The following is a 56,793-nucleotide window of genomic DNA, read 5'->3' as shown; positions in this document are numbered from 1 at the left end:
ACACCTGCGCGCCGAGAGCGGAGAAGCGGCGCGCGCACTCGGCTCCGATGCCGCCGAGCCCGACGACGAGCACGGTCATCTCGTCGAGTTGGCGCATCTCCCAGCGTTCCGGCCAGTGGCGCTCATCCTGGTCGCGCCGCAGGCGCGCCAGGCCCTTGGCCCCCGCCATCACGCCGAAGACGGCGAACTCGGCGAGGGTGCCGCCGTGGACGCCGGCGCTCGTGGTGAAGACGATCCGGTCGAGGTCGGTTCGGTCCAGCCCCGCGGCCTTCACCTGCGCCCCGCCGCCGGCGGCGGTCGTCATGACCCAGCGCAGCGTCGGATTGGCAGCCACTGTGCGGGCGAGCGCCTCAGGGTCGACGTCGGGGATGCCAAAGAGGGCGTCGGCGGAGTCGACCATCGCCTCGAACGCCGCCTGCTTCGCCGGAGTGCGCGTGAACGCGGGGTCGCCCGACCAGTCCGCAGGTCCCCGCATCGGAGCGACCAGGTCGTGGTCGCGGACGACCTCGACGCGCGGCTCGAGCCGCTCGATCAGGGCGCACAGGTCTTCGCGCAGGGGCACGGCTGCGACGACGCGCAGCCGGTCGGAGTTCTCCGTCATCCGCTTCCCTCCATTGGGTTTGGTGGAAGATGAGCAGGACGACTCTATCGCAAGTCCAATCCGTTGAACACTGTTCGTTATTTTGGACCCGCGGTAGAGTGTCAGCCATGAGCACCTCTCTCGATGACGAGACCGCCTCCTTCCGCCTCGGTGTCCTCGGCCTCGGCGCCATGGGCGACCCCATGGCGCAGCGTCTGCTGGCCGCGCGCGGAGCCCTCACCGTCCACGCGCGCTCACCGCGCCCCGACCTCGTCGCCGCGGGCGCGACCTGGGCTGACTCCCCGCGGGAGCTCGCTGCACACAGCGACGCCGTGCTCGTCATGCTCCCCGACCTCCCCCAACTCGAGTCCGCCCTCGCGGGAGGCGACGGCCTCCTCGCAGGCGCCGGCGATCTGCTGCTGCTGATCGGATCGACCTCTTCCCCCACGGGCGTCCGCGCACTCGCCGAGCGACTCGACGCCGAGAGCGGCGGGCGCATCCGCGTGGTCGACTGCCCGGTCTCCGGCGGCGTCGACGGCGCGACCGCCGGCACCCTGTCGATCATGCTGGGCGGAGAGCCGGATGCCGCCGCCCTCGCGGCGAGCCTGCTCTCCCCGTGCGGGACGCCCGTGCACCTCGGACCCCTCGGTGCGGGCGAGGTCGCGAAGGCCTGCAACCAGCTCGTCGTGGCGGCGACGATCACGGCGCTCGGCGAGGCGAGCGAGCTCGCGGCGCGCTCGGGCATCGACCTCGAGACGCTGTGGACGCTCCTGGGCTCCGGCTACGCCGGCTCGAACCTCCTCACGAGCCGTAAAGAGAAGCTCACCACGGGAGACGACTCCCCCTCCGGCATCGCGGAGTACATGGTGAAGGACCTCGGCTTCGCCGCCGACGTCGCCTCGGCCACCGGCATCCGCCCCGCGCTGCTGCCGACCCTCCGCGCCATCTTCGACGAGATCGTCGACGCCGGTCTCGGCGACCGCGACATCGCCGTCACCCGCCGACTGACCGCCGCGCGCCCGCCCGCGAAACCGTCACACGACGGAGCCGGCACCGACAGCGGCACTACTCTGTAAGCACCGAACCGAAACAGGAGCGCGCGTGTCCTCGAACGACCCTCAGGCCCAGACCAACATCTCCACCGATCAGGATCAGGCTCCGCACGAGGCTGCGAGCCGCCACGAGGGCGCCCCGCAGCCCGAAGAGATCGACCGCCCCACGACGCCGGAGGCCGACACCAGCGGCGCCGGCACCGGCAGCGGTCCCGCGAACATCGGTGTCGTGGGTCTCGCGGTGATGGGCTCGAACCTCGCCCGCAACCTCGCGTCGCGCGAGGAGAACACGGTCGCCGTGTTCAACCGGTCGCGCTCGAAGACCGACGAACTGGTCGAGGCGCACCCCGAGGCGGAGTTCGTCCCCGCCTTCACGTACGAGGAGTTCGCGGCGTCGCTGCAGAAGCCGCGCACCGCGATCATCATGGTCAAGGCCGGGCGGCCCACGGATGCCGTCATTGACGAGCTGATGCGCGTGTTCGAGCCCGGCGACATCATCATCGACGGCGGCAACAGCCTGTTCACCGACACCATCCGCCGTGAGAAGGCCGTGTCCGAGGCCGGCTACAACTTCGTCGGCATGGGCGTCTCGGGCGGCGAGGAGGGCGCGCTCAACGGCCCGTCCCTCATGCCCGGCGGTCCCGACGAGGCGTGGGTCACCCTCGGCCCGATCCTGAAGTCCATCGCCGCCGTCGCCGAGGGCGAGCCCTGCGTCACGCACGTCGGCCACGACGGTGCCGGCCACTTCGTGAAGATGGTCCACAACGGCATCGAGTACGCCGACATGCAGCTCATCGCCGAGGCCTACGACCTGATCCGCCGCGGCACGGGGAAGACCCCGGCGGAGATCGCGGAGATCTTCGCGGAATGGAACCGCGGCGAGCTCGAGTCGTACCTGATCGAGATCACTGCCGAGGTGCTCCGCCAGACAGATGCCGCGACCGGGCTGCCGCTCGTCGACGTGATCGTCGACGAGGCAGGCGCGAAGGGCACGGGTGCGTGGACGGTGCAGACCGCCCTCGACCTCGGGGTCCCCGTCTCCGGAATCGCGGAGGCCACCTTCGCCCGCTCGCTGTCGAGCCACCGCGAGCAGCGCGACGTGTCGGGCGCCCTGCCGGGTCCGTCGTCGGAGGACTTCACCGTCGAGGACGCGGACGCGTTCATCGAGCAGGTGCGCCTGGCCCTCTACGCGTCGAAGATCGTCGCCTACAGCCAGGGGTTCGATGAGATCCGTGCCGGCGCCGCCCAGTACGGGTGGAACATCGACCTCGGTGCCGTGTCGAAGATCTGGCGGGGCGGGTGCATCATCCGTGCCCAGTTCCTCAACCGCATCGCCGACGCCTACGACGCCGAAGCCACCCTCCCGGTACTGCTGACCGCGCCGTACTTCGTCGAAGCACTCGGCCGCGCACAGGACGCGTGGCGCGAGATCGTGCAGGTCTCGGCATCCTCGGGCATTCCGGCACCCGCGTTCTCGTCGTCGCTCGCGTACTACGACGGGCTCCGCGCCGACCGGCTCCCCGCCGCCCTCATCCAAGGCCAGCGCGACTTCTTCGGCGCACACACCTACCGCCGCACCGACAAGGAAGGCACCTTCCACACCCTCTGGTCCGCCGACCGGTCGGAGATCGAAGCAGAAGACACCCACTGACCGAGGGGGCCGCATGACCCGCGACGACACGGGCCTGCGCGTCCACCGAGCGGCCGCACGCGTCGTCCTCGCCATCCTGACCGCGCTCTACGCGTGGGCAGTGGCGTGGATGACGTTGCGCGCCGCGCCGTACGGTTCGGACATCCAGTCGGGCCTCAACCGACTGCTCGCCTGGTTCGCCCAGCGCGATGCCACGCGGTGGATCACCTTCGAGCGTGTCGAGTTCGGCGCGAACATCGCGATGTTCGTGCCGCTGGGTGTGATCGCGGTGCTGTGGTTCGGCGTCCGCGGGTGGTGGCTCGCGCCGATCCTCGGAGCTGCCGCGAGCGCGACGATCGAGGCGCTGCAGGCGATGCTCCTCGACACGCGGGTCGCCGATCTGCGGGACATCGTCTCGAACACCATCGGCTCGGTCATCGGCATGTGTCTGATGCTCCTGCTCGCGTTCCTGCTCTCACCGCCGTCACCGAAACGGTGAACGACGACTGCGGCCGCGGCATCCGAAGATGCCGCGGCCGCAGTCGTTCGGGCTGATCAGCGCGACGAGACGGTGACCTGCCCCTTCGCGAGGCGCAGCCGCCGGTTCGCGCGCGCTGCGACCGCCGAGTCGTGCGTCACGACGACGAGCGTGAGCCCATCGGCGTGGAGGCCCTCGAGGACCCGCAGGATCTCGTCGCGCATCGACTCGTCGAGGTTGCCCGTCGGTTCGTCGGCGAGCAGCACCCGCGGCCGTTTCGCGATCGCGCGGGCGATGGCCACGCGCTGCTGCTGCCCGCCCGACAGCTCCCCCGGGCGGTGATCCGCCCGCTCTGCGAGCCCCACGCGGTCGAGCGCATCGGCGACGCGCGACGCCCGCTCGGCCTTGTCGAGGCCGAGCGGCTCGAGCCCCATGTCGACGTTCTCGGCCGCGGTGAGGGTCGGGATGAGGTTGAACCCCTGGAACACGAACCCGATGTCGCGCGCCCGGACATCGCCGAGGGCACGAGCGGATGCCGCAGCCAGGTCGGTCTCGCCCAGCACCACGCTGCCGCTCGTCGGCTGGTCCAGCGCGCCGAGCAGCTGCAGCAGCGTCGACTTTCCGCCGCCGGTCGGGCCCTGGATCGTGACGAACTCCCCCACCGCGATCTCGAGATCGACGCCGGCGAGCGCCCGGACGCGCTTACCGCCACGGCTGTAGTCCTTCGTGACGCCGGTGAGGCGGTAGGCGGCCGCCGTCGTGGTGGCATCCGATTCGATGATCGCGGTGTCGGTCATGGTCTCTGCTTCCTGGGTGATGGTGGATTCTGATGCCGCGCTCATGCGACCGCTCGCAGCGCCTCGGCCGGCCGCAACCGCGATGCCCGCCAGCCGCCGAACACACCGGCGACGAGCCCGCCGGCGAGCGCGAGGGCGAGCGCGATCAGCACGATGTCGATGCTGAGCGGCGCGGTCAGGGTGATGTCGGTCGCCGCCGCGACCTGGGTCGGCCCGCCCATGCCACCGGGACCGCCACCCATGCCACCGGGACCCTGCGTCTGCGACTCCGCCGCCACCGAGACGGTCGGCGCGATCACGGTGATCAGCACGACGCCGATGAGGCCGATGACCACACCGATCACCCCACCGATTGCCGCCTGCACGACCGACTCCCCCGCGACCTGACCGACGACGCGGCGGTCCGACCAGCCGATCGCCTTCAGCGTGCCGATCTCACGGGTGCGACGCGAGACGCCCGAGATCGTGAAGAGGACGGCGAGCGCAACAGCGACCACGAGCAGGATCACCGACAGCCACGTGCCGAGGCCCGAGATGAGCGCGCCGGCGCTGGACAGCGACGACGACACCGACGAAGCCAGGTCGGACTGCGAGCTGACGGTCGCGTCGGGCAGCTCCGTCTCGAGCGAGGACTGCAGCGACGAGATGACGTCGGCCGACGCCGCCTGCACGTACACCGTCGACACGACGTCACCGGCGCCCGACAGCTCCTGCGCGGTCTCGAGCGGGAGGAACACGTTCGCTGCGGCATCCGCATCGGCCGACGTGGATGCCACGATCCCCACGACCTCGATCTCGCTGCCGCCGACATCGATGGTGTCGCCGACCGCGATGCCCTCGGATGCCGCGTACGCGGCATCAACGACCGCGACCGACGCACCGGCGTCCGACGCATCGAGCGCACGCCCGTCGGTGACCTCGACGGCCGACAGCGGGCCGACGCCGGACACGTCGGTGGAGACGCCGAGCACAGTGAAGGAGTTCACGTCGAACGAGCCGCCGCCGAAGCCGCCGCCGCCCTCACCGGGTGCGGGGCGCTCGGTGGTGGCATCCGTCGTGCCGTCGTCGGTCGCGCCCTGGTCGGTCGGCGCCTGCGGCAGCTCACCGTCGAACGTCGTGTTCGTGAGGCTCAGCGCGCCCACTGCGGCCGCGACGTCGTCGGTGCCCGCGATCGCCTGCACGGTCGATGCGTCGAGCGTGCCGCGACGCATGTCGGTCATGAGGCGCGACTGGCTGAGCGTGGTCTCGCCGTCGTCTCCGGTCTCGCCGGCGTTCTCGTCGAACTCGAACTGCCGTCCGCCACCACCCTGGCCGGGCTCCGACTCGGCACCGGTCACAGTGAGATCGGTGCCCACGCCGTAGACCGAGGCGAGCGCCGCGTTCTGCGCGTCGCGGACGCCTCCGGCCAGCGCGTTCACGATGACGACGAGCGCGATCGCGAGGGCGAGTCCCGACGCGACGATGATCGTCTGCTTCTTGCGGCCGGCGAGTTCGCGGCGCAGGTAGGTCAGATACATGGGTCTCCTTCTCGGCGTCCTTGCGCCACGACTCCGAAGCTAGGAACGGCGCCGATGCGCACCCTCTGGCGAAGTGAGGAAATCCCTATGCGGGGAGCTCCATCGCAGGCTCATAGGAAACCCAGAAGATCCGCCATAGGTTTCGCATAGCAAGCGGAGAACAATGGAGGCATGACCACTCCTGCCCCCGCCCTGCAGCGCCCCGACGGCTCCCCCCTGCGCGTCCTCGTCGTCGACGACGAGCAGATGCTCACCGACCTGCTGTCGATGGCGCTGCGCATGGAGGGGTGGGAGGTCCGCACCGCGGCATCCGGATTCGACGCCCTCGCCGCCGCACGCGAGTTCACCCCCGACGCCATGGTGCTCGACATCATGATGCCCGACCTCGACGGCATGGCCGTGCTGCAGCGACTGCGCCAGAGCGGCGACGACGTGCCGGTGCTGTTCCTCACCGCGAAGGACGCCGTCGCCGACCGGGTCGCCGGCCTCACGGCAGGCGGCGACGACTACGTGACGAAGCCGTTCAGCCTCGAGGAGGTGGTGGCACGGCTGCGCGGCCTCATGCGACGGGCCGGTGCGTCGGCGGGCGCAGCAGACCCGATCCTGCGCGTCGGCGACCTCACGCTCAACGAGGACTCGCACGAGGTCATCCGGAACGGTGCCGAGATCGAACTCACCGCCACCGAGTTCGAGCTGCTGCGCTTCCTCATGCGCAACCAGCGCCGCGTGCTCTCGAAGGCGCAGATCCTCGACCGCGTCTGGAACTACGACTTCGGCGGCCGCTCGAGCGTCGTCGAGCTGTACATCTCGTACCTGCGGAAGAAGATCGACGCGGGCAACGAGCCGCTCATCCACACCGTCCGCGGCGTCGGATACATGATCAAAGCGCCGCAGTGATGGCCACTGGCACGCGGCACAAGTGGAGCCTGCAGGCGCGACTCATCACCGCCGTCGTCTCGTTCGTCTCCATCATCCTCATCACCGTCGGCCTCGCGACCGGCGCGATCCTCGGCACGATCGTGAGCGACAACCTCGACTCGCAGGTGACCCGCGCGGCCGAACGGGTGCACTGGTCACCGACTGCCACGGCGGAGCAGATCCTCTCCGACGGACCGGTCGAACCCGGCACACTCCTCATCGTCGGCAACCTCGCCGGAACAACGGGTGCGTACGTCGAGGACGACGGCACCGTCTCGACGTTCACCGTCGATGCGACGCTCCTGCGCAAACTCACCCAGCAGGGATGGGCGACGCTCCCGGTGGCCGATGTCGGCGAGTACCGACTGCGGATCGCGAACGATCCGACCGGCGTGTTCGCGATCGTCGGCATGCCCACCTCGGAAGTCAGCGCCATCACGGCGCGGGTCGTCACCACCGTCGCGCTCCTCACCGCCGGCGGCCTCTTGGTGCTCGCCGCGGTCATCGCGCTCATCATCCGGAGCAGCCTCGCACCGTTGCGCTCCGTCGCCGACACCGCGACCCGCGTCGCCGCGACCCCGATGTCGGAGGGCGCCGTGACCATTTCGGAGCGCGTCCCCGAAGAGGACACCGACGACCACACCGAGATCGGCCGGGTGGGCCTCGCGCTGAACACGCTGCTCGACCACGTCGACTCCTCGCTCGCCGCTCGCCAGCGCAACGAGGAGCGCATGCGCGCGTTCGTGGCCGATGCGAGCCACGAACTGCGCACCCCGCTGGCATCCATTCGCGGATACAGCGAGCTGTCACTGCGTGGCATCCGGCAACAGGATGCCGCGGGCATGCCCTCCCCCGTCATCACCGAGACCACGCGCGAGTCGCTCGAGCGAATCCAGGCGCAGTCGCTGCGGATGTCGGCGCTCGTCGAAGATCTGCTGCTGCTCGCACGACTCGATGAGGGCAAGGAACTCGTCTACGGCGCCGTCGACCTCACGCGGCTCGCCGTCGAGGCGGTCTCGGACGCCCGCGTCGCGGGTGCCGACCACGACTGGATCATCGACGTACCCGACGAGCCTGTGATCGTCGCCGGCGACACGTCGCGCCTCACCCAGGTCGCGGCGAACCTGCTCGCCAACGCGCGCGTGCACACGCCCGCGGGAACCACGGTTTCGGCGAGCGTCGCGGTCGAGGACGGTGACGCGCTGTTGCGCATCCACGACGACGGCCCCGGCATCAGCCCCGACATCGCCGACGAACTGTTCGAACGGTTCTCGCGCGCCGACACCTCACGTGCCCGGCAGACCGGCGGCACCGGGCTCGGCCTGTCGATCGCGAAGGCGATCGTCGACGGTCACGGGGGCGTACTCTCGGTGGCATCCGAGCCCGGCTCGACGACCTTCACGGTGCGACTCCCCGCCCGGCCGGTCGACCCGGCGGCGTGAGCTCCGGCCCGGGTCAGTAGCCGCTGAAGGCGTCGGTCGTGATGCCCTTCGCTTTGTCGAGGGCGGGCGCGAGGCTCGCGATCAGGGCGGGCGGCCCCGACACGTAGACGTGGCGCTGCGCGATGTCGGGCACGAGCGCGAGGAGCGACTCGGCGGTCAGGCGCTCGCCACCCGCCCAGCGCCAGCCCTCCGGCAGTGCCTGCGGGTCATCGCGCGTCACGACGATCACGGGAATGCCGGCCGCTTCGAGGTCGCCGCGGAAGGCGAGCTCCTCGGCGCCCGAGGCGACGTAGACGAACACGACGTCGCGGGGCTCCCCCGCGAGCTTCAAGTGCCGCAGCTGCGACACGAACGGCGTCACACCGATGCCGGCGGCGACCATGAGCACCGGCGTCGATGTCTTGCGCGGCAGCACGAAGTCGCCCCAGATGCCGGTGATCGACAGCTCGTCGCCGGGCACGACCGCCGCGAGCGCCTTCTTGTAGCTCGACTGCGACCCCTCGCGCATTGCGATCCGCACGATCGGCAGCTCGGCCGGCGACGACAGGATGCTGAACTCGCGGCGCGTGCCGCGGGCATCGGGGTGCGGGTGCGGCACCTCGAGCTCGAGATACTGCCCCGGCGCGAACTTCACCGGCCGTTCGGCGCGGAAACTCAGCTCGCGGACGCTCGGGGTGATCGCGGTCCGCTCGACGATCGTCAGCCGCACCGCAGTGCGCATCGCGAACAGGAACGCGACGAGGTTGCCGATCAGCAGCGCACGCTCCTGGCCCAGGGTGATCTCGCCGAGCGAGATGGGCCACCCGGCGAGCACGCCGACGACGACCGCGACAACGGCCTGCTGCCACCGGCGCGGCGGCAGCGTGAGCGGCTCGGACAGCATGAACGCGCCGAGAAACAGGAACGGCGACGACAGGAGCAGCTGCGACAGCGTCATCCCGAGGTCGAAATCGAGCCCTGCCGCCTGCACCTGCGTGAGGGTCCGGACGAGCCCGACGACGACCGCGACGATGAGGAAGAGCCCGACGACCCGCACCTTCTCGGTGCGGAGCAGCACGAGCAGCCCCGCGATCACGACCGGCACGGCCAGCAGCGGCGACCCGACCCACCACCACGACGTGCCGAGGTCGGGCAGCCAGATGCTCAGCACCGTCAGGACGGTCGCGCCGACGGCGGCCGGGTTGAAGATGTGGCGCCCCTGCCACGCGAGGACGTACTTCGACGCGGATGCCACGGCTCCCGCGACCGCGATGCCGACGAGGCCGAGCGGCTCGAGCGTCGGCCGCAGCACGAATAGCAGGATGAACGCCGTGATGAGCGCCGACTCGATGCGCCACTGCCGGTGCAGGATCCGCTGCGCAACGGCATCCACCACGGTGATCGCGATGACGAGCACGACGAGGCTGACGACGAGCTCGACCGGGTCGGGCGAGAGCTGCCCCGTGAACGAGAGCGCGAACGCGATGGCGGTGAGCGCCGCGAGCGCGAAGAGCACGAGGCGGTACATCGACGCGCGCCCGAGAAGTCCGAACACGCGGTTCCAGAGTGAGGTGAGGGTGGCGATCACAGGAAGAGCTCCGCTTCGCATCGGGGGGACCATTCGACGGAGCCGTCGGTGCGCATCCGCACCCAGTCGGCTCCCCACTCGGCGGCGAGCTGCGGCCCGCCGTCGAAGAAGAGTGCAGTGGCGACGGCGTCCGCCGTCATCGCGTCGGGCGCGACCGCCCACGTCGCAGCGTACTGCCGCACAGGTGCACCGGTGCGGGCGTCGAGCACGTGGTGGAGGCCGTCGCCCCAGGCTCGCCGGTTCGTCGCGGACGCGCAGAGCGCGGCATCCGTCACCGTCCACACCCCGATCGCACGGCTCGTGTCGTAGGGGTGCTCGAGCGCGATGCGCTGCGCGCCACCGTGGACAGCCAGGTCGCCGCCGGCGTCGACGACCGCGGTGCCGCCCGCGTACGGGGCGACAACGGCGAGGACGAGATCGACCAGCCGGCCCTTGCCGAGCGCGCCGACATCGATCGTGGCGGGTGCATCGAGGCAGAGCCGGCCGTCGCCCCAGCGCAGGACGCTGCGCCAGCCGGCCGGGGCGGGCATCGCACCGAGATCGGCGAAGGAGTACGCGGCGTCGTAGCCGCGGCGTGCGAGGCTCTCGCCGACGAGCGGGTTCACCGCGCCGCCGGTCGCGGCGTCGAGCGCGACGTAGGCGCCAAGCATCGCGTCGGCGTCTGCGGGCGCCTCGACGTCGCCGCCTTGGGCCAACGCCGCGACCGTCGAATCACCGCGGAACCGCGACCACTCCCGGTCGAAGCGGTCGATGACGGATGCCACGGCACCCCGCACCGCGTCGTCCAGCGGCGCGGCGGTGTCGATGCGCCAGCGGGTGCCGATCGCGTCGAACGCCCACGCGCCGCCTGGCGACGTCACGCCGGTCACGCTGCGGCGTCGGCGCGGATCTCCTCGACGGCCTGGTTGAACCCGCCGCTCGTGAGCGACGACCCGGCGACGCGGTCGACCTCGATCTCGTCGAGACTCTTTCCGACGACGAGGTCGGCGATGCCGCCGATGAACTCGCCCTGATACTGCTCGCTCTCGCGAGCCTGCGGGTCGCCGGTGACCTCGACCGCGGTGACCGTGTCGTCGGCGATCGTCAGCGTCACGCTGATCGTCTCGACCGACTCGGGGGTCTGGTACGAGCCCTCTGCGGTGTAGGTGCCGTCGGTGTAGGCGCCGGTCGAGGTGCCGCCGTCGGTCGTCCCGGTGTCGGTCGACTCGTCGGCCGTGACGTCTTCGGGTGCGATGGTGTCGGTGTCGGTGTCTGCGGCGCATCCGGCGAGCAGGACGAGTCCTGCGACGGATGCCGCGGCGGCGCCCACTCGGAGCGAACGGGGTACGGCGGCGGTGCGGATCATGACGGTCCTCCTTCTGTCGTGCCCTCCCGAACGGGGGCGCGCTTCAACGCTACCCAGGCCAGCCGGGGTGAGGACCAGCGGATTCCTATGCGTTCGCAACGAATGAGGACGCCGCATCGACGGAGACGGGTCAGGCGGCGCCGTCGAACATGCTCGTGACGGAGCCGTCCTCGAAGACCTCGCGGATGGCACGGGCGAGCAGCGGCGCGATCGGGAGGATCGTGAGCCCCGGGAACTGCTTCTCGGGCGGCAGCGGGATCGTGTCGGTGACGACGACCTCGTCGATCGAGGCATCCTGCAGCCGCTCGGAAGCCGGGTCGCTGAAGATCGCGTGGGTCGCCGCGACGATGACGCGCTCGGCGCCGTTCGCCTTCAGCGCCTGCGCCGCCTTCACGATCGTGCCGCCGGTGTCGATCATGTCGTCGACGAGCAGGCACACACGGCCCGCGACGTCACCGACGATCTCGTTGACGGTGACCTGGTTCGCGACGTTCGGGTCGCGGCGCTTGTGGATGATCGCGAGTGGCGCACCGAGGCTGTCCGACCACGTGTCGGCGACGCGCACGCGGCCGGTGTCGGGCGAGACGACCGTGAGCTTCGCACGGTCCTCGGGCGACAGGGTGTTCTCGAAGTGCTCGAGCAGCACGGGCTTGGCGAACAGGTGGTCGACGGGCCCGTCGAAGAAGCCCTGGATCTGCGCCGCGTGCAGGTCGACGCTCATGACGCGGTCGGCGCCGGCCGTCTTGAAGAGGTCGGCCACGAGACGGGCGCTGATCGGCTCGCGACCGCGGCCCTTCTTGTCCTGCCGCGAGTACGGGAAGTACGGCGCGACGACGGTGATGCGCTTCGCGGATGCGCGCTTGGCGGCATCCAGCATGATCAGGGTCTCCATGACCCACTCGTTCACCGGCGGGCCGAAGCTCTGCACCAGGAAGAAGTCGCAACCGCGGATCGAGACCTCGAAGCGGGTGAGGATCTCACCCGACGCGAACGTGCGGTGCTCGGTGGGGACGAGCTCGGTGCCGAGCGCGGTGGCGACCTCGGCCGAGAGCGCTTCGTGCGAGCGACCCGATGCGACGACGAGCCGCTTCTTGGTCTTCGCTACCAAACCGGGCGCGATCCCGCGCTCGGTGTCCAGGTCAACCGTGTGCTTCTTGCGACCCATCGTCCGCTTTCTGTGCGGACCGGGCCCGAGCGGCGGCTTCCGCGGCTCCGGTTCCCGGTCGGTTGCTCTCGACCCAGCCCTCGATGTTGCGCTGGGGGGTGACGTTCAGGGCGAGTGCGCCGGCGGGGACGTCCTTGCGGATCACGGCTCCGGCACCTGTCTTCGCGCCATCACCGATCCTAACGGGCGCGACGAAGACGTTGTGCGAGCCGGAGTGCACCTCGTCGCCGATCTCGGTGCGGTGCTTGGTGATGTCGTCGTAGTTCGCGGTGATCGCACCGGCGCCGAGGTTCACGTTCCGGCCGATCGTGGTGTCGCCGATGTACGACAGATGGGGCACCTTGCTGCCCTCGCCGATCGTCGAGTTCTTCGTCTCGACGAACGTTCCGATCTTGCCCTTGGTGCCCAGTTCAGTGCCGGGGCGCAGGTACGCGAACGGGCCGACGGTGGCGTCCGCGCCGATGACGGCGAGCGTGGCATCCGTGCGGGTGACCGTCGCGCCGGCGCCGACCTCGCAGTCGACGAGGCTCGTGTCGGGGCCGACCGTCGCGCCCTCGCCGATCGTCGTCGTGCGCAGGATGTGGGTGTTCGGAAGGACGGTCACATCGGGAGCGAGGGACGCCGTGACGTCGATCCAGGTCGTTGCCGGGTCGAGCACAGTGACGCCCGCGAGCTGCCAGCGGCGCACCGTCCGCGCGTTCAGCAGCCGGCCGACCTCGGACAGCTGCACGCGGTCGTTCACGCCGAACGTGACCGTGACGTCACGGGCGACGGATGCCGCGACGCGGGCGCCGTCTGCGCGCAGCAGCGCCACGACGTCGGTGAGGTACTTCTCCTGCTGAGCGTTGTCAGTCCCGACCTGCGCGAGCGAGCTGCGGAGGGATGCCGCGGCGAAGACGTACATGCCCGCGTTGATCTCGCCGACGGCGGCCTCGTGCGGGGTGGCATCCTTCTGCTCGACGATGCGTGCGACGCTGCCGTCGCTCTCGCGGATGATGCGGCCGTAGCCGGTCGGGTCGTCGACGACGGCGGTCATGAGCGTCGCCGCGGCGTCTGCCGCACGATGCTCGGCGACGAACGCGCTGAGCGTGTCGAAGTCGGCGAGGGGCGTGTCGCCGCTGAGGACGAGGACGTCGCCGGCGAAGTCCGGCAGCGATTCGAGCGCGAGCTCGACCGCGCGGCCGGTGCCGGGGATCTCGTCCTGGTCGACGACGACGACCTCGTTGCCGACTCCTTCGACCGCAGCCGCGACGAGGTCGCGCTCGTGGCGGACCACCACGACGACGTGCGCCGGCTGCAGGTCGCGCGCCGTGTCGAGCACATGGCCGACGAGCGGGCGCCCGCCGATGCGGTGGAGCACCTTCGGCAGCGACGACTTCATCCGTGTGCCCTGACCAGCTGCCAGGATGACGACGGCGAGGCCGGCGTCGAGGGTGTTCTCGCTCATGCTCCGCCGCCAGGACTCGAACCTAGACCTCACAGCTCCAAAGGCTGTCGTGCTGCCATTACACCACGGCGGACCGCGCCGATCCCGGGTGGGAACCGCGCCCGACAAGTCTGCCATGAGCGGGCAGACCTGCCGGGCGCGTCGGGCCTCGCGGGGTCAGCGCAGCACGCTCACCGTGAGCGGTTTCCCTGCCGTGACGCCGGCGTCGTTGATGAACTCGACGACGTACGTGTGGCCGCCGCGAGCCATTCCCGATGCCCGGTACGTCACCCGCTGGGCGCCGGGCGTACGAGCGGTGAGAGACCCCTCAGCGACGACAGCCCCGTTCTGCAGGACCCGGTACGACGTCGCGTTGGTCCCCCACCACATGTTCGCGGTCACGGTGTAGGTGCCGTCGCCGTCGTGATTGTCGTGACTGAGGACGGGCGCGCCGGGTTTCGCGGCATCCACCACGACCTCCATCGCGGCCGTGGTCGTCTCGCCCTTCGTGTTGGCGAGGACCGCCGTGTAGCGGTACGTGCCGTCTACGCGTCCCGACACCGGCACGCTCACCACCTGCGCGCGCTGCCCGCGGTACTCGACGGGCACGACCTTCAGGAGGCGACCGTTCTCGTAGAGCCGGACCGACGAAGCGTTCTCGCCCCACCACAGGTTCATCGTGACCGTGTAGGCGCCGTCTTTCAGGCCGGTGTCCCAGCCGTTGTCGTTCGACAGTGCGCCCTTGCCGGGCACCGCGCCCGCGGTATCGGCGTCGGTGCGGACCAAGGCGGCCTTCGCGTCGGCGAGCAGGTCTCGCGCCTTCGCGACGTGGGCGGCCGTCGGCCAGTCGGCCGCGAGCACGATGCGCGCCTTCTCGAGCGCCGCGGTCACGCGGGCGAACGACCACGTCGTGTACGCCGCCCCGTCGACGGCGGCGAGCGCAGTGACCTCCGCCCGCAGCGCGGCCGTGTCGGTCTTCTCCCCGGCGCGGACGACACGGATCGAGTCGACGGTCCCCCATGCTTCGGCGGGCAGATCGGCGGACACCCCGACGGTCAGGATGCCGTCGGTACCGACGGTCACGACAGGCGTCGTGCCGGTGCGGAACTGCTGCCATCCGTCGAGTGCGATGGGCGCGCTCTGCGTCCCCGCCGACGTCTGCGCCGTCACTCGGACCGAGCCGGTCCCTTCACCGTCGCCTTGCGCAACGGCCGAGACGGCGTACGTCCCCGGGGTCACACCGGCGAGGCGCTGCGAGACGGCGAACCGGTAGGCCGACCCGGACCAGAACGCGACCGCGCGGGAACCGGACGCGGCATCGGTCGTCGCCTGGATCGTGGCGCCGGTGCCGAAGACCTCCCACATCGAGACGTCGGCGGACTCGAAGCCGCCGTTTCGCACCCACGTGGCCGCCGTCACGGTGACGGTCGCCGTAGTCGCGATGCCGCCGACGCGGCCGCTCACGCGGTAGGTGCCGGGCCCTGAGATCCATGACACCGCGTCGGACCAGGTCGCCTCGCGCTCGAGCACTGCGCCGTTCCAGGTGCGCACCGACGCCCGCGACGGCAGTGCCACCGTCGACCCCTCCTCGACCGTGACCGCGACCGGCAGGACGACAGGCGCCGGCTCCGGGTCGCTGAGCACCAGGCCGTCGAGCGCCGCCTGCACCTTCGCCTCCGCGGCATCCACCCGGTCCGACGTCGGCGCCGCCGAGGCGAGGACAAGTCCGGCGATTCGGACCGCGTCGTCGAGCGGCGCGAGGGATGCCGCGGTGACGACGGTCCGGTCGATGCCCTCTGCCCGCGCCACGAGCGCTTCGAGGTCGCCCGTGTCGACGGCATCCGCCGCCCGGGTCAGGACGAGATCGTCGAGCGTGCCCCAGGCACCCGCGGGGAGCGTCGCGGTGACGGTGAGCGTCGCGGACGCGCCCTCGCCGACGGTGATCGCGTCGGTCGTCGGGGACGACCAGTTGCGCCATCCTTCGAGGGCGAACGGCGCCGAGGCCACCTGGTCGGCGGACGTGAGGCTGAGCCGGACGGCGCCGTCCGCGCCCTCGCCGTCACCCTGCAGCGCACCCGAGGCGGTGTACCGGCCCGCCGCGAGGCCGGTGACGGTCTGCGTGAGCTGGAAGGTGTAGGCCGACCCGGAGTAGAAGTGCGCCGAGCGTGACCCGGAGTGCGGGTCGTCGGTCGCCCGCAGCGTGAGCCCGGTGCCGGTGCGGTTCCACATCGATACGTCGGCGTCCTCGAACCCGGGGTTGCGCAGAGCGTTCACGGGTCGGATGACGACCGTCGCAGTGGAGGTCTCACCGGATGCCGTCGTGCCGGCCACCCGGTAGGTACCGGGTCCGCCGATCCACTCGGTGTCGTCCGACCAGGTGACCGCTTCCTCGGCGGTCGAGCCGTCGTTGTAGGTGACGGTGACGGTCTCGGGGAGCACGATCGCGTCGCCGTCGGTCAGCGTCACCGTGGGGTCCGCCACGTCGACGACGGCGAGCGGCGCGACCGCGCCGGTGCGCGCATACGAGAACACGTTCAGCGACTCGAGCGGTGTCCCGTCCGCCGCGAAGAGCGCCTGGTTGTCCCACGCGGATCCGCCGTAATACGTGCCGGCATCCTCCGGGTCGTACTCCGCGGCGAAGCTCGACGCCCACCCGGAACCGTCACGCTCCCAGAGGATCTTGTTCTGCTCGAGCTGGTCGGGCGGGCCGACCGGCAGCCAGGCGGGTTCCCAGTAGTAGACGCCGATGCCGGCGTCTCCGACGTCGACGACCGCCTCGATCACATCGCGGACGGCCGTCGCCTGCCCTTGCACCGAGACCGGATACTGGGTGGCCTCGGAGGGGAGATCGATGACGTTGCCGTGACCATCGGCGTCGTCAAGGGTGTGCACCCACGACGTCTCGGCGACCATGACCTGCTTGTCGTACGTGTCGGCGACCTGACGGAGGACGGACGTCAAGTTCGCCGTGGTGCCGTGCCAGAACGGGTAGTACGACGATGCGAACACGTCGTAGTCGACCCCGTGGCTGTCGAGCTCGGCGGCGTACCCGGCGTAGCGTCCGGCGCTCTCGGGGTTCGTGAAGTGCACGGCGACGAGCGCATCGGGGTACACGTCGCGGACGGCGGCCGATCCTGCGGAGAAGATCTTCGCCATCCCCTGCCAGCCGGTGACACCAGCGACCGCGTTGTTCGTCTCGTTACCCACCTGGACCATCCGGACATCGACGCCGGCGGCCTGGAACTGCTCGAGAGCCACGGTCGTGTACTCGAGGGTCTCGACGGCCTTCTCGTCGACACTGAGTTCCTCCCACGCCTTCGGCGCGTCCTGCTTTGCCGGGTCGGCCCAGAAGTCCGAGTAATGGAAGTCGACGAGCACCCTCAGGCCGGCAGCAGTGGCGCGTTCTCCGATCTCGACCGCGCGGTCGACGTCGACATCACCACCGCCGTACCCGTTCCCGTCGGCGTCGAACGGGTCGTTCCAGACCCGGACCCGGACGTCGGTGACGCCGTGGTCGGCGAGGACCTCGAAGAGGTCTGCAGCCCTGCCCTCGTCGTCGCGGAACACCACGCCGGAGTCCTCCAGCGCGAGCGCCGACGAGACATCGACACCGTTGATGAAGTCGGCGGGCAGCCCCTCGACCTTCGGCACCACGATCCCCGCTTCGACCGGCCCATCCGCCGCGAGGGCGGGCGTCGATGCCAAGGTGCCGAGCATCCCCAGCGTCAGTGCGGTGGCCGTGGACACGGCCGTCAGCCGCTGCGTTCTCGATGCGCGCATCGCGTTCCGATCCTCTTCGATCCGACGGGGGTCGTACGGTGACGCCCCGAACCTGTTACCGGTAACAGTACCAATCGCACCACGGTTCGCAACAGCTTCGATCGGGCCGGCATCCGCTCTGGGATGATGGAGGGATGGCGTCAGAACACGACGAGGTCGACCGCATCGTCGGCGCATGGATCGCGCAGCGACCCGACCTCGACTTCTCGCCCCTCGAGGTGCTCTCGCGGGTCGACCGGCTCTCGCGGCACCTCGACCGCGCCCGGCGTGAGGCGTTCAGCCGCAGCGAGCTCGAGCCGTGGGAGTGGGACGTGCTCTCGGCGCTGCGTCGCGCCGGTGAGCCGTACACGCTGAGCCCCAAGCAGCTGCTGCAGCAGACGCTCGTCTCGAGCGGCACAATGACCAACCGCATCGACCGCCTCGTGGGGCGCCGACTCGTGTCGCGAGCGGCCGACCCCGGCGACGGGCGCGGTGTGCTCGTGTCGCTCACCGAGGACGGCCGGATCCGCGTGGATGCCGCGATCACCCGACTCGTCGACGCCGAAGCGCATCTCTTGTCGATACTCTCGCGCGCCGACCGCGACCGGCTCGCCGGCCTGCTGCGCAAGCTCAGCCTCGGGTTCGACGCCTGAGCGATGGGCCGGACTCCCCTGCGGTCGCCGCTGCCGGTGCGTGACGGTGTCGGCGCGACCCGGTTGAAGGTACCGCGGACCGGCGAGTGGCCCACGATTTCCGCCTACGTCGCCGAGCGGTTCGGGCACGTCGATCCCGAGCGGCTGCTGCGGCGCTTCGACCGAGGCGAGGTCGTCGACATCACCGGGGCACCGATCGCTCGCCACACCCCGCTGGGGGCGACGGAGTTCGTCTGGTACTACCGCGAGCTGCCCGTCGAGAAGGACATCCCGTTCGACGTGGCGATCGTCCACCAGGACGCCGATCTCGTCGTCGTCGACAAGCCGCATTTCCTGCCGACGACGCCCGGTGGTGGGTACGTGCAGAACTCCGCCCTCGTGCGACTGCGCGTCGCCCTCGACAATCCCGACCTCACGCCGATCCACCGACTCGACCGCGTCACCGCCGGCCTCGTCATGTTCTCGGCTCGCGCGGAGACCCGTGGCGCGTACCAGACGATGTTCGCCGACCGAACGGTCGAGAAGGTGTACGAAGCGGTCTCGGCGATGCCCGCCGACGGCCTGCCCGAGCTCCCCCGCGTCGTGCGGAGCCGTCTGAGCAGCGAGAAGGGCCGGCTGCGCGTCGCGGAAGAGGTCGAAGGCGAGCCGAACGCCGAGACGGCGATCGAGCTTCTTCGCACGGGCGTGAGTGGCGGGACGGATGCCGGTCTCCCGGTCATGCACACGCTGCTGCGACCGCGCACGGGTCGGATGCACCAGCTTCGCGCGCACCTCGCCGGCCTCGGGCTCGGCATCCTGAACGACCGGTTCTACCCGGTGCTCGAGGACGAGTCCCCCGACGACTTCACCCGCCCGCTCCAGCTGCTCGCCCGCGAAATCAGGTTCACCGATCCGCTGACCGGCGCCCCGCGCGAGTTCCGCAGCGCGCGGGTGTTGCAGGAGGCGCCGCGCTGACTCGCGGTCAGGCGAGGAGCTCGCCGAGCTCGAACCAGCGCTCCTCGGCTGCCGCGACCTCGGCCTCGAGCGCGCCGATCGCCTGCATCTTCTCCCCCAGCCCGACGTAATCGGACTGGTCGTGGTCGGCGAGTGCCGTCTTCGACGCGTCGATCTGCGCGGTCAGCTTCTCGATGCGACGCTCGAGGGCGGTGAGCTCCTTCTCGGCGGCACGACGGTCGGCGCCGATGAGGGCGGGGGTCGCGGGTGCGGCCTGCTGGGAGGGCGTTTCGTCTCGCTTCGCTCGCGGGGCTGCCGGCGCCTTCGGGAGGCGGAGGTATTCCTCGATGCCGCCGGGCAGGTGGCGGAGCGAGCCGCCGTGGACGGCGTACTGCTGATCGGTGACGCGCTCCATGAAGTAGCGGTCGTGCGACACGACGATGAGGGTGCCGGCCCAGGAGTCGAGCAGGTCTTCGATTGCCGCGAGCATGTCGGTGTCGAGGTCGTTCGTCGGCTCGTCGAGGATCAGTACGTTCGGCTGGTCGAGGAGGATCAGCAGCAACTGCAAGCGGCGCTGCTGTCCGCCGGAGAGGTCCTTCACGGGCGTCGACAGCTGCGCTGACGAGAAGCCCATCCGCTCGAGCAGCTGCCCGGGCGTGAGCTCCTGCTCCTTCGAGCCGGCGCCGAACGAGTACGTGGTGCGCAGCCGCGAGATGACGACGCGGACGGGCTCGTCCATGTGCGGGTCGAGTTCGTCCATGCGCTGCGTGAGCGTCGCGACCTTGACGGTCTTGCCGCGCTTCACCCGGCCGCTCGTCGGCTCGACGGTGCCGGCCACGAGGCCGAGGAGCGTCGACTTTCCGGCGCCGTTCACACCGAGGATGCCGGTGCGCTCACCGGGCGCGATGCGCCACGTGACGTCGTGGAGCACCGCCCGGTCGTCGTACGTGACGCCGGCGTCGAGCAGGTCGACGACGTCTTTGCCGAGGCGGGCGACGGCAAGCGACTGCAGCGAGACGCGGTCGCGGATCTCGGGGACGTCGGCGATCAGCTCGTTCGCGGCATCGATGCGGAACTTCGGCTTGCTGGTGCGGGCGGGCGCACCGCGGCGGAGCCACGCGAGCTCCTTGCGGGCGAGGTTCTGCCGCCGCGCTTCGATTGCCGCCGCCTGCCGGTCACGTTCGACGCGCTGCAGGATGTACGCGGCGTAGCCGCCTTCGAAGGGCTCGACGATGCGGTCGTGCACCTCCCAGGTCTTCGTGCACACCTCGTCGAGGAACCAGCGGTCGTGCGTGACGACCATGAGTGCACCGGATGCCGCCGACCAGCGCCGCTTCAGGTGCTGGGCGAGCCACGAGATGGCCTCGACGTCGAGGTGGTTGGTGGGCTCGTCGAGCGCGAGGACATCCCAGTCCCCAGCGAGCAGCCGTGCGAGCGCGACGCGGCGGCGCTGGCCACCGGACAGCGTGCCGACGGCGGCATCCCAGTCGAGATCGCCGACGAGACCGGCGATGACGTCGCGCACCTTCGCGTCGCCGGCCCATTCGTGCTCGGGGGTGTCACCGACGACGGCACCACCGACGGTGAGGTCGTCGGGCAGGACGTCGCTCTGTTCGAGGACGCCGACCGTCACGCCGCCGCGGACGGTGACGCGGCCGGAGTCGGGCTCGCGTCGGCCGGCGAGCATCGCCATGAGGCTCGACTTGCCGTCGCCGTTGCGGCCGACGATGCCGATGCGGTCGCCCTCGTCGACGCCGAGCGAGACGCCGTCGAAGACGACCTTGGTCGGGTATTCCAGGTGCAGGGCCTCAGCCCCGAGAAGATGTGCCATCACCTTCCAGGCTAGGCGGTTCGAGGCGGCGCTCCGGCCGGATGGGCGACGCCCGTGACAGGCTGGCCCCATGGGATACGACACCCTCGCGCTCCCGTTCGCCGTCACCGCGCTCGGCGACGCGCCGGGTCGCCCGGCGATCGTCCTCCCGGGTGGTCCGTGCCGAGACCCCGCCTACCTCGAATCGTTCGCCGAGGTGGGACGCGAGTTCCCGCTCGCCGTCCTCCACCCACGCGGCACGCCCCGAAGCGGTGGCCGGTCGCGCGGATGGTGGAACGATGCCGCGGATGTCATCGCACTCGCCGACGCGCTCGACATCGACGAGGTCGACCTCGTCGCCCATTCCGCCGGGACGCGACTCGCGCTCGCGACGGCGGCGCGATTCCCCGATCGCGTGCGATCGATGCTGCTCATCACACCGTCCGTGGCGTGGTTCGTGGAGACGCCGTCCGACGCCGCCGCGATGCTCGCGAATGTCCCGGATGCCGCCGTGCGCGACGCGTTCGCTGCACTCTCGGAGGAGCCACCCGCCACCGAAGCGGGGTTTCACGATCAGTTCCGCCGGCAGGCCCCCGCGACCTACGCGCAATGGGGCGAGACCGAACGCGCGCATGCGAACGTGGGTGGCGTGTCGCTGGAGGCCGCGACCGCGTGGTTCGAGAACATCCCCGACGACGTCGTCGACCGCATCACCGCGAGTCCGCGGCCCCGGACGCTCGTCATCGGCGGCGACCGAGACCTCCTGACCGGTGTGCAGCCGGTCCGCGACTACGCCGAGAAGCTCGACGCGGAGTTCGCCCTGATTTCGGACTGCGGCCATTACCCGTGGATCGAGCAGCCGACCGAGTTCCACAGGGTCGCCGCGTCATGGCTGCGGACGGTGCGCGCACACGAGGCGTAGATCCGCGCGTCAACCCGTGTGCTCGAAGACGCGGAGATCGTCACCCTGCAGAACGATCTGCACGGCGGTCCCGTCCGCGAACCGCGCCCGGAGTGCGCTCGGCGCGTTCTGGTCGACGATGAACTGGAGCGTCGCGGGGAAGGCGCCAGCGGCGCACCCGGTAAGTTGCATCCCGTCGATGCTGTAGCCACTCGATCCGTCGTCAGCGTCGGGTCCGAGGTACGGCTCAAGCGCAGCCGATTCGAGCGCCATGAGGCAATCGCTCTCGGAGTTCGCCGACCCGATGTATCGGAGCGCCGTGGACGTCATGATCGTCAATCCGCGATACGACCAAACACGATGCTCGTCATCGGACGGACCGAAGATCGCCGGCCACTCCAGACTCGGATCGGCCCGCACGGTGTCGGCGAGGACGGCCCCCGTCTCGACCGAGACTGCCGGCGCCGGGGCGAAAACCTGCATGCCGAGCGCACCGACGAGCATGCCGGCGACCGCTGCAGCAGCCACGAGCACACCGCGGCGACGCCAGAGCGGGGTGGACGCCGCGCGCTCGAAGACCTCCGCCCGGAACTCGCCCGCAGCCGATGCGCTCGGAGCAGGATCGTCCGTCGACTCCACGGCCGCAGCGGCCCGCTCTGACGCACCTGGGACCTCGTCGATGACGCCACCGACCGGCGGCGCCTCGACGGGTGACGGCGGCTTCGGCGGCGCTGTCACGACAGCACCCGCCTGGGCTCCCTCGAGGTACCGCAGCCGCGCGAGCGCTGCCGGGTCGACCGCGATGTCGGCATCCCGGCCGTAGGCGCGGGCGCGCAGTCGTTCGAGCTCCGCCGTCTCATCCCCCATACCTGGATCCTCGCACAGCCCCGGCGGCGGACCGCCGCGAGGTCAGTACCAGAAGCTCAGGCGCGGGGTGATGGTCGAGCCGAACACGCGGGCAATGCGGGCCGGGTCGTCGGCCTCGAGGCGACCGGCCTTCGCGAGCGTGACGGCCGAGACCCCACCGAGCAGCAGCGCCGAGAGCTCGGCCACACCGAGGCGCACCAGCGGCACGCCGACCGGGGCCTCGTCGACCACGTCGACGCCCGGCTCGTCGCCGGCGGACAGCACGAACACGCCCTCCGCGATGCCGAACGGGTCGCTCACCTCGAACGCCACCGTGTCGGTCACGTCGTACGACCGCGCCGACAGCGCCGTCGGCACATCGAGGATGCGCACGTACTGGTGGTCGCGCGAGGTGATCGTCGCCGCGCGCTGGTCGGCGATCATCCACCACAGCGGCTCGTCGAGCGACAGCTGGCCCGCGGTGACGGTGCCGATGAGATCCATCGACAGCACGAAGCGCCACAGCGCCGCGTACGCGGCATCCGTCGCGGCCAGGAGGAGATGGACGTCGACCGTCGACAGGGTGAAGTCGTCGTGGTTGTGGCCGACCGCGTAGATCACGAGGCCCTCGACCTCACCGGTCGCCGATGTGTACTGGGCGACCCGACGCTCGCCGGCCTTCTCGGCATCGGGACGAGTGCCGAAGAAGCGATCCCAGTGGCCGCCCGGCATGTCGATCTCGCCGGGCGACGTCACCCGGATGCGGTCGTGCAGCGCAGGGGCGAGCTCGCGACCCTGCTCGCGGGTCACGAAGTCGATGCGCCCCTCGGGCTCGGGACCGATCCACCTGGCACGGCGCGTGTCGATCTTCCAGTGCGCGGCGTGCGCGGCCGGGGCAAAGCCGAAGCGGCCGTAGATCGACGACTCGCTGACCGTCAGGACGGCGAGCGGGAAACCGAGCCCCGCAGCCGTGCGGAGCTCTCCCGCCATGATGCTGCGGAGCAGCCCGCGACGGCGGTGCGTCGGCGCGACCGTCACCGAGCTGATCGCGCACGCCGGGACCGTCGTGCCGCCGGGAACCGTGAGGTCGGCGCCCCACGACCCGAATGTGGCCACCGGAACCGCGGCATCCGGTCCGGTCGCGTCGGTCACACCGAGCTTGCGGCGGTAGACCGCACGCTCGAAGAACGCCTCGTAATCCTTCTCGCCCCGCTCGGGGTCGAGGAACCCGCGCGACACCGCGTCGAGCCAGCGATCGGTGCCGGTGCGGTCGTCGTCAGCGACGCGATGGATGCCGAGTGCCTGACCCTCGATCGACGCGCGGAGGTCTGCGTCGATGGGTGCGGAGTGGAAGTCGTGGGCGAGGTTCGGGCGGTGGAGCTCGGTCATGCTTCCAGGCTACGACCGCACCCGGTCAGGCCTCGCGCAAACCGCGCTCGAAGCGGCGCACAGCCACCGTGAAGAACGCGGCGTGTAGGGCTGCCATGCCGGTCCACGGTGCCCAGCGGACATTTCCCGAAAGCGAGCCTCGTCGTCGCGCGGATGCGTGGACATCTCTCGACAGTTCCTACACGACCGGCGGCCGCCGAAAACGATCGTTTACGGCAGGCCGGCGGGGCCATAAATTGAGCAGTCCGGGCGGGCCGTGGGGGCGACCCGCCCGGACTATGCATCGCGAGACGAGCTCAAGCGACGCGGGGGGCGCGCGAGGCGCGCGGGGGTACGCGCTCGCGGGGGGACGAGCGCGTACGTTTTAGGGCTGGACGATGGGGAGTCCCGTCGCATTGGCAGCGTCTTCGAGAGAGCCGAGGTTGCGGAGGTCGGTGAAGCCGGCTTGCTTCATCACATCGATTGCGGCACCTGCGCGGTTACCCGACCGACAGTAGATGAGGTAGGCGGCTTCCGGGTCGAGGTCGGGCAGCGCAGCTTGCAGCTCGCCTGCGGTGACATCCAGCAGGAGAGCGCCGTCGAGGTGTCCACTGGCGTGCTCGGCGGGGGTGCGCACGTCGATGATGACCGCACTGGGGTCGACGTCGTTCTGCGGTGCGGATGTGCCGGCGCAGGACGTGAGGGTGATCGCGGCGATGACGGTGAGGGTGGTGAGGGCGAGGCGGCGCATGTGCGTCCTTGCTTCTCTCGTTCCGATGCCGAGGACGAGGGTGAAGATTGGGACTGTGAGGATGGAGCCCCCGCCGCCGAGCAGCCCGAGTGCGACACCGACCAGGACCGCGAGGGTCATGGCGATGGATGTGTTCACTCGAGCTCCCCGGCTTCATCAGGCCGGGGCGGTCTGAGGTGCGGTGGCTGCGACCCAGGCGTTGTAGCTGCCTTCGATTTCAATGACGTCGTGCCCGGCGCGGCGGAGGGCGCTGGCGACGACGCTGTTGCGGACGCCGCTCTGGCAGTAGGTCAGAATCTTCCCGGCAGGCAGTTCGTCGGCGTGCCAGAGTGCTCGGCCTCCGGAGAGCTGCACGGCGTTGGGGATGTGTCCGGCGTTGTATTCGGTGCGGTTGCGGACGTCGAGGAGAAGCGCCGCGTCGACCTGGTAAAGGTCGGTCGGGGCGATCGTCTTGGGCTGCACCGTGGGGAGGCCTTCGAGGGTGGTGGTGAACCCGTCGACCTGGTCGATGCCGACGCGCAGCAGGTGGTCCCGGAACTGGGCGGCGGTGTTCGCTGAGTCGATGAGCAACACGAGCGGGCGGGTTTCGGACTCGGGGTTGTAGACCCACGCGCCGTAGCTGGCTGCCTTCGCGACCCCGGGGACGTTCAGCGCGCCCGGCACGGTGCCCTCGTGGACAAGGGAGTGGTGGCGCGTGTCGACCACGATCACCCGGTCGGCCTCGATGTCGGCGCGAAGCTTGGGCGCGGAGTATTCGGTGAGCGGGGCGAGGTGGCCGCGCAGGGCCGGGCCGACACGGTTCTGCCGCTTCATGCGCGCGAAGTACGCGTGCGCGTCAGGTTGATCGTTCAGCAGCGTGTCGATGAAGCCCTGCTCGTCGCCGGCCTCGAGATAGGGCGCCCACCACGCGAAGCGGCGTTCGTAGCCGACGGTCGAGCTGGGGACGGCGCCGAGGGCTTTGCCGCACGCAGATCCTGAGCCGTGAGCCGGGAGAACCTGCACATAGTCGGGCAGGGTGAGGAACTGGTCGCGCAGGCTGGCGAACAGGTCGCTCGCACCGTCGAACCGGGTGTCGACACCGCCGGCGGCCTCATCGAGCAGGTCGGGACGTCCGACGTCACCGACGAACACGAAGTCTCCCGTGAGGACGTAGCCCGGCTCGGAGGAGGCGGCGCCGTCGGTGATGAGGAAGGACAGGTGCTCGGGTGTGTGCCCGGGAGTGTGGACCGCCTCAACGGTGATGTTCCCGATGGCGATGCGGTGGCCGTGCATCATCCGGGTGGCGTCTTGGAACCCGGAGCCGTACTGCCAGTCAGGGCCACCTTCGCCGGAGACGTACATCGTCGCTCCGGTGCGGGCCGCGAGCTCGCGGGTGCCGGAGAGGTAGTCCGCGTGGATATGGGTTTCGGTGACCGCGGTGATGGTCATGCCGTTCTTCGCGGCGAGGTCTAAGTAGACCTGCACGTCACGGCGCGGGTCGACGACGATCGCTTCACCGGTGCGCTGGCAGCCGATGACGTAGCTGGCGTGGGCGAGGTCGTCGTCATAGAGACGTTCGAGGAGCATGGGTCTGCTTTCGGTCGCTGTCAGTGAGCGCAGCTGCAGCGCTCGTCGTTGGGGATGCCCGCGAGGGCTTGTTCGATGTGCTGTCCGCAGCCGGCCCAGGTGGGCTTACCGCAGGTTGAGCAGGTGATCTGTGCACACATAGGGGGGTCTTTCAGGCGGCGGTGGGAGATTCGGCGATCTGCCGGCGCACGTCATCCATGTCGAGCTCGCGGGCCTTGCTGATCAGGAGCTCGAGCTGAGGTTCGGGGAGAGCGCCGGGCTGCTTGTAAACCAAGACGCCGTCACGGATGACCATGAGCGTGGGAATGGAGGTGATGCGGTTCGCCGTGGCGAGCCCGACTTCCGCTTCGGTGTCGACCTTCGCAAAGACGACGTCGGGGTGGCGTTCCGACGCGGCTTCGAACACGGGGGCGAACGCCCGGCAGGGCCCGCACCAGGCCGCCCAGAAGTCGACGAGGACGATGCCTTCGCCCCCAACCGCGCCGCCGAAGGTCTCGCCGGTCAGATCGATCGTTGCCATGCCCGTCACTTCCCGAACAGGCGGGAGAAGAACCCACCACGCTGCGACTGCGCGGCCTGAACCTCGCCGCGGGTGTGGTTGCCGTTGCACCACTCCGATGCGGGCACGCTCTTGCGGACGGCTGCGACATGCTGTCCGCATCCAGCCCACGTCGTCTTCCCGCAGGTCCGGCACTTCGTTGGTCTGCACATGTGATCCTCAATCTGTAATACCCCTGGGGGTATTGGGCGGGGGTGGACTCAGCATACCCCCGGGGGTATCGTGATTGTCAACTCCACGGAAGGAACGAGAATGAGCGCGACCGAGATCACCACTGAGCCGTTCGCCCACGACGCCGAGGCCAAGCGGAAGGTGGTCAACCGTCTCAAGCGCGCTCAGGGCCAGCTCGCAGCGGTCATCACTGCCGTGGAGAGCGACGCGCACTGCCGTGACGTCGTGCAGCAGCTCGCCGCCGTCTCCAAAGCCCTCGACCGGGCGGGCTTCCTCGTCATCTCGACGGCGCTTCGCGACTGCATGACCGATCCCGATGCCGACGGCGTCAGCACCCCGGACGAGCTCGAGAAGCTCTTCCTATCCCTGGCATGACCGACGCCAGACCCCTCGACCCCGAGGCCACGCAACCCGTCACGGCCAGCGCAGCGACAAGAGACAGTGCGGCGCCGGCCCCCGCGCTACCGCGCGCCTACTGGCAGGACGAGATCTCCGAGCAGAAAGCCCTTGCCCGCCAGACCCTGCAAGCGTTGCGCACCTACCGGGCCGCGGAGGTCGCGATGCGCCGACGCACGCGAGAAGCGATGTCGATGACCGAGGACGAGATGCTCGCTCTGCGCTTCCTCCTCCGCCGTGCGGATCGAACCGCACGACCCGCCGAGCTCGCCCACTACCTCGGCATCACGACCGCCGACACGAACGCGCTCGCGGACAAGCTACAGCGAGACGGACGCGTCGAACGCGTCGCCGGCTTCGCGATCGACCGCAGCGCATCGATCCGTGCCACCGAGTCGGCCGATGCCGAGGTCCGGGACACACTGAACGGCATGCACCTCCGCATGTACGCCGCCGCGATGAAACTCACCCCAAGCCAACACCGGCACGTCACCGGCTTTCTCGCCGCAATGACAGATGCAATCGACTCCGTAGACGCTCAGTAGACATTTACCCTCGCGAGCAGCCAAAAGACACGCCGAAAACGTCCACCGCAAGACGGTTTTGATCCACGTTTCCGGTGGACGTTGTGACGCACTCCGCGCGACTCAGTCAAAAACGATCAGTTTCGAGCTATTGCGGAAACCTACAAGGCTCCGCGTCGCGCCTGCGGCCGCGGGCCGCGTATCCTCCACGAGTGGTTGACTTACGGAATAGCGCAACGCTTCCGCGGAGCGTGCTTGTCGGCGGCCTTACTGGTGAGGATCTTAAGGATCGCCTCACCGCGGCGGGCGTCCGGCTCAACCCCTATGCCGAGATGTTCTTGGCTGCGGCAACGAGCGGGGACACCTCGGAACCCGAAGCCGTGTTCGTTGCAACGCGATCGGTCCGCGAGCTCGACCTGCCCGAAGGCGGGACTCTCCCGGAGATCTTTGAGCAGGCAACCTCACACGGATTAGACCTCTGCCCTCCTGCCACGGCGGCATATTTGCGGCTCGTCACCCAGGATCAGGCAACCGCCCCCGACAGTGTTCTGAGTACCGGACGTGCGCCGACGGGATCGCACACAGTCGCTTCCCCTCGCCTCCGAGAGGATCATGAGTTTCCCGCGGGCATGTACCTCCGAGTCATCGACGGCGATGTGTGGCTCCGCGGGTACCGATGTGACGACGAACACGTGTGGTCCGCAGACGACACGTTCATCTTTCGCACAGCTGGCCGGACGTCCCGAAACGCTGGCCCGAAACTAGTCGTCCCGTAACCACGTTTCGATACGGAACACAGTTTCGGCAGCGGTCGCCAGAACGACACATCGACTTCCCAAAACCGATCGTTTTCGGCACGAGCGGCATCCTGGTTGCCCGACGCCGTGGTTGACGACGAGTGGCCGGGCTTCTCCCCCACCTGTGAGCGCTGCCTGTTGCAGCTGCAGCCGTCGTGGTCGCCGCCGACTCCCCCGGTGTGGTCACCGACGCGGAGCGAACGTCAGACCAGTCGCGCGCCCGGCACCGGCCCGTGCACGTGCACCGCGTGGAGGCCCGCGTCGCCGAGGCGTGCGGCGAGGGAGCGGCCTGCCTCATCGTCCTGCGCAAGCAGCGCGACGGTCGGTCCCGACCCCGACACGAGCGCGCCGAGCGCGCCCTCGCGGATCCCTGCAGCGAGCACGCCCGACAGGGAGGGCATGAGGGTCGTCGCTGCGAGCTCCAGGTCGTTGCGGATCGCGGCGCCGAGGTCGGCGGCATCCCCAGACCGAAGCGCACGCAGCACCGCCGGATCGACGGCGGGCGCCGCCCGATCGGGTGTGATGTCGGCCTCGGCGCGCAACCGGTCGAGCTCCCGGTACACGTCCGGCGTCGACAGCCCGCCGTCGCTGCGCACGAGCACCCAGTCGAACCGGCCGCGCGCGAGCGCCGGGGCGAGCTCGTCGCCGCGACCGGTGCCGACCGCGGTGCCGCCGAGCAACGCGAACGGTACGTCCGCGCCGAGTTGCGCACCCAGCTCCTGCAGCTCCGCGCTCGAGAGCCCCGCGCCGATGAGCTCGTTCACGGCGACCAGTGCCGCCGCGGCATCCGCCGACCCACCGCCCATACCGCCGGCCACCGGCACACCCTTGTGGATGTCCAGGTGGATGCCGCCGTCCCAGTCGGCCGCCCGAGTGACGAGCTGCGCGGCACGCACGGCGAGGTTCCGGCCGTCGAGGGGCACCGTCGACACGTCGACGTCACCACTCACCCCGATCGTGAAGTCGTCGCCGTGCGTCGCCCACACGTCCTCGTACAGCGAGACCGCCTGGTAGAGCGAAGCGACCTCGTGATACCCGTCGTCGCCGGCGTCGCCGACCTCGAAGAAGAGGTTCAGCTTGCCCGGGGCACGCACGTGCACCCGGCGATGGGCATCGTAGACAAGACTCACGCGTCCGACGACTCCGCCCACAGGTTCACGTCGATCGCACCCGAGAGCTCGTCGATGCGTGCCAGCTCGTCGTCGTCGAACGGCGCGCCGGCAGTCGCGGCGAGGTTCTGGTCGAGCTGCGCCGGGCTCGACGCGCCGATGAGCGCGGACGTGACGACCTCGTCGCGGAGGATCCATTGGATCGCCATCTGCGCGAGCGTCTGGCCGCGATCGCGGGCGATCTGGTTCAGGGCCCGCAGCGTGTCGAGCGCCGTCTCGCTGAGCTTGCCGTCGGGCAGCGAGAAGCGGCTCTGCGAGCGGTCGCCGGTGCCGTCACCGAGGTACTTGTCGGTGAGCAGCCCCTGCGCGAGCGGGGTGAATGCGATCGCGCCCATGCCCGCCGTGCGGAGCGTGTCGGTGAGGCCGTCCTCGATCCAGCGGTTCAGGATCGAGTACGACGGCTGGTGGATGACGAGCGGCGTGCCCAGCTCGGTGGCGACCGCCACGGCCTCGGCGGTGCGCTCGGCGCTGTATGACGAGACGCCGACGTAGAGCGCCTTGCCCTGACGCACCAGCGTGTCGAGCGCGGCGACCGTCTCCTCGATCGGCGTCAGCGGGTCAACGCGGTGCGAGTAGAAGATGTCGACGTAGTCGACACTCATGCGCTTGAGAGACTGCTCGGCGCTCGCGATGAGGTACTTGCGCGAGCCGTTGTTGCCGTAGGGGCCGGGCCACATGTCGTAGCCGGCCTTCGAAGAGATGATCAACTCGTCGCGGTACGGCGCGAAGTCCTCGCGCATCATTCGGCCGAAGTTGGTCTCGGCGGTGCCGAACGGCGGGCCGTAGTTGTTCGCGAGGTCGAAGTGCGTGATGCCGTTGTCGAACGCGTGGCGGAGCACCTCACGCTGGTTCTGGAACGGCACGTTGTCGCCGAAGTTCCACCACAGCCCCAGCGAGATCGCGGGCAGCCACAGGCCGCTCGTGCCGACCTGACGGAATGCGCCACCCTCGTACCGATCGGATGCCGCCTGGTATGGCCGGTGGGTATCGCCGTTCCGCGACGCTGGGAAACGCTCGGCGTAGTCGATGCTCATGCCCCCAGGCTATCGATTCGCGCACCACGAAATCCGCACGAAACGAACCCCGCCTATCGTGAGTCGATCAAGCACCAGGAGGACCCATGCCCCGCATGACTGCACTGCCGCAGGACGGCACTTCGTGGAGCGGATTCCTGGAACGCAGCGACATCGTCCTGCACGGCGGGATCCTGCACCTCCGCCACGACGACACGACACCCGAGCAGGCGCGCATCGCCGACCTGCTGCTCGTCGCGGACGCGCTCGACGCCGACGGCATCCACCATCTCCTGCTGCGTCACGATGGCGCGGCCCCCGCACTGGCGGTCGACCTCGCCGACCGGGCCCGCGCCTTCCGGGCGCTGACCCGCATCGCGGCGACCGAGCCGCTGTACGTGAAGCCGAAGGGCGGCACCACGGTGCCACTCACCGACTACCGGCACAGTGCGACCGGCCCGTCGTCGGTGCGCGTGTTCCGCCCGCGGCTCGCCGGTGGACTGCGCTACGGCGCGGGACTCGCCGCGCGACTCGAGTTCTGGCGGTTCGGCGAAGAGGTCGTCGAAGCGCCCCTCGCGAACGCGCTCACTCGACGAGCGATCCCCGTGGAGGACCTCGAGCGGACGACCGTCGAACGGTACGGACGTGCGTGGGAGACGCTGCGCGGCATGTTCGACCCGCACCCGGGCGAAATCACGCACGACATCGACATGGTGTTCTCGTGGGTCGACGGATCGTCGACCGACTTCCAGCGCCAGCGCGCTGCGCGGATGTCAGAGTACGTGGTCGGCGAGGGCGACGACGGGCCCGCCCGGTTCCGTCACGTCGACGAGCTGCGCTACGCGCTGCGGAGCGTACACATGTACGCGCCGTGGGTGCGCCGCATCTTCATCGCGACCGATTCCCCCGCGCCCGCATGGCTGCTCGATCACCCCAAAGTGACGATCGTGCGCAGCGAAGAGTTCTTCGCCGACACCTCGGTGCTACCGACGCACAACTCCCACGCGGTCGAAGCGCAGCTGCACCGCATCGACGGGCTCGCAGAGCACTTCCTCTACTCGAACGACGACATGTTCTTCGGCCGTTCGGTGTCGCCCGACCTGTTCTTCTCCCCCGGTGGTGTCTCGTCGTTCGTCGAGTGCGAGATCCGCATCGGCACCGGGCCGAATCGTACGGCGCGCAGCGGCCACGACAACGCGCTCCGAAACAACCGCGCACTCCTCTCTGAGCGCTTCGGCCGCACGATCGTGCGCGACCTCGAGCACTGCGCGGCGCCACTGCGTCGGAGCATCATGTTCGAGCTCGAGCAGGAGTTCCCGGAGCAGATCGCAAGCACCGCGGCATCCCGGTTCCGATCGGCGACCGACGTGTCGGTGACCAACTGCCTCTACCACTACTACGCGCAGTTCACCGGGCGCGCGATCGCGTCGACCGCGCCGCGGGTGCGCTACTTCCAGACGACGCAGGCCGCGTCGCTGCGCCGGATGGAGCGGCTCGCCGATCGCACCGACGTCGACATGTTCTGCCTCAACGACGGCGGCGACCACGAGGTGCCGGAACCGGTGCGCGTGCGCGCGGTCACGGGACTGCTGGAGCGGCTGTTCCCGATCCGGGCGCCGTGGGAGAACCCCGCGGTCAGTGCAGCGCCGGCTGCCGAGCCGCTCGCGTCGTCGCACCGCTGATGCCGGCGCCCGCGAGGCGTCGCTGCGCCTCGTCGGCGTCGATGTACTCGAGGGTGCGCGCCGCGTCGAGCGGCACGACGGAGTGGACGACCGTCTCGTCGTAGACGTGCACGAGGTTGTACGAGCGGGCACCGTCCTGCGGGCGTGTGCCGCCGACGGGGACCGTCAGGTCTTGCGCATAGCAGGTGGACGATGCGACCGACACCGGGATGCCGGCGAACGTCGCGAACGTCGAGTAGTGCAGGTGCCCGGCGATGATGGCGCGCACGTCGGTGCCGCGGAGGACGTCGGCGAGGCGTCGCTGGTCGCGCAGCTCTACGCTCGAGGCGAGCGGGAGCACGCTCGGCACGGGCGGGTGGTGCATCGCAAGGATGGTGCCGAGCGGCGCGGGGGTAGCGAGCACGTCGCGGAGCCATGCCAGCTGCGCGTCGGCGACCTCGCCGTGGTGGGCGCCGGGGACGGTCGAGTCGAGCGTCACGATGCGCAAGCCGTCGAGCTCGTCGACGCGGTCGTAGGGGGCGAAGGGGTCGCCGGTCGTCTCGTCGAGCAGACGGGCGCGGAACTCGGGCCGAGCGTCGTGGTTGCCCATGACCCAGAGCAGCTTCGCGCCGATGCGCTCGGCGAACGGCTCGACGAGTTCGCGGAGCAGGTCGTACGCCGCCGCTTCGCCGAGGTCGACGAGGTCGCCGGTGAACACGACGGCGTCGGGAGCCAGGCCGCTCGCCTCGATCGCGTCGAGCGCGGTCGTCAGCGAGGCGTGGCCGTCGACGGTGTCGAACAGCTTGGGCCCGGGTGCGCGGAGGTGGGTGTCGCTGATGTGCAGCACGATCCGTTCGGCGGCCGGGTGCTCGGCGCGGCGCATGGTCGTTCCCTTTCGACGGTGGTGCTCGGGTGGTACCTGTCGGGTGGTGCTCGGTGATGCTCGGGTGGTGCTGGTGGAAATGTTACAGGCATGTTTCGTGAACGCGTGCGGAACGAAGCGCGAACGCGCGGGGCGGCATCCGTTCGGGAGGACTCAGGGCCCTGACACCTTCGTTTTCGTCATGTGACTTCCGGTTCACACAGCGATGAGGCGCGTGTGAGCCGGGGTGCTGAGGAGATGCGGCCGCCTGAGGAGCGAGCGCGCAGGTTCAGCCCTCAAGAGACGACATTTCCGCAGGAACGCGACGCTGGTGGGGTGGTCGGACGAGCGGATGCCGCGGGCGCGACGCCCGGGCGAGCGGAAGCTCAGGACGGATGGACGCCGTCGTCCGGATGCCGCGGGGTCAGACGCGTGCGATGCGGACGTAGTCCTCGATCGTGAGATCCTCGCCGCGCGCCGTCGGCGGAACACCGGCCTGCTCGAGGACCGCACTCGCGGTGCCCGACGACCCGCCGAAGAGCCCCGACAGCGCCTGGCGCAGCATCTTCCGGCGCTGCTGGAACGCGGCATCCACGATGTGGAAGGTGCGACGACGGAGCTCTTCACTCCCCCGCGGGGTCGCGTCGCGCTCGAAGCCGACGAGCAGGCTGTCGACGTTCGGGACCGGCCAGAACACCTGGCGCGAGACGGTGCCGGCGAGGCGCCACGGGCCGTACCAGGCGGCCTTGACGCTGGGGGCGCCGTAGATCTTCGATCCCGGCGGGGCGGCGAGGCGCTCGGCGACCTCGGCCTGCACCATGACAACGCCGCGTTCGATGCCCGGGAACGTCTCCATGAAGTGGAGGAGCACCGGCACGCTGACGTTGTACGGGAGGTTCGCGACGAGCACGTTCGGATCGCCGGGGAGCTCGGTGACGCGGAGTGCATCGGCGGGGACGACGGTGAGCGCGCCGTCCGGCACGCCGTGGGCAGCGGCGGTCGTCGGCAGGTGCGCGGCGAGGCGGTGGTCGATCTCGACGGCCGTGACGGGTGCGCCGGTCTCGAGGATCGCGAGGGTCAGCGATCCGAGGCCCGGCCCGACCTCGACGACACGGTCGGCGGCGGTGACCTTCGCGGCCGTAACGATCTTGCGGACCGTGTTCGCGTCGACGACGAAGTTCTGCCCGAGCTTCTTGGTCGGGGTCACGTCGAGGTCGGCGGCGAGCGCACGGATCTCGGCGGCGCCGAGCAAGGTCACGGGCATGGTGTCCAGCCTAGTTGGGGCGGGTCTCGAAGCCAGATCTCTCCCGCGCGCACACATGAGATAAACCTCATCCGCGAACCTGGTTTTTCGGCGTTGGATCGGCCCTTTTTCAGCGATCAATGTCGGACCCCCTCGGCAGAATTGGGGGTATGGACCTCCTCCGACAGCCGCTTCGCGACCTGCAGACGCAGGTTGCGACGGTCGTCGCGCGGAGCGACGCCGAGCGGTGGCTCGAGCGGGCAACGGAGACCGAACTCGCACAGCAGCTGTCCGCCGTCGGCGACCTGCAGCGGCTCGTCGAGGCTCTGCTCGTGGACGCGGTCGGCGAGGTGACGCGACGGTCGGAGCAGCCGGTGCGCGACGAGCGGATGACGTCCCATCTCGGATGCCGCGACGTCACCGAACTCGTCGAGCAGCTCACCCGTGTCGATGCTCGGAGCGCGGCCCGGTTGCAGCGCGCCGCGACCGCGGTGCGGCCGGCGGTGTCGGAGATCACCGGTGAGCGGTGCGCGGCGTCGTACCCGGAGGTCCGCACCGCGATGGTCGACGGGGTGCTCGGTGTCGACGGCGTGCTCGCCATCACGGAACCGCTCCGGACCACCTCGCCGCGTGTGCCCGACGACACCCGTCGCGACGCGGCCGCCGTCGTCGTGGCCGAAGCGCGCGGCGAAGGACCCGATGGCGCGCCGCCCGCGTGCGCGGCGCTGCTGAAGATCCACGCGCAGACGTGGGCGGTCGCACTCGATCAAGACGGTGCCGAGCCCCGCGAGCGTGCCGCCGAGCGGAAGCGGTCGGTCGTCCTCGGCGCCGCGACGCCGCACGGTGTGCCGATGCGCGGGATGTTGCTCCCCGACGTCGCCGCGCAACTGCAGACGATCTTCGATGCGCAGCTCTCCCCCAAGGTCGCATTCGTCCCCGACGACGATCCCTCCCTGGACGCGCCTCGCGACGACCGGTCGCGCGCGCAGCGGCAGCACGACGCGCTCGCGGCGGCGCTGGGCGCCGCGGCATCCAGTGGCCTGCTGCCCACGCTCGGCGGGCACGCGCCGACGCTGGTCGTGCAGGCGACCGAAGAGGACTTGGCGTCCGGCCACGGGTACGCGCACGCGCAGGGGTGCGACGAGCCGATCTCGATCGCCGTGGCGCGGCACATCGCGTGCGCCGGCGCGATCCAGCGCGTGACGAGTCGCGACGGCCGGATCATCTCGATCGGGAACGAGGAGCGGGTCTTCAACCGGCATCAGCGCCGCGCGATCGCGCTCCGCGACGGCGGCTGCATCATCCCCGGGTGCGGCACCCCTGCCGCGTGGTGCGAGATCCACCACGTCGTCGAGCACGCCGTCGGCGGACCCACCCACACCGACAACGGGGTGCTGTTGTGTTGGTTCCACCACCGATTCCTCGACAAGATCGGCTGGCGGATCCGGATGAATCGCGGCGTCCCCGAAGTGATGGCACCGGTCTGGTTCGACACCTCGATGACCTGGTGCGCGGTGACGACGTCGCCCGTGCGGTTGCGGTCCGCGGTTCGGCGGACGTGATGGTCTCGTTACTCCCACCTGTGCGAGATCCTCGCCGTGTCGGAGGCTGATGGCAACCTCGCGTCATGCGAGCAACCCCAGAATCGATCTCCGACGCGGATGAGGCGCGCGCAGCCGAACTGCTCCTCGAACGCTTGTCGTACGTTGACCTAGTACTCGACCGTCACGCGGCGATATCTGCGCGAACCCCAGCAGCGTGGTCGCAACTCGGTTCGGACGACGCCGCCACAAGCTGGCTCCAAGTGAGCCACCAAATCATGACCATTCTTGGCATGATCGCCGATAACCTGCGAGTCGCACGCGAGATGCTCGTCCAGGGCGATCAGATGGCCGTGCCCATGTACGGCCACTACCCCGTTATCCGCTCAATCATCGAAGCCGCGGCGCTCGTGACGTGGATCGCTGAACCGGACGAGCAGCGTGAACGTCTTCGTCGGTCGCTGAGCGCACGTGTAGAAGATCTCGCCGAGGACAAAGCTCTTCACGAGGAGGCGCTGAAAGCCGCCGCACTTCACGGTGGGCTCGATGTCGATCAAATCAAGAAGGGGGATTCAGCGTTCAAGGAGGGCGACGCGAAGGCGCGACGGCTGATCCGAGGAATCTGCGCTCAGCACGACATCCCGTGGTCGAGCGTCGCGCAGGGGCTGCCCGGCTACGCCCGCATCATTCGTGCCGTCCCGCACCCGGAGGATGTGCCAGGGAATTACGCAGCGAGCATCTGGAGGATCATTAGCGGCCTCAGCCATCCTTCTGCAAGCAGAGCAACCAGATACTCGGCCGTGGAAGTGCTCGGCGAAGCTCGAGAGGGCATTCTGAACGCCCGACTGTCGGCGTCCGTTCAATGGACTCACGCAGCGATGTTGATGGCGATATCGCTTTCGCTCGAGGCGCTGTCGACGGTGGAGCGTCGCCTCGATACCCGGCAACCGCGACGTACGTCCGCGTTCGGGAGCATCACGATTTGAGAACGCGCACGCCTCAGCCCGCAGCAGCCCGCGCCGCCGCAGGCAGCGCGTCGACGATGCGGCCGATCGCGGCGTCGTCGTGGGCGGCGGTGACGAACCAGGCCTCGAACGCGGACGGCGGCATCGAGACACCGGCATCCAGCATCGCGTGGAAGAACCGGCCGTACGCCGCCGAATCCTGCGCGGTCGCGGTCGCGTAATCCGGCACCCCGCCGACAACGGCGTCGCCGAAGAAGATGCTGAACAGCGTCCCCGCCCACTGCACGACGTGCGGCACCCCGGCCTCCGTCAACGCAGCGGATGCCGCGCCGGCAACGGCCTGCGCTGCGGCATCCAACCGCCGGTACACCGCTGCGTCGGCGAGCGTCAGCGTCGCGAGCCCGGCGGCGACCGCGACCGGGTTCCCCGACAGCGTCCCCGCCTGGTAGACCGGACCGGTCGGCGCGAGCAGATCCATGATGTCGGCGCGTCCGGCGACCGCAGCGACGGGCAGCCCGCCGCCGATCACCTTGCCGAACGTCACGAGATCGGGAACGACGTCCTCTCCCGCAGCCGTCAGCACTCCCGCGTACCCCGACGCCGAGGCACGGAACCCGGTCAGCACCTCGTCGCTGATGAGCACCGCGCCGTTCCGGTGCGCGATGTCGGCGAGGAACGCGGTGAATCCCGGCGCCGGCGGCACGACACCCATGTTCGCGCCCGCAGCCTCGGTGATGATCGCGGCGATCTTGCCGTCGTGCTCGGCGAACACGGCCTCGAGCGCGGCCCGGTCGTTGTAGGGCAGCACGAGCGTCTGCGCGGCGATCGCCGCCGGCACGCCCGCCGACCCCGGCAGCGCGAGCGTCGCGAGTCCCGACCCGGCCTGCGCCAGCAGCCCGTCGGAATGCCCGTGGTAGTGCCCCGCGAACTTGATCAGCAGGTCGCGCCCGGTCGCGGCGCGCGCGAGCCGGATCGCCGTCATCGTCGCCTCGGTACCGGTCGACACCAGCCGCACCTTCTCGGCGGCGGGCACCCGACGACGGATCTCCTCCGCCAGTTCGGTCTCGGCCGCAGTCGGCGCACCGAACGACAGCCCGCGCTGCGCGGCCGTGACAACGGCGTCGAGCACCGCGGGGTGGGAGTGTCCGAGCAGCGCCGGCCCCCAGCTCGCGATCAGATCGACGTACTCGCGACCGTCGGCGTCGGTGACGTACGCACCCTTCGCCGACACCATGAACCGCGGCGTCCCGCCGACCGACCCGTAGGCGCGGACGGGCGAATCCACACCACCGGGAATGACCTCCCGGGCGCGGGCGAACAGCTCATCGTTGCGGCTCATGCGAGCTCCTTCCCGGCGCGCAGCCAGCCGGCGACCTCGATCGCCCAGTACGTGAGGATGACATCGGCCCCGGCGCGGCGGATGCCCAGCAGGCTCTCGCCGATCGCGCGCTCCCGATCGATCAGACCGGCGGATGCCGCGTGCTCGATCATCGCGTACTCGCCCGACACCTGGTACGCCCAGACCGGCACGCTCGACGCGTCGGCGACCCGCGCCAGCACGTCGAGGTACGGCATCGCGGGCTTCACCATCACGACGTCCGCGCCCTCCGCGATGTCGAACAGCGCCTCTTCGACGCCCTCCCGACCGTTCGCGGGGTCCATCTGGTAGGTGCGACGGTCGCCCTGCAGCGTCGACTCGACCGCGTCGCGGAACGGACCGTAGAACGCCGACGCGTACTTCGCCGAGTACGCGAGGATCGCGACGTTCGCGAAGCCCGCAGCATCCAGCGCGGCGCGCACCGCGCCGACCTGGCCGTCCATCATCCCCGACAGACCGAGCACGTCGGCGCCGGCGCGAGCCTGCGCGACGCCCATCTCGGCGTAGATCTCGAGCGTCGCGTCGTTGTCGACCGACCCGTCCGCGGCGAGCACACCGCAGTGGCCGTGGTCGGTGAACTCGTCGAGGCAGAGGTCGGCCTGCACCGTCAGGCGCCCCGCCGCCGCACGTGCCGCGACGGCGATCGCCCGGTTCAGGATGCCGTCGGGCGAGGTCGCACCGGTGCCGGTCGCATCGCGCGTCAACGGCACGCCGAAGAGCATGATCCCGCCGAGGCCGGCCGAGGCCGCGGCATCCACCACATCGGGAAGCGCATCGAGCGGATGCTGCGAGACGCCGGGCATGCTCGCGATCGGCTGCGCCTCGGTGATGCCCTCCTTCACGAAGACCGGCAGCACGAGCTGCGACGGCACGAGGTGGTGCTCGGCGGCGAGGCGGCGGAGCGCGGGCGTGCCGCGCAGGCGGCGGAGGCGGCGGGTCGGGAACGCGGTCATGCGGACTCCTTCGGATGAGCGGGGAGGGCGTCGAGCTCGGCGATCAGCGCCTCGATGCCCTGCGAACGTGCGGTGTGGGCGACGGTGAACCCGATGGTCTCGGCGTCGCGAGTGGTGCCGGGGCCGATGGATGCCACGAGGGTACCCGCCGGCAGCGCGCCGACCTGGCGACGGAGCTCCCGCCCGACGCTCACCGAGGTCAGCAGCACGACGTCGACGATGCCGGTGCGGAGGTCGTCGACGACCTGTTGGTCGAGGTCGACGCCGACGGTGCGATACGAGACACACACGTCGACGGGGAAGCCACGCACCTCGAGCTCGTCGCTCACGACGGCCTGCGCGAGGTCGCTGCGCAGCACGAGCGAGCGTCCGGTTGCGGACGGTGCACGACCGACGCACCACTGGCGGATCATGGCGGCAGCCGAAGACGCACCGACCGGCACGAAGTCGACCGGCCACCCGGCGGCCTCGACGGCGCGTGCGGTCGCCTGGCCGACGGTGGCGATGCGAGTGGATGCCGGTACCTGCACGCCCTGCGCCAGGAGCTGCTCGACGGTCGCGGCGCTCGTCACGAACACCCACGCGTACTCCCCCGCCGCCAGCGCGGCGAACGCGCGGTCGCGCGCGGCGAGGTTGCGCGGGGGCACCGTCTCGATGAGCGGAGCGACGACGGGCACCGCACCGCGAGCGGTCAGGGCAGCGGAGACGCGCTCACCCCACGCGCCGCCGCGCGGGACGAGGACGTGCGAACCGGAGAGCGCCCCCGTCATCGGGAGGTCCCGGCGAGGTCGGCGAGGTCCGCCGCACCGCCGGCGAACAACTCGCGCACCACGTCCGCCGCAATGGCCTCGCGGTCGGTGCCGGCGTCGAGGTCGCGCACCGCGCGGACGCTCCGCGAGCCGTCGAGCGCGGAGACCTCTGCGACGAGCGAGATGCGGCCATTGCGGACGACCGCGTCGATCGCGACGGGCGCGGCGCAGCCGGCTTCGAGGTGGCGGAGCACCGCCTGCTCGAGGTGCGCGGCGGTAGCGGCATCCGCGTCTTCCACGGTCTGCACGGCGGAGAGGGCGTCGGCGTCGCCGGCACGCACCTCGATCGCGAGCGCACCCTGCGCGGCCGAGGTCGCCCACGGGAGGACCTCGGTGATCGCGGCCTCGCGACCGATGCGGCGCAGGCCCGCCTCGGCGAGCACGACGGCATCGAACTCGCCGTCGGTCACCTTGCGGAGCCGGCTGTCGACGTTGCCGCGGATGCCCTCGACGACGAGGTCAGGCCGCTGCGCGAGCACCTGCGCGACGCGGCGGGGCGACCCGGTGCCGACGCGGGCACCTGCGGGGAGCGTCGCGACCGTGAGGCCGTCGCGCGCGCACAGCGCATCGCGCTGCGAGGCACGCTCGGGCACGGCACCGATGACGATGCCGGGGAACGGCGCCGTCGGCAGGTCCTTCATCGAGTGCACGAGCAGATCGCACTCGCCCCGCAGCAGCGCGTCGCGCAGCGCGGTCGCGAACACGCCCGTGCCGCCGAGCTGCGCGAGCGGCCCGGTGAGCACGTCGCCGTCGCTCGTGATCTTGACGAGCTCGACCGCGCGACCGGTCGCCGCAGTGATCGCGTCGGCGACCAGCTGCGACTGCGTCGTGGCGAGCAGGCTCGCCCGCGTGCCGAGACGGAGCGCTCCGTTTGTCCCTGTGCCGTGAATCACGGGGCGATCCCCGCGAGCGCGGGCTGGAACCCGAGTCGCTTGTTCTCGCAGCACCCCGGACGGCACACGTCGTACCAGGGCCCGAGGTCGGTCACCGCGGGGCGCTCGGCGACCGGCGTCGCCTGCAGCCGCTCCTCGACGAGGTCGACGAGGCCTGCGACGTATGCGGGGTGCGTGCTCGGTGTCGCGGTGCGGATGCCGATCATGCCGAGCTCCTGCGCGGTCTCGATCGCCTCGGTGTCGAGGTCCCACATGACCTCCATGTGGTCGCTCACGAAACCGAGCGGCACGATGAGCACGGCCTTGCGGCCGCGACCGGGAAGGTCCTGCATCGCGTCGTTGATGTCGGGCTCGAGCCATGGCACCGACGGCGGGCCGGAGCGGCTCTGGAACACGAGCTGCCACGACGACGGGATGCCGAGCTGCGTCATGATCTCGGCGGCGACGGCCATATGCTGCGCGACGTATGCGCCGCCTTCGCCGAATCCGCGCTCGGGCGGGCCGGAACGGTCGGCGTCGGCGTTCGGGATCGAGTGCGTCGAGAAGAGCACCTCGACGTCGTTCGCGAGGTCGGTGATGCCCCGCGCCTCGAGCTCGGCGACCGCCGAGCGGATGCCGTCGACGAACGGCGCGACGAAGCCGGGGTGGTCGAAGAACTGCCGCACCTTGTCGATCTGGAGCGCGGTCTGCAGGCCGGTCGCCTCGACGGCGTCCGCGAGGTCTTCGCGGTACTGCCGGCACGACGAGTACGAGCTGTAGGCGCTCGTCGCGATGGCGAGCAGCTTCGTGCGACCGTCGCGGTGCGCCGACTCGACGGCATCCGTCACATACGGCATCCAGTTGCGGTTGCCCCAGTAGACCGGCAGGTCGAGCCCGCGCGAGGCGAGTTCGGCGTCGAGCGCCGCCTTCAGCTCGCGGTTGTGCTCGTTGATCGGCGACACGCCGCCGAAGTGGCGGTAGTGGTGCGCGACCTCCTCGAGCCGTTCGTCCGGGATGCCGCGGCCCGCGGTGACGTTCCGCAGGAACGGGATGACGTCATCCTGGCCCTCCGGGCCGCCGAAGCCGAGCAGCAGGATGCCGTCGTAGGCGACCGGGACGGTCGCGTGCGGCTCGCCGCCGCACGTCGCCTCGGTCGCGCCAGGGACGGCGCAGCCGGAGGCTGTGACCGTGCCGGTCGCGCGCGGCGGCTTCGGGCGGAACTCGCTCCCGTTGTTCCCGGTGCTCCCGATGTTGACGGCGCTCATGCGAGCACCTCAGCGAGCTCGGCGACCTGCACGCGGCGACCGGTGTAGAACGGCACCTCTTCGCGCACGTGGCGGCGCGCGTCGGTGGCACGCAGGTCGCGCATGAGGTCGACGAGGCTGATGAGGTTGTCGCTCTCGAGCGGCAGCAGCCACTCGTAGTCGCTCAGCGCGAACGTCGAGACGGTGTTCGCCACGACGTCGCGGAACTTCGCGCCCTGGCGGCCGTGCTCGGCGAGCATGCGCGAGCGCTCCTCCTCGGGCAGCAGGTACCACTCGTAGCTGCGCACGAACGGGTACAGGCACAGCCACTGGCGGGCGTGCTCGCCGCGCAGGTAGCCGGGCACGTGGCGCTTGTTGAACTCCGCCTCGCGGTGCACGCCCATCGCGCTCCAGATGTTCTCGAACGCGGCGAGCACGTCGGTGCGACGCAGGTCGCGGAGCGCCTTCTGGAGCTCGGCCGGGTCCTCACCGTGCAGCCACACCATCAGGTCGGCGTCGGCGCGCATCCCCGTCACGTCGTACAGACCGCGCAGGGTCACGCCGCGCGCGGGCAGCGCCTCGGCGACGGCCTCGAGGGCGGTCAGTTCCTCGGTCGACGGTGCGCCGCGGCGCGGGCGGGGACCGGCGAGGATCGCGAACAGGGTGTACCCGAGCTCGGGTGCTGACGTCTCGTCAGCGGACATGACGTGCTCCTTCTTGAGGGGTGGTGGCGAGGATCTCGTGCGCGAGGGCACGGGCGTGCGGGATGACCGAGGCGAGCCCGGTCCCGGCGGCGATGGCGCCGGCGAGGCGGATGCCGCGCGCAGCGGCAGCCGCCGCCAAAGCGGTGCGGGCGTCGGGGGTGCTGACCGCGTCTGGCCATTCGACGTGGACGAGTGACCGCACCGCGGACGGCGCGACCGACGCGCCGGTCAGCGTGCGGACGGCGCGGGCGACGTCGACCTCGGCGTCGATGCGGGCGCCGTCACGGGCGGACAGTCGCACGAGCGAGACGTCCGTGCCGAGCGCGGCATCCGCCCACTCCCACTTCGCGTCGACGTGGGTGAGCGCTTTCGCGGGCGTCGCGACGTCCTGCGCCACGATGACACCCGAGCCGACCGGGTGCGCTGCGAGGGCGCGCGAGGCGATCTCGGCGACGGCGAGGCGCACCGGTTCGGCCGGCGCGACCGACGCGCCGAGCAGTTTCGCCGCCGCCGACGGACCCGTCGCGAGCACGATCTCGGCCGCGTCCAGCGTCTCGCCGTCGATGATCACGGCGGTCCCGTTGTCCTTCCGGCGGAGTTCGCGCACCGCTGTACCTGTGCGGATCACCGCGCCGGCGCGCAGCGCTTCCGCGCGCAGCTCCGACGCGAGCCGCCAGAGCCCGCCCTCGACGCCGCGGACGGCGGACCCGGCGCGCGTCGCGGGCGCGAGCGCGTCGACCGCGGCGGTCAGCGACCCGAGCCGCTCGTACGCCTCCCAGAGCGCCGGGTGGAGTGCGGACAGACGAACGGATGCCGCGTCGTGCGAGTACACGCTGCGGCACAGCGGCTCGACGAGGCGCGCCGCGACGGCAGCGCCGAAGCGCTGGGTCACGAGGTCGGCGAGCGACGGCTCCGCACCCTCGGTACGGGGCATCGCGCGCTCTTCGGCGGCACGGCGACTGCCGGCGGCACCGAGGATCCGGGCGACATCGGGAGCAGTCGGGTCGGCCGGCATGCCCACGATCGCGCGACGCGGCAGCGGCGCGCGATGCGTGCGCCCGAACCGTCCGCGGAAGGCGAGATGCGCCCCTGCGGGGAGCGGATCGACGAACTGCACCGGCAGGCGGGCGTCGACCACGAGGTCGTGCACGCCGCTCGTGCGGGTCGCGAACGACTCGGCACCCAGGTCGACGTCGAGGCCTGCGACAGCACCTGCCCGCAGCATCCCGCCCGTCGTGTCAGCCTGTTCGAAGAGGACGACGTCGCGTCCGGCGCGGGCGGCCTCCCAGGCGATCGTGAGGCCGGCGATCCCGCCGCCCACGATCACCAGGTCGTGCACGACCGCGGCATCCGACATCAGCGCGCCCGCCACTCGTGGACGGTGCGCACCACCGCCGAGATCGCGTCGGGGTCGGCGTCCATCGGGACGCCGTGACCGAGGTTGAAGACGTGGGCGCGCGCGGCGCGGCCGGCCTCGAGGATCTCGTGGATCGCGGTCGTGCGGATCTCCTCGGGGGCGAACAGCAGCGCCGGGTCGAGGTTGCCCTGCAGCGTCAGGTCGCGGCCGATCCGGCGATGCGCCTCATCGAGCGGCACGCGGTAGTCGACGCCGAGCGCGTCGATGTCGGGGGTCGCCATGTCGACGAGGATCTCGCCGGTGCCGACGCCGAAGTGCACGAGCGGCAGACGGTCGACGCCCTCGGGCAGCGTGAGCGCACGAGCGTGCGCGAGCGCGGCCACCGACGCCGGCAGCACGGCCTCGCGGTAGTCCTTCGGCGGCAGTCCGCCGGCCCACGAGTCGAAGAGCTGGCCGGCACTGGCACCGGCCTCGATCTGGAGCGCGAGGAAGCGACCGGTCACCTCGGCGAGCCATGCGGTGAGGTCGTCCCACGCGGCGCGGTCGGTGTGGATCAGGCGGCGTGCCGCCATGTGGTCCTTCGATGGGCCACCCTCGACGAGGTACGCGGCGAGCGTGAACGGCGCGCCCGCGAAGCCGATGAGCGGCAGCGGTTCGCCGCGACGCTCCGACTCCTCGGCGAGCATCGCCGTCGTGCGCGAGACGGCGTCGGCGACCGGCGCACCGCGCTCGATGACGAGCTGCGGGTCGATCGCGACCGTCGCGGCGATGTCGGCGGCCGTGTGCAGCGGCTTCGAGAAGACCGGGCCACGGCCGGCGGCGATCTGCACATCGATGCCGAGCAGCGCGAGCGGAACGATGATGTCGCTGAAGAAGATCGCGGCATCCACCCCGTGCCGGCGAACCGGCTGCATTGTGATCTCGCTCGCGAGCGCCGGGTCGAGGCACGCCTCGAGCATGGTGCCCTGCGAGCGCAGCGCGCGGTACTCGGGAAGCGAGCGGCCCGCCTGCCGCATGAACCACACGGGGGTGATCTCGGGTCGGTCGCCGAGCAGGGCTCGAACCAGTCGCGACGAGGCGGTGCGGTGAGCGATGAGGGGATGGCTGGAGGCCGGAATGATGAACTCCTCGAATCGGTTAATCGATATACTAGTCGCGATCCGAGGGGGTTCTCTTCACTGTGCTCGTCTGTCTCACCGCCCATCAGCGCTCCACGCCGTTCGACTCGCTCGAGCGGCTGTCGACCGTCGGCGACGAGCTGGCGGCCGAGCTGAGCGGCATCCACGATTCGGTCCGCGGCGCAGTCGTGCTCGCAACCTGCAACCGCTTCGAGGCGTACTTCGACCTCGCCGACGACCCCCTCGCCGCAGACCACGAAGGCGACGCCGCACTCCCCGCGATGGATGCCGCGCTCGAGACGATCGCGCACGCCGCCTCCATGCCCTTCCGCGACCTCCGCGAGCACGTCGACTTCGCGCACGGCAACCAGGTCGCCCACCACCTGTTCTCGGTCGCCTCCGGCCTCGACTCCGTCGCCGTCGGCGAGGACGAGATCGCCGGGCAGGTCAGGCGTGCACTCGAAGGCGCTCGCGAACGCGGCGTCACAACCGCCTCGCTCGAGCACCTCTTCCAGCGCGCCACCGAGACCTCGCGCTCGGTCAAGAACTCGACCCGCATCGGCGAGTCCGGGCGCTCGCTCGTCCGCCTCGCCGTCGACCTCGTCACCTCGCGCATCGACGACTGGGGCACCGCGCGCGTGCTCCTCGTCGGCACCGGTCGCTACGCCGCGGCATCCCTCGCCGCGCTCCGCGCCGTCGGCGCCGTCGACGTGCGGGTCCACTCCCCCTCGGGGCGTAAAAAGTTCGCGAACCGCGAGCACCTCGTCCACGTCGGCCGAAGCGACTTCGCCGCCGAGGCCGCCGCAGCCGACGTGATCGTCACCTGCACGACGACGGCAGCCGGTTCCTTCGCGCTGGGCGCCATGGCCCACGCCGACGCCCGCGCCGGCCGCACCGACGCGCAGGTCATCATCGACCTGGGGCTCCCCCGCAACGTCGACCCCGAGACCGCGCTCCTCCCCGGCGTTGAGCTGCTCGACCTCGAGACGATCCGCCTCCACGCCCCCGTCGACGAGGCCGAGACCCTGCTGCAGGCCCGCGACATCGTGGCATCCGCCGCCCAGCGTCACGCGGCGGCGCGACGCGTGCACGAGGTGTCGCCCTCGGTCGTCGACCTGCGCCACTTCGTCCAGGGCCTCCTCGACGAGGAGCTCACCCGCGCCCGTCGCCGCGGTGACGCCCCCGAAGTCGAGACGGCGCTCCGCCACTTCTCGGGCGTCATGATGCACCACCTCATCGCGCGCGGGCACACCCTCGCCGCCGGCGGCGCCGGGAGCGCGTGGGCCGATGCGGTCCGCACGATCCTGCCGGATGCCGCACCTGCGGCTCCCGACGAGGGCGAGTAACCATGCCCTCGAGCGTCACGCTGAAGGACATCGCCCGCGCCGCGGGCGTATCGACGGCGGCCATCAGCCAGGCGCTCAACGACCGCGGCAATATGCGGCCCGAGACGCGCGAGCGCATCCGCGCCATCGCCGCGGAGCTCGGCTACGTCCCGAATCGCCACGCGGCGGCGCTCCGCAGCGGGCGCACGATGACGGTCGGCTTCGTCATGGCCGACCACGACGAGTCCGACCGCCGGTGGGAGCTCCACCGCGTGCGGATGCTCACCTCCCTCGTTCGGGCGTCGGCCGAGCACGGCTTCACCGTGACGGTCCTCCCCGAGTCGAACCCCGACCTCCTCTCGGGCACGACCCTCGACGCGCTGTACGTTCCCGACGCGCGCGGCTCGCAGACCTTCCTGCAGGCGGCGATCGCCCGCGGCATCCCGATCGTGGCGGACGACCAGTTCGTCGACGGGTCGCGCGGGCTCAGTATCCGCACCGGGTACGACGCGGCCGTCCGTGCCGGGCTCGACGAGCTCGAGCGCACCGGCGCGGAGCGCATCGTGTTCCTCACTGAGGAGGGCTCGCACCCGCGTGACGAGATCGGCCGGACCGCCTACGAGATCTGGAGCGCCGTCCGCGGCCGCGAGGCGATCGTGTTGACGATCGACCCGTCGCGCCGCAGCCTGCCGCGCATCCTCAGCGAGGCGATCGCGGGCGGTGCCGACGCGATCTTCGCCGGCACCGAGGACGGCCCGGACGTCTACCTGCAGCTCGAAGAGATGCGCCTCGTCATCCCGCGTGACGTGCAGCTCGTCGCGCTGTGCGCGTCAGACTGCGACATGAACCGCCGCCTCGGCATGACCCACGTGTGCGTGCACCCCGAGCTCGCCGCGCAGGTCATGTTCGAGACGTTGCCCGCGGCGCTCGCCGATGACGGCCCGCGGGTCGTCGACCTGCCGTGGGACCTCGTCCCCGGCGCGACCACCAGGCGGGCGCTCGCCGTTCAGTCCTCGAAGGCGCCGTAGACCTCGAGCGTGTTCCGCGCGATCTGCGCGCTCAGCTCGTCGACATCGAGATCGAGCTCTGCCGCCATGAAGCGCACCGTCACGGGGATCAGGTACGGCGCATTGGGTCGTCCGCGGTGCGGCGTGGGCGTGAGGAACGGGGCATCCGTCTCGACGAGGATCCGGTTCAGCGGCGTCACCGCGAGCGCATCGCGCAGGTTCTGCGCGTTCTTGAACGTCACGTTGCCGGCGAAGCTCAGCCAGTACCCGCGCTCGGCGCTGTAGCGCGCCATGTCGGCGTCGCCCGAGAAGCAGTGGAAGACGGTCCGCGCCGGCGCACCGACGCGCTCGAGCGTCTCGAGCACCGCATCGTGGGCGTCGCGGTCGTGGATCTGCATCGCGATGCCGTGCCGCTTCGCGATGTCGATGTGCGCCTCGAAGCTCTCGAACTGCGCCGGGAGGCCGTCCTCGTCAGTGCGGAAGAAGTCGAGCCCGGTCTCGCCGACCGCACGCACGCGCGGCTGCGCGGCGAGCTCGTCGATGACGGCGATCGCGTCGTCGAGCTGCCCGGCGGCTTTATACGCGGGCGCCTCATTCGGGTGGATCGCGACGGCGGCGAGCACGCGAGGGTGGGATGCCGCGGCCCACGCCGACCACCGTGACGAGTCGATGTCGCCGCCGGCCTGCACCACGCCGATGACGCCGACCTCGCTGGCGAGCCGCAGCTGCTCGTCGAGCGAGCGCGGTTCGTCGCCGTCCTCGATCTCGAGGTGCGCGTGGTTGTCGTACAGCGGAACCGCGAGCGGCTCGGGTGCGGCGGGCCAGCGCACGTCGCGGGCGGACTGCTCCCGTTGACGGACGTAGCTGCTGGGGTCGGTCACGCGGGCTGCTCGACGCGCGGGAAGAGCGGCGTGAGCGGCGTGACGGTCGCGCCCGCGGGCAGCTGGCCCCACGAGCCGGCCGCGCGCAGCGGCTGAGCAGTGAGCTCGCCGAGACCGGGCTCTGCGCCGAGCGCATCCCACAGCTTCGCGGTCGAAGCCGGCATGACGGGCGAGAGCAGCACGGCGAGGGCTCGCAGTCCCTCGGCCGCCGTGTACAGCACCGTCGAGAGTCGCTCGCGCTTCGCCTCGTCCTTCGCGAGCGCCCAGGGCTCGTTCTCGGTGATGTAGCCGTTCAGCTCGTCGACGATCGTCCAAATCGCGTCGATCGCTTCGTCGGGGCGGAAGCGCTCGATCGCGGCATCCGCGTTCGTCGCGGCATCCGCCACCACCCGCTGCACGCGCAGGTCGATCTCTTCGGCAGCACCAGCCGCCGGCACGACGCCGTCGAAGTAGCGGTCGATCATCGCGACGGTGCGCGAGGCGAGGTTGCCGAAACCGTTGGCGAGCTCGGCCTGATAGCGGGCGGACAGATCCTCCCACGAGAACGAGCCGTCCTGGCCGAAGGCGATAGCCGAGAGGAAGTAGAACCGGTACGCGTCGGCGCCGAACACGTCGGTGATCTCGGTCGGCGCGATGCCGGTGAGCTTCGACTTCGACATCTTCTCGCCGCCGACGAGCAACCAGCCGTGCGCGAAGATGCCGCGCGGCACGTCGAGGCCTGCGGCCATCAGCATGGCGGGCCAGATGACGGCGTGGAAGCGGAGGATGTCCTTGCCGACGACGTGGTACGCCGGCCAGCGGCGGTCGAACTGCTCGGGATCGGTGCCGTAGCCGACGGCGGTCGCGTAGTTGAGCAGCGCGTCGACCCAGACGTAGATGACGTGGGAGTCGTCCCACGGCACGCGGATGCCCCAGTCGAACGCCGACCGCGAGATCGAGAGGTCTTTGAGCCCCGACTTCACGAACGAGACGACCTCGTTGCGGGCCGAGTCGGGTCGGACGAAGTCGGGCTGCGTCTTGTAAAGCGCGAGCAGGCGGTCCTGGAACTCGCTGAGCTTGAAGAAGTAGTTCTTCTCCTGCAGCAGTTCGAGGGGCTTGGAGTGGATGGCGCAGACCTTGAGGCCTTCGAACGGACCGGTGCCGTCGACGATTTCGGCCTCGGGCTTGAACTCCTCGCAGCCGACGCAATAGAGCGCCTCGTACTCGCCGGCGTAGATGTAGCCACGGTCGAAGAGCGCCTGCACGAACTGCTGGACGCGCTCTTCGTGGCGGGCCTGCGTCGTGCGGATGAAGTCGTCGTTGGCGACGTCGAGGGTGCGCAGCAGCGGGAACCAGGACTCTTCGACGAGCTTGTCGACCCACTCCTGCGGCGTCACGCCGTTGGCGGTCGCGGCGCGGAGCATCTTCTGGCCGTGCTCGTCGGTGCCGGTGAGCATCCAGGTGTCGTCGCCGGCCTGGCGGTGCCAGCGCGCGAGCGTGTCCACCGCCACCGTCGTGTACCCGTGACCGATGTGGGGAAGGTCGCTCGGGTAGTAGATCGGGGTGGTGATGTAAAAGCTGTCGCCGCCGGAAGTCACCCGACGATTCTAGGCGGCGCCGGCCCCGCGCTGACGCGTGTGACGGCTCAGAGCGGCGGCACCGGGTAGAGACCGAGGTCCGGTTGGGACGCCACGTGTGACGTTGTCTGCCGACCGCGGGTGCCGCGCCGCGGCGGGCGTCCCGGTCCCTTCCGCGGAGCGGGCGGAAATCCGTGGAGCGGATCGCGGCGCCCGCGACCGAACGGATCGGTGCCGACCCCACCGCTCATCCGGCGGCGAAGTTCTGCGACCTCCGCTTCGAGGAGCTCGAGTCCACCTTCGGTCAGGAAGTACCACCGCCACTGGAGGTCCGCCTTGATGTCGATGAATTCGGCATCGCGCAGGATGCGTGCGTGCTTGGAGACCGCCGTCCGGGAGATTCGGAACTCGTGGGTGATCGCAGCCGCGACTTCGCCCGCCGTGTGCTCGCCGCTCGCGAGGATCTCGACGATTCGCCGCCGGACCGGCTCGGCCATGACTTCGAAGGGGTGCATGCCGGAACGCTAGGGCGCACCTCCGACATCGCTCTGGCCCCGCCGTCGCGCCCGAACGTCGCGGCTCGGGCTTCGGCACCCTTCCGAAATCGTCATGTGACTTCCAGCTCACACAGTCCCGGGAGCGCGGCGCGTGACTTCCCGCTCACACAGGAGCCGGGGGGACGGTGTGTGACTCCCGGCTCACACAGAAGCCTCGGGAAGGGCGCGTGACTCCCCGCTCACACAGGAGCCTCGGGAAAGGCGCGTGACTTCCCGCTCACACAGGAGCCTCGGGAAAGGCGCGTGACTTCCTGCTCACACAGGAGCCTCGGGAAGGGCGCGTGACTTCCCGCTCACACAGGGGCCGGGGGGGACGGTGTGTGACTCCCGGCTCACACAGAAGCCTCGGGAAGGGCGCGTGACTTCCGGCTCACACGAGCGGAGTGAGCCGCCCCTCGGCCTCATTCTGAGGGAGGGAAGCGCTCGGTCGGGACTCCAACTCCCAATGTGAGCCGGAAGTCACATGACGAAAATCGAAGGGTCTGAAGGTCGCGAGCATGGGCTGACGAAGTCACTTGCCTGCGGTTCGCCGAAGGGCCCGTCGAGCGCGGATGCTCAGGCGCTGTCGCGGATGACGAGCGTCGTCGGAAGCATCACGGGGTCGCGCTCGATGCCGGCGATCGAGTCGAGAAGGATCTCGACCATGCGGCTCGAGATCTCTGCCCACGGCTGACGCATCGTCGTGAGCGGCGGGTCGGCTGTCGCGGCGAGCCCCGAATCGTCGAAGCCCGCGACGGCGACATCCTCGGGCACGCGCCTGCCCGCCTTGCGGAGGGCGGCGATCGCGCCGACGGCCATGACATCGGATGCCGCGAACACCGCGTCGATGTCGGGCGCGCGCTCCAGCAACCGAGTCATCGCCGCGGCGCCGGCGTCGCTCGAGTAGACGTCCTGCTCGACCAACGCCGGGTCGAACCGGTCACCCATCTCGTCGCGGAACCCGACCAACCGGAACCGACCACCCGGGGTGTCATTCGGACCCGTGATCACCGCGATCCGCTCGAACCCGCGGTCGAGCAGGTACCGGGTCATCGCCCGCGCCGACGCCTCTTCGTCCACCGACACCGTCGGCACGTGGGCGCGGTCACCCAGCGGCACACCACTGCACACCGTCGGCACTCCGGCCGCCGTTAGCGACGCGAGCAGGGGGTTCGACTCGTGCGACGAGACCAGCAGCACGCCGTCGACGTGCCCGGCCCGCACATACCGTTCGATGTTCGCGTACTGCGACGGGTCCTCCGCGATGAGCAGCACGAGCGTCATGTCGCGCTGCGCGAGCGCCTCGGTCGCGCCGCGGAGGAGCAACGCGAACGTCGGGTCGGCGAATAGCAGATGCTGCGGTTCGGTCAGCAGGAACGCGACCGAACCGGCCCGTCCTGTCGCGAGGCTTCGCGCGGCATGACTGACGGTGTACCCCGTCGTCTTGATCGCATCCTCGACAGCGGCGCGGGCATCCTCCGACACCCACTTGCCGCCGTTGATCACGCGCGACACGGTCCCATGCGAGACACCGGCCACGTCCGCGACGTCGCGGATGGTCGGCCGCCGACGGTCGGAAGGGAGCACCACGCGCCGACTCTATACCTGCCACGCCCATCCTGTGACCGGTCACAGTTCGGTAACGACGAGAGAAATGTGGCATCCAGTCGACATAGACTCCTTGCGAACCTGTTACCGGTCACAGCCACGTCACAGTCCCGCACGTGACGACGCGACCGGAGCTCCGCTCGATCAATGAGGACGGCTCGACGCATGACGACCACGGTGTGGCCACGACTGGAAGGCATCGCCTACGGCGGCGATTACAACCCAGAGCAGTGGCCGCGCGAGGTGTGGGACGAAGACGTGCGCCTCATGCGCGAGGCAGGCGTCACGATGGTCAGCATCGGCATCTTCTCGTGGGGGCTCATCGAACGCCGCGAAGGCGAGTTCGACTTCACGTGGCTCGACGAGATCATCGAGCTGCTGCACACGAACGGCATCGCCGTCGACCTCGGCACCCCCACCGCCTCTCCACCGGCCTGGTTCTTCGCGAACTACCCCGAGGCCCGCGCGGTCACGAAGGACGGCGTCGCACTCGGGTTCGGTGCGCGCGGCATGGTCTCGCACTCCGCGCCCGCCTACCGCACCGCGATCGCCCGCATCGCCGGCGCCCTCGCCGAACGCTACGGCAACCACCCGGCCGTCGCGCTCTGGCACATCCACAACGAGTACGGCGTCCCCGTCGGCGAGGACTACTCCCCGGCCGCCATCGCCGCATGGCGCGAGTGGCTGCAGGAGAAGTACGGCACGATCGACGGCCTCAACGCCGCGTGGGGCACCGCGTTCTGGGGCCAGCACTACGAAGAGTGGGCGCACGTCGGCGCACCCGCCGCAGCCCCCTCGACGATCAACCCTGCGCAGAAGCTCGACTTCGCACGCTTCACCGACCACCAGCTGCGCGCATGCTTCATCACCGAGCGCGACGCGATCCGCGCCCACAGCGACCTGCCCGTGACGACGAACTTCATGGCGAACCAGCACTGGGGCTGCGACCTCTGGGCCTGGGCGCAGGAGGTCGACATCGTCTCGGACGACCACTACCTATGGGCGGCCGACCCCGAGGGCGAGATCGGCCTCGCGATCGCGGCCGACCTGACCCGCTCGGTGGGCGGCGGCAAGCCGTGGATCCTCATGGAGCACTCCACCTCTGCCGTCAACTGGCAGCCCCGCAACGTCGCCAAGCGCCCCGGCGAGATGGCACGCAACTCCCTCAGCCACCTCGGCCGCGGCGCCGACGGCATCCTCTTCTTCCAGTGGCGCGCAGGGCGTTCCGGTGCCGAGAAGTTCCACTCCGCGATGCTTCCCCACGCGGGCGCCGACTCCCGCGTCTTCCGCGAGGTCGTCGACCTCGGCGCGAAGCTCGGAGCACTCGGCGAGCTGCAGGGCTCGCGCGTGCAGGCCGACGTCGCGGTGCTCTGGGACTTCGAGTCATTCTGGGCGCAGGACCTCGAGTGGCGCCCGTCCGAGGACGTCACCCACGCCGAGCGGATCCGCGCGTACTACGAGCGTCTCTGGCGCGACGACATCACGGTCGACTTCGCGCTCCCCGGGCACGACCTCTCCGCGTACAAGCTCGTCGTGGCGCCCGCCCAGTACCTGCTGACGCAGGCGGATGCCGCGAACCTCACGGCCTACGTCCGCGGCGGCGGCACGCTCGTCGTGTCGTTCTTCTCGGCCGTCGTCGACGAGCACGACGCCGTCCACGCGGGCGGCTTCGGCGCACCCCTCGCCGAGGCGCTCGGCGCCTGGGTCGAGGAGCACCTGCCGATGCGTGAGGGCGAGACCGCCGGCATCCGCTTCGGTGACACCACCCTCACGGTCGACGTCTGGGCGGAAGACCTCGTGGTCACGACGGCCGAGGTCCGTGCGACCTACGACGGCGGCCCCGGCGACGGGAAGCCCGCCGTGACGCGCAACGCGCTCGGCGACGGCGCCGCCTGGTACGTCAGCACCCGCCCCGACGCCGCCGGGCTCCAGCAGATCATGACGGCGGTCTACGCCGACGCCGGCATCGTCCCCTCGGGGACGCCGGCCGGTGTCGAGACGATCCGCCGACGCGGTGACGACGCGGACTACGTCGTCGTCATCAACCACGGCGCCGACGCGGCGCCCTACGAGACCACCGGAACCGACCTGCTGACACAGGAAGAGATCCGGGGGACCATGGTGGTGGCAGGCGGCGACGTTGCCGTCGTCAAGGAAGCGCATCACCCGCACTGAGAGAGACACCGCCGTGACCATCCGGTCGCGGCGCAACACCGGTCGTAACGGCGCGACCTCAGACGAGGCCACGCCGGAAGACCACATCCGGAAGGAACAATCCATGCGCAAGATGGGCATCGGCGTCGCTGCACTCGCGGCCGGATCCATCCTGCTGGCCGGTTGCGCCAGCAGCACCCCCGCAGCACCCGAGGAGACCGACGCCGGTCCGATCGACGCCAGCGGGGTCACCCTCACCGTCTGGGCCGACGAGAACCGTCTCCCCGCCATCGAGGCCGCCGCGGCGACCTTCGAGGAGGAGACCGGCGGCGCGATCGAGATCGTCCAGAAGAACTTCGAGGACATCCGCAACGACTTCACCAACCAGGTGCCGACCGGCGAAGGCCCCGACATCACGATCGGCGCGCACGACTGGCTCGGCAGCCTCGTGCAGGCCGGTGTCGTCTCGACGATCGACATCGGCGAGGCTTCGTCGAACTTCGAGCAGGTCTCGCTCGACGCGTTCACCTACGACGGCCAGATGTACGCCCTCCCCTACTCGCTCGAGACGATCGCACTCGTCCAGAACACCGACCTCGTCGGTGAAGAGGCGCCCGCGACGTGGGACGACATGGTGGCAGCGGCCGACGAGGCCGGCGCCGAGCGCGCCGTCGTCATCAACACCGCCGGTCAGACCGGTGACGCCTACACGATGTACGGCTTCCAGACCTCGTTCGGGGCCCCCGTGTTTGTCCAGGACGACAGCGGCTCGTACACCGCCGAGGTCGGCATGGGCGGCGACGCCGGTGCAGCCTTCGCCGAGTGGCTCGGCGAGCACGGCGAGAAGGGCACCGGCAACATCTCGACCACGATCGACTACGACACCAACAACGAGCTGTTCGCCGCCGGCAAGGCCGCGTACACCGTGCAGGGCCCGTGGGCGATCGAGGCGCTGACCGCGCAGGACGTGCCCGTCAAGGTGAGCCCGATCCCCACCGCCGGTGGCGAGACCGCGTCGCCGTTCGTCGGCGTGCAGGGCTTCTACGTCAGCGCGCAGAGCGAGAACGCGCTCGTCGCGCAGGAGTTCCTGACGAAGTACCTCGCGACCTACGACGCGCAGAAGGCGCTGTACGAGGCCGACCCGCGCATCCCCGCATGGTCGGACCTCGCCGAAGAGGTCTCGTCCGACCCGATCATCGCCGGCTTCGTCGCGTCGTCGCAGAACGGCGTCCCCATGCCGAACATCCCCGAGATGGGCGCCGTGTGGGACCTCTGGAACGCCGCACAGGTGCAGATCATCAAGGGCGCTGACGCGGCCAGCACCTGGGAGCAGATGGTGACCGACCTCGAAGGCACCATCGGCTGACCGACTCCCGGGCGCGGGGTGAGACCATCCCCGCGCCCGGGGACCACTTCCTCAACACACTTCTCGAGAAGGACACGCGCATGACGGCCACGCCGAGCACGCTCGCCGAGACGGCCCCGCCCCCTGCTGAACCGCACGGGCGTCGGTGGTCTGGACCCGGCTGGGGCTTCCTCGTGAAGCTCGCCCTGATGGCAGTCGTCAACGCCGTCGGCCTGATGGCGATCATCTCCGCCTTCCAGGCGGAGTCGTGGCTCGTCGCGGGCATCGCGATCGTGCTGCTGGTCGCGGCCGACATCGTGTACTTCACGAAGAAGGCCCTGCCGCTGAAGTACCTGCTGCCGGGCCTGTCGTTCCTGCTCGTGTTCCAGGTGTTCATCTTCCTGTACACGGGCTACATCGCCTTCACGAACTACGGCGCCGGGCACGTCGGCTCGCAGGAGCAGGCCGTCGAGGCGGCACTCGCGCAGGGCGAGCGCCGTGCCGAGGGCGCGCCGACTCTCCCCCTCACAGTGGTCGAGCG

General features: G+C 70.4%; 51 protein-coding genes and 1 tRNA gene (2 of these 52 cut by a window edge). 18 read left to right on the top strand and 34 right to left on the bottom strand.

Annotated elements, in window-relative coordinates; genetic code table 11:
• Positions 1 to 601 carry the 5' portion of a D-2-hydroxyacid dehydrogenase gene (locus tag QNI14_RS02705; RefSeq protein ID WP_283714648.1) on the bottom strand. 458 nt of this gene lie to the left of the window's left edge, so the window shows 601 of its 1,059 coding nt (coding positions 1-601); its start codon is at positions 599 to 601; its stop codon lies beyond the left edge, outside the window.
• Positions 602 to 708: 107 nt separating this feature from the next.
• Here QNI14_RS02705 and QNI14_RS02700 point away from each other — a divergent pair, with 107 nt between their 5' ends.
• From QNI14_RS02700 to QNI14_RS02690, 3 genes are all read left to right on the top strand, one after another.
• Positions 709 to 1,656, top strand: a complete 948-nt coding sequence (locus QNI14_RS02700) for an NAD(P)-dependent oxidoreductase (protein ID WP_283714647.1) — start codon at positions 709 to 711, stop codon at positions 1,654 to 1,656.
• A 130-nt stretch (positions 1,657 to 1,786) separates the two neighbouring features.
• Positions 1,787 to 3,283: an NADP-dependent phosphogluconate dehydrogenase gene (gene gndA, locus QNI14_RS02695; RefSeq protein WP_283714869.1), complete on the top strand. Its 1,497-nt coding sequence runs from the start codon at positions 1,787 to 1,789 to the stop codon at positions 3,281 to 3,283.
• 13 nt (positions 3,284 to 3,296) lie between these two features.
• Complete coding sequence (locus tag QNI14_RS02690) at positions 3,297 to 3,761, top strand: VanZ family protein (RefSeq protein WP_283714645.1); 465 nt, start codon at positions 3,297 to 3,299, stop codon at positions 3,759 to 3,761.
• 56 nt (positions 3,762 to 3,817) lie between these two features.
• Here QNI14_RS02690 and QNI14_RS02685 read toward each other — a convergent pair whose 3' ends face one another.
• Positions 3,818 to 4,537: an ABC transporter ATP-binding protein gene (locus tag QNI14_RS02685; RefSeq protein WP_283714643.1), complete on the bottom strand. Its 720-nt coding sequence runs from the start codon at positions 4,535 to 4,537 to the stop codon at positions 3,818 to 3,820.
• Positions 4,538 to 4,578: 41 nt separating this feature from the next.
• Positions 4,579 to 6,054 carry an ABC transporter permease gene (locus QNI14_RS02680; RefSeq protein WP_283714642.1) on the bottom strand — a complete coding sequence of 492 codons (1,476 nt, stop codon included), beginning with the start codon at positions 6,052 to 6,054 and terminating at the stop codon, positions 4,579 to 4,581.
• A 171-nt stretch (positions 6,055 to 6,225) separates the two neighbouring features.
• Here QNI14_RS02680 and QNI14_RS02675 point away from each other — a divergent pair, with 171 nt between their 5' ends.
• Positions 6,226 to 6,951: a response regulator transcription factor gene (locus QNI14_RS02675; protein WP_283714640.1), complete on the top strand. Its 726-nt coding sequence runs from the start codon at positions 6,226 to 6,228 to the stop codon at positions 6,949 to 6,951.
• Positions 6,951 to 8,414 (top strand): sensor histidine kinase, encoded by a 1,464-nt coding sequence (locus QNI14_RS02670; RefSeq protein ID WP_283714639.1) that lies wholly within the window; start codon positions 6,951 to 6,953, stop codon positions 8,412 to 8,414. Before QNI14_RS02675 ends, QNI14_RS02670 begins: the two co-directional genes overlap by 1 nt.
• A gap of 13 nt (positions 8,415 to 8,427) precedes the next feature.
• Here QNI14_RS02670 and QNI14_RS02665 read toward each other — a convergent pair whose 3' ends face one another.
• The 7 genes from QNI14_RS02665 to QNI14_RS02635 form a co-directional block, all read right to left on the bottom strand.
• Entirely contained in the window at positions 8,428 to 10,002 is a 1,575-nt protein-coding gene (locus QNI14_RS02665) for an FAD-dependent oxidoreductase (RefSeq protein WP_430539230.1), read from the bottom strand.
• Positions 9,978 to 10,850 carry an FAD:protein FMN transferase gene (locus tag QNI14_RS02660; protein WP_283714635.1) on the bottom strand — a complete coding sequence of 291 codons (873 nt, stop codon included), beginning with the start codon at positions 10,848 to 10,850 and terminating at the stop codon, positions 9,978 to 9,980. The genes QNI14_RS02665 and QNI14_RS02660 overlap by 25 nt, the downstream gene beginning before the upstream one ends.
• The gene (locus tag QNI14_RS02655) at positions 10,847 to 11,326 is read right to left on the bottom strand and encodes an FMN-binding protein (RefSeq protein ID WP_283714633.1); all 480 of its coding nucleotides are present in this window, start codon (positions 11,324 to 11,326) and stop codon (positions 10,847 to 10,849) included. Before QNI14_RS02655 ends, QNI14_RS02660 begins: the two co-directional genes overlap by 4 nt.
• Before the next feature lie 130 nt (positions 11,327 to 11,456).
• Positions 11,457 to 12,491: a ribose-phosphate diphosphokinase gene (locus QNI14_RS02650; protein ID WP_283714632.1), complete on the bottom strand. Its 1,035-nt coding sequence runs from the start codon at positions 12,489 to 12,491 to the stop codon at positions 11,457 to 11,459.
• Positions 12,466 to 13,938, bottom strand: coding sequence for a bifunctional UDP-N-acetylglucosamine diphosphorylase/glucosamine-1-phosphate N-acetyltransferase GlmU (gene glmU / locus QNI14_RS02645; protein WP_283714631.1), 1,473 nt, complete (start codon positions 13,936 to 13,938; stop codon positions 12,466 to 12,468). The genes QNI14_RS02650 and glmU overlap by 26 nt, the downstream gene beginning before the upstream one ends.
• 1 nt (position 13,939) lies before the next feature.
• Positions 13,940 to 14,011: transfer RNA gene (locus QNI14_RS02640), tRNA-Gln, on the bottom strand.
• Between the two features lie 83 nt (positions 14,012 to 14,094).
• Positions 14,095 to 17,697, bottom strand: a complete 3,603-nt coding sequence (locus QNI14_RS02635; protein ID WP_283714630.1) for a glycosyl hydrolase 53 family protein — start codon at positions 17,695 to 17,697, stop codon at positions 14,095 to 14,097.
• A 134-nt stretch (positions 17,698 to 17,831) separates the two neighbouring features.
• Between QNI14_RS02635 and QNI14_RS02630 the strand changes: the two genes are divergently transcribed.
• Both QNI14_RS02630 and QNI14_RS02625 read left to right on the top strand, forming a co-directional pair.
• On the top strand, positions 17,832 to 18,329 hold the full coding sequence (locus tag QNI14_RS02630; protein ID WP_283714628.1) for a MarR family winged helix-turn-helix transcriptional regulator: 498 nt from the start codon (positions 17,832 to 17,834) through the stop codon (positions 18,327 to 18,329).
• Positions 18,330 to 18,332: 3 nt separating this feature from the next.
• Positions 18,333 to 19,283, top strand: a complete 951-nt coding sequence (locus QNI14_RS02625; RefSeq protein ID WP_283714627.1) for a pseudouridine synthase — start codon at positions 18,333 to 18,335, stop codon at positions 19,281 to 19,283.
• Positions 19,284 to 19,290: 7 nt separating this feature from the next.
• On the opposite strand, the gene QNI14_RS02620 is transcribed toward QNI14_RS02625, so the two are convergent.
• Complete coding sequence (locus QNI14_RS02620; RefSeq protein WP_283714625.1) at positions 19,291 to 21,093, bottom strand: ABC-F family ATP-binding cassette domain-containing protein; 1,803 nt, start codon at positions 21,091 to 21,093, stop codon at positions 19,291 to 19,293.
• Between the two features lie 70 nt (positions 21,094 to 21,163).
• Between QNI14_RS02620 and QNI14_RS02615 the strand changes: the two genes are divergently transcribed.
• Complete coding sequence (locus QNI14_RS02615; RefSeq protein ID WP_283714624.1) at positions 21,164 to 21,994, top strand: alpha/beta fold hydrolase; 831 nt, start codon at positions 21,164 to 21,166, stop codon at positions 21,992 to 21,994.
• A 9-nt stretch (positions 21,995 to 22,003) separates the two neighbouring features.
• On the opposite strand, the gene QNI14_RS02610 is transcribed toward QNI14_RS02615, so the two are convergent.
• The 7 genes from QNI14_RS02610 to QNI14_RS14145 form a co-directional block, all read right to left on the bottom strand.
• Positions 22,004 to 22,840: a hypothetical protein gene (locus QNI14_RS02610; protein WP_283714623.1), complete on the bottom strand. Its 837-nt coding sequence runs from the start codon at positions 22,838 to 22,840 to the stop codon at positions 22,004 to 22,006.
• A gap of 42 nt (positions 22,841 to 22,882) precedes the next feature.
• The gene (locus tag QNI14_RS02605; protein WP_283714622.1) at positions 22,883 to 24,208 is read right to left on the bottom strand and encodes a GNAT family N-acetyltransferase; all 1,326 of its coding nucleotides are present in this window, start codon (positions 24,206 to 24,208) and stop codon (positions 22,883 to 22,885) included.
• Between the two features lie 364 nt (positions 24,209 to 24,572).
• Positions 24,573 to 25,076 (bottom strand): rhodanese-like domain-containing protein, encoded by a 504-nt coding sequence (locus QNI14_RS02600; protein WP_283714621.1) that lies wholly within the window; start codon positions 25,074 to 25,076, stop codon positions 24,573 to 24,575.
• A gap of 18 nt (positions 25,077 to 25,094) precedes the next feature.
• Positions 25,095 to 26,504, bottom strand: coding sequence for an MBL fold metallo-hydrolase (locus QNI14_RS02595; RefSeq protein ID WP_283714620.1), 1,410 nt, complete (start codon positions 26,502 to 26,504; stop codon positions 25,095 to 25,097).
• A gap of 20 nt (positions 26,505 to 26,524) precedes the next feature.
• Entirely contained in the window at positions 26,525 to 26,644 is a 120-nt protein-coding gene (locus QNI14_RS14150) for a hypothetical protein (RefSeq protein ID WP_488192547.1), read from the bottom strand.
• A gap of 11 nt (positions 26,645 to 26,655) precedes the next feature.
• Complete coding sequence (locus QNI14_RS02590) at positions 26,656 to 27,024, bottom strand: thioredoxin family protein (protein ID WP_283714619.1); 369 nt, start codon at positions 27,022 to 27,024, stop codon at positions 26,656 to 26,658.
• Positions 27,025 to 27,029: 5 nt separating this feature from the next.
• A complete protein-coding gene (locus QNI14_RS14145) occupies positions 27,030 to 27,215 on the bottom strand; it encodes a hypothetical protein (protein WP_283714618.1) in 186 nt (61 codons plus the stop codon).
• A gap of 100 nt (positions 27,216 to 27,315) precedes the next feature.
• On the opposite strand from QNI14_RS14145, the gene QNI14_RS02580 reads away from it, so the two are divergent.
• Both QNI14_RS02580 and QNI14_RS02575 read left to right on the top strand, forming a co-directional pair.
• The gene (locus QNI14_RS02580) at positions 27,316 to 27,609 is read left to right on the top strand and encodes a metal-sensitive transcriptional regulator (protein WP_194421521.1); all 294 of its coding nucleotides are present in this window, start codon (positions 27,316 to 27,318) and stop codon (positions 27,607 to 27,609) included.
• A complete protein-coding gene (locus QNI14_RS02575) occupies positions 27,606 to 28,175 on the top strand; it encodes a MarR family transcriptional regulator (RefSeq protein WP_283714617.1) in 570 nt (189 codons plus the stop codon). Before QNI14_RS02580 ends, QNI14_RS02575 begins: the two co-directional genes overlap by 4 nt.
• 979 nt (positions 28,176 to 29,154) lie before the next feature.
• Here QNI14_RS02575 and QNI14_RS02570 read toward each other — a convergent pair.
• Both QNI14_RS02570 and mgrA read right to left on the bottom strand, forming a co-directional pair.
• Positions 29,155 to 30,051 carry a 4-(cytidine 5'-diphospho)-2-C-methyl-D-erythritol kinase gene (locus QNI14_RS02570; protein WP_283714616.1) on the bottom strand — a complete coding sequence of 299 codons (897 nt, stop codon included), beginning with the start codon at positions 30,049 to 30,051 and terminating at the stop codon, positions 29,155 to 29,157.
• A gap of 26 nt (positions 30,052 to 30,077) precedes the next feature.
• Positions 30,078 to 31,154 (bottom strand): L-glyceraldehyde 3-phosphate reductase, encoded by a 1,077-nt coding sequence (gene mgrA, locus QNI14_RS02565; RefSeq protein WP_283714615.1) that lies wholly within the window; start codon positions 31,152 to 31,154, stop codon positions 30,078 to 30,080.
• Positions 31,155 to 31,240: 86 nt separating this feature from the next.
• Here mgrA and QNI14_RS02560 point away from each other — a divergent pair, with 86 nt between their 5' ends.
• Positions 31,241 to 32,815, top strand: a complete 1,575-nt coding sequence (locus tag QNI14_RS02560; protein ID WP_283714614.1) for a stealth family protein — start codon at positions 31,241 to 31,243, stop codon at positions 32,813 to 32,815.
• On the opposite strand, the gene QNI14_RS02555 is transcribed toward QNI14_RS02560, so the two are convergent.
• Both QNI14_RS02555 and rsmA read right to left on the bottom strand, forming a co-directional pair.
• The gene (locus QNI14_RS02555; protein ID WP_283714613.1) at positions 32,769 to 33,677 is read right to left on the bottom strand and encodes a phosphodiesterase; all 909 of its coding nucleotides are present in this window, start codon (positions 33,675 to 33,677) and stop codon (positions 32,769 to 32,771) included. The two genes, QNI14_RS02560 and QNI14_RS02555, sit on opposite strands and share 47 nt — an antisense overlap.
• A gap of 403 nt (positions 33,678 to 34,080) precedes the next feature.
• Positions 34,081 to 34,920: a 16S rRNA (adenine(1518)-N(6)/adenine(1519)-N(6))-dimethyltransferase RsmA gene (gene rsmA / locus QNI14_RS02550; protein ID WP_283714612.1), complete on the bottom strand. Its 840-nt coding sequence runs from the start codon at positions 34,918 to 34,920 to the stop codon at positions 34,081 to 34,083.
• A 149-nt stretch (positions 34,921 to 35,069) separates the two neighbouring features.
• On the opposite strand from rsmA, the gene QNI14_RS02545 reads away from it, so the two are divergent.
• Together QNI14_RS02545 and QNI14_RS02540 are read left to right on the top strand one after the other, a co-directional pair.
• Complete coding sequence (locus QNI14_RS02545; protein ID WP_283714611.1) at positions 35,070 to 36,461, top strand: HNH endonuclease signature motif containing protein; 1,392 nt, start codon at positions 35,070 to 35,072, stop codon at positions 36,459 to 36,461.
• Positions 36,462 to 36,526: 65 nt separating this feature from the next.
• Positions 36,527 to 37,426, top strand: coding sequence for a hypothetical protein (locus tag QNI14_RS02540; RefSeq protein ID WP_283714610.1), 900 nt, complete (start codon positions 36,527 to 36,529; stop codon positions 37,424 to 37,426).
• Between the two features lie 13 nt (positions 37,427 to 37,439).
• Here the strand turns inward: QNI14_RS02540 and hemL are convergent, their stop codons facing one another.
• Genes hemL through hemE form a run of 8 tightly spaced genes read right to left on the bottom strand, consistent with a single transcriptional unit; the run spans position 37,440 to position 45,789 of the window.
• Entirely contained in the window at positions 37,440 to 38,744 is a 1,305-nt protein-coding gene (gene hemL / locus QNI14_RS02535; protein ID WP_283714609.1) for a glutamate-1-semialdehyde 2,1-aminomutase, read from the bottom strand.
• Positions 38,741 to 39,736: a porphobilinogen synthase gene (gene hemB / locus QNI14_RS02530; RefSeq protein WP_283714608.1), complete on the bottom strand. Its 996-nt coding sequence runs from the start codon at positions 39,734 to 39,736 to the stop codon at positions 38,741 to 38,743. Before hemB ends, hemL begins: the two co-directional genes overlap by 4 nt.
• Positions 39,733 to 40,506, bottom strand: coding sequence for a uroporphyrinogen-III synthase (locus QNI14_RS02525; RefSeq protein ID WP_283714607.1), 774 nt, complete (start codon positions 40,504 to 40,506; stop codon positions 39,733 to 39,735). The genes hemB and QNI14_RS02525 overlap by 4 nt, the downstream gene beginning before the upstream one ends.
• Entirely contained in the window at positions 40,503 to 41,438 is a 936-nt protein-coding gene (hemC, locus tag QNI14_RS02520; protein ID WP_430539229.1) for a hydroxymethylbilane synthase, read from the bottom strand. Before hemC ends, QNI14_RS02525 begins: the two co-directional genes overlap by 4 nt.
• The gene (locus tag QNI14_RS02515; RefSeq protein WP_283714606.1) at positions 41,435 to 42,682 is read right to left on the bottom strand and encodes a ferrochelatase; all 1,248 of its coding nucleotides are present in this window, start codon (positions 42,680 to 42,682) and stop codon (positions 41,435 to 41,437) included. Before QNI14_RS02515 ends, hemC begins: the two co-directional genes overlap by 4 nt.
• Entirely contained in the window at positions 42,679 to 43,365 is a 687-nt protein-coding gene (hemQ, locus tag QNI14_RS02510; protein ID WP_283714605.1) for a hydrogen peroxide-dependent heme synthase, read from the bottom strand. The genes QNI14_RS02515 and hemQ overlap by 4 nt, the downstream gene beginning before the upstream one ends.
• Positions 43,355 to 44,737, bottom strand: coding sequence for a protoporphyrinogen/coproporphyrinogen oxidase (locus tag QNI14_RS02505; RefSeq protein ID WP_283714604.1), 1,383 nt, complete (start codon positions 44,735 to 44,737; stop codon positions 43,355 to 43,357). Before QNI14_RS02505 ends, hemQ begins: the two co-directional genes overlap by 11 nt.
• Positions 44,722 to 45,789: a uroporphyrinogen decarboxylase gene (hemE, locus tag QNI14_RS02500; protein ID WP_283714866.1), complete on the bottom strand. Its 1,068-nt coding sequence runs from the start codon at positions 45,787 to 45,789 to the stop codon at positions 44,722 to 44,724. The genes QNI14_RS02505 and hemE overlap by 16 nt, the downstream gene beginning before the upstream one ends.
• 113 nt (positions 45,790 to 45,902) lie before the next feature.
• Here hemE and QNI14_RS02495 point away from each other — a divergent pair, with 113 nt between their 5' ends.
• On the top strand, positions 45,903 to 47,186 hold the full coding sequence (locus QNI14_RS02495; protein ID WP_283714603.1) for a glutamyl-tRNA reductase: 1,284 nt from the start codon (positions 45,903 to 45,905) through the stop codon (positions 47,184 to 47,186).
• 2 nt (positions 47,187 to 47,188) lie between these two features.
• The gene (locus QNI14_RS02490; RefSeq protein ID WP_283714602.1) at positions 47,189 to 48,193 is read left to right on the top strand and encodes a LacI family DNA-binding transcriptional regulator; all 1,005 of its coding nucleotides are present in this window, start codon (positions 47,189 to 47,191) and stop codon (positions 48,191 to 48,193) included.
• Here the strand turns inward: QNI14_RS02490 and QNI14_RS02485 are convergent.
• The 4 genes from QNI14_RS02485 to QNI14_RS02470 all read right to left on the bottom strand — a co-directional run bounded on the left by QNI14_RS02485 (position 48,172) and on the right by QNI14_RS02470 (position 52,735).
• A complete protein-coding gene (locus QNI14_RS02485; RefSeq protein WP_283714601.1) occupies positions 48,172 to 49,053 on the bottom strand; it encodes a TatD family hydrolase in 882 nt (293 codons plus the stop codon). The genes QNI14_RS02490 and QNI14_RS02485 overlap by 22 nt on opposite strands.
• Positions 49,050 to 50,630: a methionine--tRNA ligase gene (metG, locus tag QNI14_RS02480; protein ID WP_283714600.1), complete on the bottom strand. Its 1,581-nt coding sequence runs from the start codon at positions 50,628 to 50,630 to the stop codon at positions 49,050 to 49,052. The genes QNI14_RS02485 and metG overlap by 4 nt, the downstream gene beginning before the upstream one ends.
• Before the next feature lie 47 nt (positions 50,631 to 50,677).
• On the bottom strand, positions 50,678 to 51,124 hold the full coding sequence (locus tag QNI14_RS02475; protein WP_283714599.1) for an ArsR/SmtB family transcription factor: 447 nt from the start codon (positions 51,122 to 51,124) through the stop codon (positions 50,678 to 50,680).
• A 597-nt stretch (positions 51,125 to 51,721) separates the two neighbouring features.
• Entirely contained in the window at positions 51,722 to 52,735 is a 1,014-nt protein-coding gene (locus QNI14_RS02470) for a LacI family DNA-binding transcriptional regulator (protein ID WP_283714598.1), read from the bottom strand.
• A gap of 183 nt (positions 52,736 to 52,918) precedes the next feature.
• Between QNI14_RS02470 and QNI14_RS02465 the strand changes: the two genes are divergently transcribed.
• The 3 genes from QNI14_RS02465 to QNI14_RS02455 form a co-directional block, all read left to right on the top strand.
• Positions 52,919 to 54,928: a beta-galactosidase gene (locus tag QNI14_RS02465; protein WP_283714597.1), complete on the top strand. Its 2,010-nt coding sequence runs from the start codon at positions 52,919 to 52,921 to the stop codon at positions 54,926 to 54,928.
• A 103-nt stretch (positions 54,929 to 55,031) separates the two neighbouring features.
• Positions 55,032 to 56,273, top strand: a complete 1,242-nt coding sequence (locus QNI14_RS02460) for a sugar ABC transporter substrate-binding protein (RefSeq protein WP_283714865.1) — start codon at positions 55,032 to 55,034, stop codon at positions 56,271 to 56,273.
• Positions 56,274 to 56,353: 80 nt separating this feature from the next.
• A protein-coding gene (locus tag QNI14_RS02455; protein WP_283714596.1) for an ABC transporter permease subunit crosses the window boundary here: on the top strand, positions 56,354 to 56,793 show its beginning. Its footprint extends 1,165 nt past the window's final position; only the first 440 of its 1,605 coding nucleotides appear in the window; it begins with the start codon at positions 56,354 to 56,356; the stop codon falls past the right edge of the window.

It is taken from the genome of Microbacterium dauci (assembly GCF_030065535.1).
Lineage (GTDB): Bacteria > Actinomycetota > Actinomycetes > Actinomycetales > Microbacteriaceae > Microbacterium > Microbacterium dauci.
The sequence above is the reverse complement of the archived record's forward strand: the minus strand, read 5'-3'. Positions and strand labels throughout refer to the sequence as shown.

Bases quoted from the DNA above. Each gene is read 5' to 3' on its own strand.
- QNI14_RS02700 (WP_283714647.1), top strand. From the start codon at position 709: ATGAGCACCTCTCTCGATGACGAGACCGCCTCCTTCCGCCTCGGTGTC.
- QNI14_RS02690 (WP_283714645.1), top strand. From the start codon at position 3,297: ATGACCCGCGACGACACGGGCCTGCGCGTCCACCGAGCGGCCGCACGC.
- QNI14_RS02685 (WP_283714643.1), bottom strand. From the start codon at position 4,537: ATGACCGACACCGCGATCATCGAATCGGATGCCACCACGACGGCGGCC.
- QNI14_RS02680 (WP_283714642.1), bottom strand. From the start codon at position 6,054: ATGTATCTGACCTACCTGCGCCGCGAACTCGCCGGCCGCAAGAAGCAG.
- QNI14_RS02675 (WP_283714640.1), top strand. From the start codon at position 6,226: ATGACCACTCCTGCCCCCGCCCTGCAGCGCCCCGACGGCTCCCCCCTG.
- QNI14_RS02670 (WP_283714639.1), top strand. From the start codon at position 6,951: ATGGCCACTGGCACGCGGCACAAGTGGAGCCTGCAGGCGCGACTCATC.
- QNI14_RS02665 (WP_430539230.1), bottom strand. From the start codon at position 10,002: ATGCGAAGCGGAGCTCTTCCTGTGATCGCCACCCTCACCTCACTCTGG.
- QNI14_RS02655 (WP_283714633.1), bottom strand. From the start codon at position 11,326: ATGATCCGCACCGCCGCCGTACCCCGTTCGCTCCGAGTGGGCGCCGCC.
- QNI14_RS02650 (WP_283714632.1), bottom strand. From the start codon at position 12,491: ATGGGTCGCAAGAAGCACACGGTTGACCTGGACACCGAGCGCGGGATC.
- glmU (WP_283714631.1), bottom strand. From the start codon at position 13,938: ATGAGCGAGAACACCCTCGACGCCGGCCTCGCCGTCGTCATCCTGGCA.
- QNI14_RS02635 (WP_283714630.1), bottom strand. From the start codon at position 17,697: ATGCGCGCATCGAGAACGCAGCGGCTGACGGCCGTGTCCACGGCCACC.
- QNI14_RS02630 (WP_283714628.1), top strand. From the start codon at position 17,832: ATGGCGTCAGAACACGACGAGGTCGACCGCATCGTCGGCGCATGGATC.
- QNI14_RS02625 (WP_283714627.1), top strand. From the start codon at position 18,333: ATGGGCCGGACTCCCCTGCGGTCGCCGCTGCCGGTGCGTGACGGTGTC.
- QNI14_RS02620 (WP_283714625.1), bottom strand. From the start codon at position 21,093: ATGGCACATCTTCTCGGGGCTGAGGCCCTGCACCTGGAATACCCGACC.
- QNI14_RS02615 (WP_283714624.1), top strand. From the start codon at position 21,164: ATGGGATACGACACCCTCGCGCTCCCGTTCGCCGTCACCGCGCTCGGC.
- QNI14_RS02610 (WP_283714623.1), bottom strand. From the start codon at position 22,840: ATGGGGGATGAGACGGCGGAGCTCGAACGACTGCGCGCCCGCGCCTAC.
- QNI14_RS02605 (WP_283714622.1), bottom strand. From the start codon at position 24,208: ATGACCGAGCTCCACCGCCCGAACCTCGCCCACGACTTCCACTCCGCA.
- QNI14_RS02595 (WP_283714620.1), bottom strand. From the start codon at position 26,504: ATGCTCCTCGAACGTCTCTATGACGACGACCTCGCCCACGCCAGCTAC.
- QNI14_RS14150 (WP_488192547.1), bottom strand. From the start codon at position 26,644: ATGTGTGCACAGATCACCTGCTCAACCTGCGGTAAGCCCACCTGGGCC.
- QNI14_RS02590 (WP_283714619.1), bottom strand. From the start codon at position 27,024: ATGGCAACGATCGATCTGACCGGCGAGACCTTCGGCGGCGCGGTTGGG.
- QNI14_RS14145 (WP_283714618.1), bottom strand. From the start codon at position 27,215: ATGTGCAGACCAACGAAGTGCCGGACCTGCGGGAAGACGACGTGGGCT.
- QNI14_RS02580 (WP_194421521.1), top strand. From the start codon at position 27,316: ATGAGCGCGACCGAGATCACCACTGAGCCGTTCGCCCACGACGCCGAG.
- QNI14_RS02575 (WP_283714617.1), top strand. From the start codon at position 27,606: ATGACCGACGCCAGACCCCTCGACCCCGAGGCCACGCAACCCGTCACG.
- mgrA (WP_283714615.1), bottom strand. From the start codon at position 31,154: ATGAGCATCGACTACGCCGAGCGTTTCCCAGCGTCGCGGAACGGCGAT.
- QNI14_RS02560 (WP_283714614.1), top strand. From the start codon at position 31,241: ATGCCCCGCATGACTGCACTGCCGCAGGACGGCACTTCGTGGAGCGGA.
- QNI14_RS02555 (WP_283714613.1), bottom strand. From the start codon at position 33,677: ATGCGCCGCGCCGAGCACCCGGCCGCCGAACGGATCGTGCTGCACATC.
- rsmA (WP_283714612.1), bottom strand. From the start codon at position 34,920: ATGCCCGTGACCTTGCTCGGCGCCGCCGAGATCCGTGCGCTCGCCGCC.
- QNI14_RS02545 (WP_283714611.1), top strand. From the start codon at position 35,070: ATGGACCTCCTCCGACAGCCGCTTCGCGACCTGCAGACGCAGGTTGCG.
- QNI14_RS02540 (WP_283714610.1), top strand. From the start codon at position 36,527: ATGCGAGCAACCCCAGAATCGATCTCCGACGCGGATGAGGCGCGCGCA.
- hemL (WP_283714609.1), bottom strand. From the start codon at position 38,744: ATGAGCCGCAACGATGAGCTGTTCGCCCGCGCCCGGGAGGTCATTCCC.
- hemB (WP_283714608.1), bottom strand. From the start codon at position 39,736: ATGACCGCGTTCCCGACCCGCCGCCTCCGCCGCCTGCGCGGCACGCCC.
- QNI14_RS02525 (WP_283714607.1), bottom strand. From the start codon at position 40,506: ATGACGGGGGCGCTCTCCGGTTCGCACGTCCTCGTCCCGCGCGGCGGC.
- QNI14_RS02515 (WP_283714606.1), bottom strand. From the start codon at position 42,682: ATGAGCGCCGTCAACATCGGGAGCACCGGGAACAACGGGAGCGAGTTC.
- hemQ (WP_283714605.1), bottom strand. From the start codon at position 43,365: ATGTCCGCTGACGAGACGTCAGCACCCGAGCTCGGGTACACCCTGTTC.
- QNI14_RS02490 (WP_283714602.1), top strand. From the start codon at position 47,189: ATGCCCTCGAGCGTCACGCTGAAGGACATCGCCCGCGCCGCGGGCGTA.
- QNI14_RS02475 (WP_283714599.1), bottom strand. From the start codon at position 51,124: ATGCACCCCTTCGAAGTCATGGCCGAGCCGGTCCGGCGGCGAATCGTC.
- QNI14_RS02465 (WP_283714597.1), top strand. From the start codon at position 52,919: ATGACGACCACGGTGTGGCCACGACTGGAAGGCATCGCCTACGGCGGC.
- QNI14_RS02460 (WP_283714865.1), top strand. From the start codon at position 55,032: ATGCGCAAGATGGGCATCGGCGTCGCTGCACTCGCGGCCGGATCCATC.